The following is a 55483-nucleotide window of genomic DNA, read 5'->3' as shown; positions in this document are numbered from 1 at the left end:
TTCGTGACCTCGGTGAGCGCCAGCATGGCCTCGATCGAGCGGGCGGAATACTGCATCTCCAAGGCCGGTGCCGGCATGATGGCGGAACTCTTTGCACTCCGCCTCGCACCGTATGGTATCGGCGTCTTCGAACTGAGACCCGGCATCATCGAGACGGAGATGACGGCGGGTGTGAAGGACAAATATACGGCGCGGATCGAGGGCGGCCTCGTCCCTGCGCAGCGTTGGGGTCAGCCGGTCGACATCGGCAGTGTGGTCGTGCCGTTGGCGGAAGGGCGTTTCGCCTTCGCCAATGGGGCAGTCATTCCGGTCGATGGCGGACTGTCTCTGGCCCGCCTCTAGGAGAATTTTATGCGGCAAGCTTTTGATTTCATCATTGTAGGCGGCGGTTCGGCGGGCTCGGTGCTCGCGGCGCGGCTGTCGGAAAATCCCGATTTCAACGTGCTCCTGCTCGAGGCCGGTGGCCGCGACTGGCATCCCTTCTATCATCTGCCCGCGGGCTTCGCGAAGATGACCAAGGGCATCGGCAGCTGGGGCTGGAGCACGGTTCCGCAGCGGCACATGAACAACATGGTAATCCGTTACACCCAGGCAAAGGTCATTGGTGGCGGGTCCAGCATCAACGCGCAGATCTACACGCGCGGCAATGCGCTCGACTATGACGACTGGCGCCAGATGGGCTGTGAAGGCTGGTCCTACGAGGATGTCCTGCCTTACTTCCGCAAGGCCGAGGACAATGACAGCTTCGACAACCGCTATCACGGCAAGGGCGGTCCGCTCGGGGTGAGCAAGCCATCAGCACCCCTGCCGATCTGCGAGGCCTATTTCAAGGCGGCAGCCGAACTCGGCATTCCCTTCAACGGCGACATGACGGGCGAGACGCAGGATGGCGTCGGCTATTATCAGCTGACTCAGCGCAATGTCCGCCGCTCCTCGGCGTCGATTGCCTATCTCAACCCCGCGCGCAAGCGCCCCAATCTCACCATTCGCACGGATGCACAGGTGCTGAAGCTGGTGGTCGAAAACGGGCGTGCGGTCGGCGTCGAACTCGCCGGCGAAGGTGTGATCAGGGCCGAACGGGAGGTGCTGCTCTCGTCGGGCGCAATCGGTAGTCCGCGCCTGCTGATGCTTTCGGGCATCGGGCCGGGCGATCATCTCGCCTCGGTGGGCGTACCCGTGGTCTTCGACCAGCCCGGCGTCGGCTCCAATCTGCAGGACCATCTCGATCTCTTCGTCGTTGCCGAATGCACAGGGCCGCATACCTATGACCGTTATGCTAAACCGCATCTCTCGGTGCTCGCCGGCCTGCAATATCTTCTGACGAAGAGCGGCCCCGTCGCCTCGAGCCTCTTTGAGACTGGCGGCTTCTGGTATGCCGATCCGGAAGCGCGCTCGCCTGACATACAGTTCCATCTCGGTCTCGGCTCCGGCATCGAGGCCGGTGTCGCCGCCATGCCGAACGGCGGCGTGACCCTCAATTCCGCCTATCTCAGGCCCCGGTCGCGCGGCACCGTCCGCCTCGGTTCGTCCGATCCGCTCGCAACCCCCTTGATCGATCCGAACTATTGGGAGGATCCCTATGATCGCGAGATGTCGATCCGGGGATTGAAGATCGCAAGAGACATCATGCGCCAGAACGCATTGAAGCCCTACGTCCTGGCCGAGCGTCTTCCTGGACCGGATGTGCAGAGCGACCAGGATTATTTCGATTATGCCTGCCGCCATTCGAAGACCGACCACCACCCGGCCGGCACCTGCAGGATGGGTTCAGATCCGTCAGCCGTCGTCGATCCGCGTCTGCGTTTCAACGGTATCGAAGGCCTGCGCGTCATCGATGCCTCGATCATGCCGACGGTGGTTTCCTCCAACACCAACGCACCCACCATCATGATCGCCGAAAAGGCAGCCGACATGATCAAGGCCGATCACGGAGTGTCGCCATGATCCGCCACATCGTGCTCGTCCGTTTCCAGCAGACGGTCTCCGGTGCCGTCATCGAGGACCTCTTCGCCGAGCTGCATCAGGTCGAAGGCAAGGTGCCGGGCCTCATGTCGATCACCTCGGGCCGCAGCGAAAGCCCGGAGCGCATCGAGCGTGGCTATCTGCACGGCTTCGTCGCCGATTTCGCCGACTGGGCAGCCCTCGAAGCCTATCAGGTCCATCCGGATCACAAGCGCTTCGGCGCCCGCCTGGTTGCCCATGCCGAGGGTGGTCTCGACGGCATCCTCGTCTTCGACCTGCCCGTTCACACTCAGGGATCTCCAACATGATTGCCTTACCCACCGCCGATGGCCGCATCGAAGATTATCGTCTGACAGGAACCCCGCTCACCCCACGTGCCCCCACGCGCCCGCTGACCCGCACCGCCTTTGCCGCCGCCCATGTCGTCTCCGACCCGCTCAGCGAACGCAACCCCTGGGATACGCGGCCGGCGGTCGACTGGGAGGGAACGCTCGCTTTCCGCACCTCGCTCTGGGATCAGGGGCTGGGGCTTGCCGAAGCCATGGACACCGCCCAGCGCGGCATGGGGGTCGATTGGCCGACGGCGCTGGAACTGATCCAGCGGACGATGGTGGCCGCAAAGGCGCATCCGATGAAGCCGCGCGTCGCCTGCGGGGCCGGGACTGATCATCTGACGCTCGTCGACCTCACCAGTGCAGACAAAATCGCAGCCGCCTACCAGACGCAGGCTGAGGCTATCGAGGCGGCCGGAGGGCAGTTGATCCTGATGGCTTCGCGCGCCTTCCCCGCCATGGAAGCCGGGCCGGATGTCTATCGTTCCGTCTATCGCCGGCTGATCGATGGCGCGCGCGAACCGGTCATCCTGCACTGGCTGGGTGACATGTTCGACCCGGCGCTGAAGGGTTACTGGGGCAGCGAGGACGTCACGGTCGCAAGCAACTTCGTGCTCGACCTGATTGGCGAGAATCCCGGCAACGTCGACGGCATCAAAATCTCGCTGCTCGACCAGACCCATGAAGAGGCGTTTCGCGCCCGCCTGCCGGACGGTGTGCGGCTCTACACGGGCGACGACTTCAACTATGCCGACCTGATCGCCGGCGATGGCAAGCATTACTCCCATGCGCTGCTCGGCATCTTCGCCGCCATCGCCCCGGCCGCCTCGCAGGCGCTCGACGCACTCGCTGCCGGTGACCTCGACACCTATCACCGCCTGCTCTCCCCGACGGTGCCTCTCAGCCGTGAAATCTTCCGCGCTCCGACGCGGTTCTACAAGGCTGGCATTGCCTTTCTCGCCTGGCTGAACGGCCATCAGCGTCATTTCATCATGCCGGCCGGCTTCCAGTCGAGCCGCGACATCGTCCACTATGCCGAGGTCTTCCGACTGGCCGATCAGGCAAATTTGCTTGCCGATCCTGAGCTTGCCGTGAGAAGGATGCGGGTCTTGCTGGAATTGCACGGAGTGTATTGAGGGGTATGGAGCGTCGGCCGACGATCATCGACGTGGCGCGCGTGGCGGGGATCTCCAAATCCACCGTCAGCCTCGTCCTGCAGAACAGCCCGCTGGTCAAGGAGGAGACGCGGCGCCTTGTCCGCGAGGCTATGGACAAGGTCGGCTATGTTTATAACCGCGCTGCCGCGAACCTCCGGTCTTCAAATGTCGGGCTGATCGGCCTCGTCATCAACGATCTTCGCAACCCCTTCTTCACGGAATTTGCCACCTCCCTGCAGATGGCACTGTCTGCGCGCGGCTATGCAACCGTTGTCGCTAATACCGACGAAGATCCGGCCGTCCAAGCCCAGGTGGTTGGTGCCATGATCGAACATGGCGTTTCCGCGCTGGTCCTGTCCCCCGCCTATGGCGATGAGGGCGGCACGTTTGACGCCATCGCGCGGGGCGGCATTCCGACCATGCAGGTGCTCCGCAAGGTCGATCCTCGCGTCGAGCAGTTTCCCTTTGCCGCCCCCGATTATCGCTTGGGCAGCCTGCTCGCTGCCCGGCATCTCCTTTCTTCTGCGCCACGCCGCATCGCTTTTGTTGGTGGCCTTGCAGACCGTGCCGTTACTCGCGAGCGCATGACAGGTTACTTCGAAGCACTGGCCGAAGCCGGCATGGAGCCATTTGTCCTTTCGGGCCGGGCTAGCCGCAGCTTTGGCCGCGAGGCCGCCGAAGAACTGACACGGATGCATCCGGAAATCGATGCTGTGATCTGTTTCAACGATCTCGTCGCACTCGGCATGCTCTCGGGCTTTGCCAAGTTGAAGCGTAATGTCGGGAAGGATTTCCGCATGGTCGGCTTCGACGATATCGAGGAGTGCAGCCAGGTGTTTCCGGCACTCTCCACCGTCCATTGCGGCATTGCCGAGTTTGGCCGCAGCATCGCCGCCACGATCTTGGGCTGGCTGGAGGAGGGCAGGCGCCCTGAGCCTGAGACCCTCACGGCAGTGGAACTCGTCATCCGTGACACCAGCGGCGTAAGGAATATCCCTTGATTGATCGACCGGATTTTTTTCTCCGACGCCTGTTCGATCGGGCCGTCGAAGTCGCCGACCCCATGCGCTCGCTGAAAGATTTCCTGCCGGAGAAGCCGAAGGGACGCGTGATGGTCATCGGCGCCGGCAAGGCGAGCGCGCGCATGGCCGAAGCCGTTGAAGCGGCCTGGGGCCCCTGCGAGGGCCTCGTCATCACGCGTTACGGCTATGCCCGGCCTTGTCGGGGGATCGAGATCGTCGAGGCGGCGCATCCGGTGCCGGATCAGGCCGGCCTCGACGCCACAGCTCGGATGCTCTCCCTGGTCGAAGCTGCGGGTGAGGGCGATTTCGTTCTCGCCCTGATATCAGGCGGCGCCTCGGCCTTGCTGGTCCAGCCGGTACCGAGCGTCTCACTCGCGGAGAAACAGTCCGTCAATCAGGCGCTTCTCGCGTCCGGTGCGCCGATCGACCGGATGAACACGGTGCGCAAGCATCTGAGCCGGGTGAAAGGCGGCCAACTCGCAGCCGCAGTCTGGCCAGCACAACTGCTGGCGCTGATTATCTCGGATGTGCCGGGAGACGATCCTGCCTTTATCGGTTCCGGCCCGACGGTCGGTGATCCCTCGACACCGGATGATGCTTTGGCAGTAATTGACCAATGGAAGGTCGCTGTGCCTCAGTCTGTCCGCGAGGCGCTCTCCCGTGGCTCGGGCGTCGTGCAGCCCGACGATCCCCGCCTGGCTCGCACCAGAAACGTCATCTATGCCGCGCCGCGACAGTCGCTGGAAGCGGCTGCGGCGCTAGCGGGGGAGGCCGGATGCGACGTGCGCCTGCTGGGAGATGCGCTGGAAGGCGAGGCGCGGGAGGTCGCCGCAGTCCAGGCGCAAGAGGCTTTGGCCTTGCAGGCCGCCATGCATTCAAGCGATCCGCCGATTCTGCTCCTGTCGGGCGGGGAACTGACGGTCACTCGTCGAGGCGACGGTGTCGGGGGGCCGAACGCCGAGTTCTGCCTCTCGCTGGCATTGGCTCTTGACGGCGCAGATGGCATTCATGCCATAGCCTGTGACACCGACGGTGTGGACGGTGCTGCCGAAGTCGCCGGCGCGGTCATTGGACCAGAGCTGCTGAAAACGGCAGCGGAACGCGGGATTAATCCAAGGCATGCGCTTCAGCGCAACGACGCTCACTCCTTCTTTGCCGTCCTCAACGCCCAGGTGGTGACCGGACCGACGCTCACCAACGTCAACGACTTCCGCGCCATCCTGATTGGCCCGGTTCCGGCTAAAGCTTAGGTCTCGAACGGTGCCCGGTCCTTGTACTGTTAGCGGTTGGCATGGCATCACGGCGTTCTCAGCCTTGTCAATCCCGTGAAGGGCCAGGCTGCGAAGAAGGCTAGGACAGCAACATTTGTAGTTTCAACGGTCGGCCAAGAGGGGGGCCTCGGTGCACAAGGGGCCGGTTCAGCTCGGCCTTTCGAACAAAGGCTGAGCTGCGTATCCAAACTTGGTCCAGCCCACCCCCTTTCGTCGTTAGCAGTCTGCACTCATTTGATCTGGTCTCGAATTTTGTCGACCGAGTGCTTGATTGCCTGCAGGGACTGAGCGTCCATCCCCACGGCTTCCTCGATGCAGCGCATGACGTCAGCGGCTTGGGATCTGAGGGCGTGTCCCCGTTCAGTCAGACGGATGAGGACCTCACGCTCGTCTTTCGGATTGCGGGTTCTGGTGATCAGCTTTGCAGCATCCAGGCGCTTCAGGAGCGGCGTCAGCGTGCTGGAATCCAGAAACAAAACTTTGCCGATGTCCTTTACGTTCTGGCCATCCCGTTTCCACAGGGTCAACATGACCAGGTACTGCGGGTAGGTTAGGCCGAGCCTTTCGAGCAAAGGTCTGTAAAGCTGCGTGAACGCATGTGCCGCAGAATATAGGGAAAAGCATATCAGGTCCGAAACAGCAGGCGAGGCGTTATCGAGGTCGGTAGAGGCTGAGGTCATGAGTTTCTCCTTTCTCCTTAAATAATTTGTGCGCGATCCGTTTGCAAGCGATTGACAGGGGCATTTGGTGGGCGCATATAGATTGTGCACAAACTAATCGCTGGCAAATTAACAACCGAAGGAGAAGATTATGTCGACTTTCACCACGACCGACGGGACGCACCTCTTCTACAAGGACTGGGGAACCGGGCAGCCAATCCTATTTGCCCATGGCTGGCCGCTGTCGTCGGACGCCTGGGATCAGCAGATGCTGTTCTTCAGCCAGAATGGATTTCGGGCTATCGCTCATGACCGCCGCAGTCACGGTCGCTCGGACCAGACCTTCCACGGCAACAACATGGATCAGTACGCAGACGATCTTGCCGAGTTGATCGAGGCGCTCGATCTATCGGATCTGATCCTGGTGGGTCATTCCACCGGTGGCGGAGAAGTGGCTCACTATCTCGGTCGTCATGGAACGGCACGCGTTGCCAAGGTGGTTCTGGTCGGCGCGGTCCCGCCGCTGATGCTGAAGACCGACGACAATCCGCAGGGTACGCCGATGGAGGTCTTTGACGGGATCCGCGAGAATACAGCTAAGAACCGCTCGCAGTTCTTCTTTGATCTGACCATCCCCTTCTACGGGCTCAACCGGGATGGCGTCGCCGCGCATGACGGCCTGCGGGAGAATTTTCGCCGCATCGGCCTGCAGGGCGGCATCAAGGGCCAGTATGACTGCGTCCGCGAATTCTCAGAGGTGGATTACACGCAGGATCTGAAGAGCATCGACCGGCCGACGCTGATCATTCACGGCGACGACGACCAGATCGTGCCGATCGACGCTTCGGCCCACCGCGCGGCCGAAATCGTCGCCGATGCCACGTTGAAGGTCTACCCGGGTGGTTCGCACGGATTGGCGGAAATCGACGCCGATCAGTTCAATGCCGACGTCCTCGCCTTCATCCGCGGCTGACATCCGCAGGTTCACCTGTTGCCGTAACGCTTTCAATCTCACGCCCCATTTGAAGAGGAAGTATCATGTCCAAGTTCGTTGCAAGCCTTGCCGTTGCCGGCGCGCTGCTGTCCGGTCACGCCGTTGCTCAGCCTGCCAAACCGACCGTTGTTCTCGTCCATGGCGCCTTTGCCGATTCCTCAAGCTGGAACGGGGTCACGCGGATCCTCCAGAAGGATGGCTACCGGGTCGTGGCGGCTGCCAATCCATTGCGGAATGTCTCAGGGGATGCGGCCTATGTCTCGGACCTCGTTGCCAGCATCACAGGACCCGTCGTTCTTGTGGGCCATTCCTACGGCGGCCAGGTGATCACCAACGCTGCGAATGGCAAGGAGAACGTCAAGTCGCTGGTCTATGTAGCGGCCTTCGCGCCGGAGGAGGGTGAGGCCGCGGCCGATCTTGCCGGCAAGTTCCCGGGCGGCACGCTTGGACAAGCGCTCGCCGCTCCGGTTAAACTCGCCGATGGCGGCACCGATCTGTCCATTGATCAGGATAAATTCCACGATCAATTCGCGCATGACGTCAGCGCGGAGGCTGCGGCTCTCATGGCGGCTGGCCAGCGGCCAATCACTGAGGCGGCACTGACGGAAAAGTCTGACAAGCCGGCCTGGAAGGCATTGCCTTCCTACTTCATCTATGGCGATGGGGACCGCAACATACCGGCCCAGGCGTTGAGTTTTATGGCCGAGCGAGCAGGCTCGAAGCATACGGTCGTGCTTAAAGGTGCATCGCACGTGATCATGGTTTCACAGCCACAGGCGGTGGCGGACCTGATCGAAGAAGCGGCGCAGTAATCTCAATGTTGAATGAGGTCGTTCGCTTTAAGCGAGCGGCCTCGTTTGGTGGATACAATTTCGAGTAACCTTGAATCCACGAGGTTCACATTGGCATCTCCTCATATGCTGGCCGGCGAAAGCATGAGGACCGTTCATTTTTTTCGTCTCATCCTATCGATATCCGCATTTTCTGCAACACCCAAATAGTTCTGCGAGATTCATTGTTCATGTTGCCCGCGGCGAACCTGAAGAGGTCGCGGGGTTTTCGTTGCCGTCAGGGACATGCGACGCACGCCCTTTCAAGGGGAAGACTTAAGGTCAACAGGTAGCGCCTGACGCCGGGCGCCTGTCGTGATGATGAGGATGCAGTTCATTTGGAGCCTGCGTCCTGGGGAAAGGTACGATGACGATGGATCGCAACACTCCGGCTGCGCGACTGTCCGCCTTGCTGGCGACGACGGCGTTGGTGCTCAATCCGCTGGCCGCACTTGCCGGCGATGCAATTCCGACCAATGGAACTGTGGTGTCCGGCACCGTCTCCTATGGCAGTGATGGTTCGACGCTCACGGTTACGCAAGGCTCGGACCGGGCGATCGTCAACTGGGGCAGTTTTTCGATCGGAACCGGCAACACGGTCAACTTCGTGCAGCCGTCGAAGACTTCGGCCATCCTCAACCGGGTGACCGGCAGCATGACGTCGGAGATAGCAGGCTCGCTCAAGGCTAATGGCGGAGTCTATCTGATCAATCCGAACGGCATTGCGATCAATGGTACTGGCAGCGTCAAGGTCGGCGGCGGCTCGTTGCCTCGACGCTCGACATTGCGGATGACGACTTTCTGGCCGGCAAGGCTGAATTTACCGGCGATGGTGCCTCCGGTGAGGTCCGCAATGACGGGGTGATCGAGATCGGGCGTGGCGGTTATGCGGCGCTCATCGGCGGCACGGTGAAGAATGACGGGTTGATCGTGGCGCCGCTCGGCAAGATCGGGCTCGGGTCCGGCGAACAGGTGACGCTCGACTTTGCTGGCGACGGCTTCCTCAAGGTGGCGCTGCCGACCAGGGACAGTGCGGAAGGCGAGGGCGCGCTGGTCGAAAATGCCGGCACGCTGCAGGCCGAGGGCGGTCAGATCGTGATGACGGCGGCCACCGCACGCCAGGCGGCCCGCCATGCGATCAACATGTCGGGCGTGGCCGAGGCAAAGACGGTGGGCGGGCGCAGCGGCGCGATCGTCATCGGCGGCGGTGACGGCGGCAAGGTCAAGGTCTCCGGCAAACTGCGCGCCTCCTCGCAGACCGCGTCCGCCGGGACGGTGAAGGTGACGGGCAAGGAGATTGCTCTTGCCGGTGCGAAGATCGATGTCTCGGGGGAAACGGGTGGCGGCAGCGTCAAGATCGGTGGCGACTGGCATGGTGCCGGCGCGCTCGCCACAGCCGATACGCTAGCGCAATCGCAAACCGGCAGCGCCGCCTCGCTCAAGCTCGAATATGCGCGCGGCCAGGTCTCCGACGCCTGCCACGATAACCGCCTCAACCTCAGGATCGCATCCAGCTTCTGAGGCTGACGTCGGGGGCTGCGTGTCGCGTGCCAGGTGTCGAGGGACAGCCATCGTCCGGCTGTCCTTCGATGCTTGTGCACCCTTCCCGCATCGAAGTTGTACCTTTCATTTGTCGAGCAGGTGCCCGTCGGCATGAAGCCCGGGCGCATTGTGATCTGGTCTGCATCCGGTTGGTCCGGCTAAGCCCCTATGTTCCAACCTCTCCCGAGACGTCCCACGAGTGCTTTTCAGCTTTTAGATTCTTTTTTGAAAATGATTTGACTAAATCAATTCCCGCTGTCACTCTCCTGAAAACAAGAGGGGCCGCCATGGCGTTGCGGGGTGCCAATCAGGAGACAGGACGGCCGTATAACCGGCGGATCGTGCTCGAAGCGATCCGGTTGCGGGGCCCTGTTACCCGTGGTGATATCGCGCGCAGCGTCGGCCTCACTGTCCAGACCGTGTCGACGATCGTGCGGGAGCTCGAAGACGAGGGGCTGATCCTCTCGGTGCAGAAGGCACCCGAGGGGCGGGGCATTCCGCCGTCGACCCTCACCATCAATCCGGAAGGCGGCCATGCGCTCGGCATTCATGTGACGCCGCTCGGGATCGAGGCGGCGCTCGTCAATCTCAGGGGCGACGTGGTGGAGAATGTGCGGCGCGATGTGGTGAACGTCCCGCCGGAAGAGGCCTTTTCGATCATTGGCGAAATGGCACTGACGCTGAAGGCAAGCCCGCGCTGCGGACGGCTGCTTGGGGCGGGGCTGGCGATGCCTGGTCCGTTCGATGTCGAATCTATGAGCTTTGTCGGCTCAACCACAATGGCCGGCTGGAAGGATGTCGACATCCGGCAGAACCTCGCCGATGCGACCGGTCTGCCGGCTTTCATCGAGAACGACATGGCGGCGGCAGCGCTTGGCGAGCAGCTTTATGGGCTCGGCCAGCAGGTCTCGAATTACTACTACCTGTTCTTCAGCGTCGGTCTTGGCGGCGCCATGATGCATGACGGCGCCGTTGTCGGCGGGGCCTGGGGCAATGCCGGCGAAATCGGACACATTCCAGCCGTTCCCGATGGCGAACCATGCCCCTGTGGCAATCGCGGCTGCCTCGAGCGCTACCTGTCGCTCGACGCTTTCGAGCGTCGGGGCCTGCCGGCAGACGAATGGGTGGCGGAGGTTGCTCCCTTCTTCCGCAGCGCGGTGCGGATCATCGAAAATCTCTTCGATCCGGAGACGATCGTGCTCGGCGGCCTGGCGCCCCACGCTTTCCTCGATCAACTCGCAACGCTCAGCGAGAGCCTGGACAACTCGGTTTCGGCCCGTGTGAACCGGGCGCTTCCCCGTGTCGTGATGGCGAGCGACTGCCATCATTCGGCCTTGCGCGGTGCGGCCGCGCTTGCGGTGTTCGGCGTCCTGTCACCGCGGCACGGGCAAATGTTTGAACCAATAGAAAAGGGAACTGCCTGATGACCGAGGAACTGCTCGTCCTGGATAATATCCGCATGAATTTCGGGGCGATCGAGGCCCTGAAGGGCATCAGTTTCTCCATCGGCAAAGGCGAGGTGGTGGCACTTCTCGGCGATAATGGCGCCGGCAAGTCCACGCTCGTGAAGATCATTTCCGGTGGGCTGCAGGCGACGTCCGGGCGCATGCTTTTCGAAGGACGGGATTATCAGGCAAAGACCCCGGCCGAGGCCAAGGCCGTTGGCATCGAAACTGTCTATCAGGACCTGTCGCTCTGCACCAATGTCGACGTGGTCGCCAATTTCTTCATGGGGCGGGAGATCACCCGCAAGATCGCCGGGGTTCCCTTTCTCGACGAGCGGGCGATGGAAGAAATCACCACAAAGGCTCTGACAAGCGCCGGCACCCGCATCCCTTCGATGCGCACCAAGGTCGAGCATCTGTCCGGCGGCCAGCGTCAGGCGATCGAGCTCAACCGTTTCGCCCATTGGGGTGGCCGGCTGCTTCTGCTCGACGAACCCTTTGCCGCCCTCGGTGTCGAACAGACCCGACGCGGGCTGGACATGATCCGCCACGTCGCGAGCCAGGGAATTGGCGTCGTCATTATCACGCACATCATGCAGCAGGCCTTCCAGGTCGCTGATCGTATCGTCGTCATCCGCCACGGCGTTGTCGCCGGCGATGTCGAGACATCGAAGACAAGCCCGGATTCAGTGATCGAAATGATCACAGGGCAAGCCCTCACTGGCGCCGGACCGGTGGGTAAAGAATGACAAGGGGTCCGGCCAAAACTGGAGAGAACAATGATAAAGCGAATGATGCTTACATTGCTGAGCGTATTGGTGCTCGGCCTATCGATGCTCACAACCGCCGCCGCTCAATCGAAAGGCGTCGTCTATTATCTCGTCCCCACCTTGCTCGACGAATTCCAGACCGGGTCCGTCAGCGCTCTTGAAATGTTCCTGAAGCAGACCGGCTACGAGATGAAGACGCTCAATGCCGACAACAAGACGGATGCGCAGCAATCGCAGATGAATGACGTGATCGCCCTCAAGCCCAGCGCGATCATTCTTGCCGCCGTCGACTTCAACGCCTTGAAGCCGTCCATCGAGGCCGCGAGAGCCGCCGGCATCCCGGTGGTCGAATTCGACCGTCAGGTGACCTCCACGATGTCCGATTTCACCTCCGTTGCCGGAACGATCGAGATCGGTCATGTGGCGGCCGACCAGGCCGAAGCCATGCTGAAGGCCAAGAAGGGTGATGTCGCCGGCAAGATCCTGCAGGTGCTGGGCGACCCGGGTGATCCGTATACGCTCGATATCCAAAAGGGCTTCGAGGAAAAGATGAAGGCCTTTCCGGGCGTCACCATCATCTCTGTTCCTGCCCTGCAGTGGGAGGCCAGCAATGCAGGCACGATCGTTGCGGACCAGATGCTCGCCAATCCCGACATCGATCTGATCTTCCTGCATGCCGCCCATCTTTCGGTGGCGGCTGTCGCTTCGCTCGAAGCTGCCGGCAAGAAGCCGGGCGACGTGATGATGATGAGCTCGAACGGTGCGCCTGTCGGTCTCGACCTGATCCGCAAGGGCTGGCTTAACACCGAAGTCGAACAGCCGCTTTATGCTCAGGCGGCCGCCGTTGCCATGTTCATGGACAAGATCGTGGCCAAGCAGGAAATCAAGGCCGGCGAGTATGATGTTCTGGGCCTGAAGGGCGTGGTGACGATCGAGGCCTGGGGACCGAACATCAAGATCCCCGGTGCTGCTATCACCAAGGAGAATGTCGACAATCCGGCCTTCTGGGGCAACATGAAGCCGCCAGCCGGCACGGTCGAATCCGTCAAGTAAGACGACCACTCCACCCGGGGTCCGAGGGCCCCGGGACCCCCTCATTGCTCAGAACGGATTGGCCGCAATGCATCCTCGTAGCCGTATCACTCTCGAATTCATCCTCGACAATCTCGTCTGGTTCATGCTCATCGTGGTTCTGGCGCTGTTTTCGGCCCTGATCCCGAACTATTTCCAGATCGGCATTTTCACCAACATCATCGAAGCCTCCAGCGTTCTCGGCGTCATGTCGATCGGGCTCGCGCTCGTGATCATCACCGGACACATGGATCTCTCAGTGGAGTCGGTCGCGGCCCTCTCGGCCATGGCGGTTGGTATCCTGTTCTGCTCGGCCGGTATCGGCATGGGGATCAAGCTTTCTCCTGAGTGGCTGATGATCCCGACCTCCCTTCTTCTCGCCTGTGCCATCGGCGCGCTGATCGGCCTGTTCAACGGCTTTCTCGTGGTCAAGCTGAAGATGAGCGCGTTCATCATTACGCTTGCCTCCTTCATCTGGGTGCGTGGCATCGTGCTGGCGGTCTCGGGTGGGCGATCAGCCCAGGACCTCGACCCGGCGATCCGCTGGTTTGCCATTGAGCGCTTCGCCGGCATCCCGCTCTCGGCCTGGATCGCCATTGGCTGCTTCCTGATTTTCTCGGTGATGATGGCGAAGACGCCGTTCGGCCGACACCTGATCATGATCGGCGGAAACGAGACCGCGACGTTCAGGGCGGGCATCCGTGTGACCCGCAATCTGATCATTGCTTTCGTGATGGCGGGTGCGATTGCGGGGCTTGCCGGCTGGCTCTTGGCAATCCGCACGTCCGGTGCCACCGCCAATCTCGGCGTCGGACTGCTGTTCAATGCCTTTGCCGCCGTGGTCATTGGCGGGGTCAGCCTGAAAGGCGGCGTGGGTGCGCTTCCAGGCGTTTATGCCGGTGTGCTGCTGCTTGCGTCGATCAATACCGCGATCAATCTCATGGGATTGCCCGCCAACTATACCCAAGTGATCCACGGTTTCCTCGTGCTCGCCGCCGTCCTTCTCGACACCTTCAAACAAAGACTCCGCCAGAGGCTCGCATGACTGACAGATTGAAAGACAAGGTAGCGCTGGTCATTGGTGCTTCCCGCGGCATTGGCAAGGCGGTTGCGCTGCGCTTCTTGGAAGAAGGAGCCAAGGTCGTCATCGCCGATTTCGAGGCGGAGGAAGGACAGGCCGCCGCTGACGATATCGGTGCCGCTTTCGTGCGCACCGATATCTCGAAGATGGATGACGCTGTTGCTGCCGTGGCCTTCACACTGGAACTTCATGGCCGTCTCGACATCATTGTTCAGAATGCCGGCATTTATCCCTGGCAGCTGATCGAGAACACGGCGCCGGAGGACTGGGACAGCGTGATGGCCGTCAACCTGCGCGGCTGCTTCAATGCCGCCCGTGCGGCCCTCGTGCCGATGAAGGCGCAAGGCTCCGGCCGCATTCTCTTTACCTCGTCCATTACGGGGCCGCATGTGACCAGCCCCGGACACGGCCATTACTCGGCGAGCAAAGCCGGCATCAACGGCTTCATCAGGGCGGCCGCACTGGAATTCTCGGGCTACGGCATCACGGTCAATGGTGTCGAGCCGGGCAATATTCTCACCGAGGCCATCCAGCTGCACCGCAGTGCCGCCTTCATCGAGAACATGCAGGTTGCCATTCCGCTCGGCCGTCTCGGCTCGCCGCGTGACGTCGCCAATGCCTTCCTCTTTCTCGCCTCCGACGATGCGAGCTACGTCACCGGTACGACCATTGTTGTCGATGGTGGCCAGCTTCTGCCGGAAGGCGCAGACTTCAGGCTGCAGCCAACCTGACCAGAGCGGCTGTGGCCCTGCGGGCTGCAGCCGATCAGGCGGACTCGCGCTCGACCAGCAGACATTCGACCTTTAGCTGGTCGTGCGAGCTGTTCAGTCCGCCCGTGATGTCGGAGATCACTTCGACGGCCATGGCGCCCATCTCGAACATCGGCAGATGGAAGGTGGTGAGCGGCGGCATGGTGAACTGGGCGATGTCGCGGTTGTCGAACCCGACGACGGATACGTCTGCAGGGATCGATTTCCCGAGCTCCTTCAGCGCATCGATGCACCCCAGCGCCATCAGGTCGTTGGCGCAGAAGATGCCGTCCGGCGGCTCCGGGAGTTTCATCAGCGCATGGGTCTTCTCGTAGCCGGAAGACGGCTCCCAGTTGCCGTAATGGACGAGGTCCGGATCGTAGGTGATGTCGTTGCTCGCCAGCGCCTGCTTGTAACCGCGCAGGCGATCGCGCGGGTTGTCGAGGCCTTCCTGCCCATTGATGAGCGCGATCCGTTTGCGGCCGGCGGCGATCAGTCGCTCGGTGGCGGCGCGGCCGCCGGCGACGTCGCCGGGCAGGATGGAGGCCAGACGACGCTGCTGGTCATAGCAGTTGACCAGAACCGAGGGTGCGCGAAAAAGCGGCTCGGGCGGGTCGATCTTGCGGGTGAGGATGGTTCCGAAGATATAACCGACCAGCACCTGGCCATCGCAGACGGAGAAGATGCCGCCATCCGGGTCCTCGCCTTTGCGGAAAACGCCAAGGGTGACGATGATCCCGAGTTCCAGCGCCTTTTCGCGGGCGCCTTCGAAGGCCATGGCCATCCAGGGGTCGGTCGTCAGTTCATCGACCACGAAAACGATGACACGGCTGCCCGTATTAGCCGGCGTGGCCGACTTGTTCGACAGGCGGTAACCCAGCTGCTCTGCGGCATCGAAGACGCGTTTGCGGGTGGATTCGCTGAAGCGGGCACCGGAACTGCCATTCAGAATGAGCGACACGGTCGCCTGGGATACGCGCGCCAGTGCCGCCACATCCATCATCGTCGGTTTCAAGGCATTCTCCATGACGAACACCGTGGTTGCCGAGGCGCTTGACGGTTGTCAGGACCTGAACAGCCGGACTCGGTCGAAGGCGACGGCAACTACAATGAATGTACCTATGAACATTCCTTGCCAGAATGTCGAGATGCCCAACAGGATCAGGGAGTTGCGGATCACTTCTATCAACAGCGCGCCGACGACGGCTCCCAGCGCATTACCTTCCCCGCCCGCCAGGTTGGCGCCGCCGATAACGGCTGCCGCAATTACCGTCAGTTCCATGGCCTGGCCGAGGTTCGTCGTGACGCTGCCGAGCCAGCCCGCCATCAGAATGCCGGCAAGTCCTGCGGTGAAGGCAGAGAACATGTAGATGCTGACTTTCATGCGTCGGACTGGAATGCCGGTGAGCAGGGCCGCGTTCTCGCTGCTGCCGATGGCAAAGAGATGTTGTCCCCAGCGGGTCCATTTGAAGGCGAGCGACATGATCAGCGTCAGGGCCGCGAGCACGTAGAGAGGGTGAGGGATGCCGAGGGTCGATCCGCCACCGACCCAGATCAGGATGTTGTGGTCGGGACCGAAGTCCCAGATCATCTTGTTGTCGGAGAGCACCATGGCAAGCGAGCGCGCGGCCGACAACGTACCAAGGGTGACGACGAAGGGCGGCATGCCCGCATAGGCGACGAGAACCCCGTTCAGGAGGCCCACCAGCAACGCTGCACCCAGTGCCATGACGGCGGCGAGCAGGAACGGGGCACCTGCCGCCATCGTCACGCTGATCACCATGGCACTCAGGACCACAGAGGATCCGACCGAGAGATCGATGCCACCGGAGGCAATAACGGCGGTCATGCCAATTGCGATGATGCCGACGAAGGCGAAGTTGCGCGCGACATTGAAGAGGTTGCGCTCGCTGGCGAAGGCGTCGGTCAAGAGCGTGAGGGCAAGGCAGGCGAGGATGGCGGCGAGGAATACCCAGAACAGTTGCAGGCTCGCGATCCGAGACAGCCAGTTCCTGTGTTCGCTGCGTGAAATGACATCTTCCAGAGTGGTCATCGGTTCATCCTCTCCTCAAGCGGTTTCGATTGCGCCGGTGATCAGACCGGTCACTTCCTCGGGCGAGGATTGGGCGGCCCTCTTGTTGGCCACCAGTTCGCCGCGGCGGAGCACGGCGATGCGGTCGGAGACGCCGAAGACGTCAGGCATGCGATGACTGATCAGGATGACACTGATGCCCTGATCGCGAAGCCGTCGGATGACGTCGAGGACTTCCGCCACCTGGCGAACGGAAATCGCTGCCGTCGGCTCGTCCATCATGACGATCTTCGGCTTGGAGAGCAGAGTTCGGGCAATCGCTACGGCCTGGCGCTGGCCGCCCGACATGCGCCGGACGAGGTCACGCGGGCGGGTTTCCGATTTCAGCTGGCGGAACAGGCCGGCGGCGACGCGGTTCATGTGGCCATAATCGACATAGCGGAACGGCCCGAGGCGTTTGGTTGCCTCACGACCGAGGAAGACATTCGAAGCAGCTGAGAGATTGTCGCAGAGGGCGAGGTCCTGATAGACGACCTCGATGCCCTCCTTTTGCGCGTCCCGAGGGTTGTAGAAGCTCACCGGCTTCCCATCGATCAGGATCTCGCCCGAGGTGGGTGGGAAATTGCCCGCGATGATCTTGACCAGGGTGCTCTTGCCGGCGCCGTTGTCCCCCATCAGCCCCAGAACCTCCCCTGGCTCGATCGACAACGCTACGGAAGAGAGCGCCTGGATCGCTCCATAACTCTTTGAAATTCCATACAGTGCTAGTCGCGACACACGCGGTCCTCCCCCATTCTGTTGTCCTCCCGCATCAGACCGTGGACGCTGCAAAGGCGGCAAGCGGCAATCCTGTTATTAATGATGCTTGACTTAATATTATTACTAAATATTAATTCGGGCAACCAGGGAATGAAAGAACCAAGGGAGGCGTTGAATGAGGTTGCTTGTCACGGGCGCCACCGGAAAGGTGGGCCAAGCCTTCCTTCCCGCCTTCCTCCAGGAGACGCGATTTGCGGACTGGAGTGTCGTAGCGCTCTGCAACAACAGGGTAATCGAGGCCGGTGATCGGCTGTCCGTTGTGAAGGGCTCGGTCGCAGATCCCGATGTTGTGTCAGCGGCACTGTCCGGGGTGACGCATGTGCTGCATCTGGCAGCGGTCAAGGAAACGCCGGACCAGGCCATCGATGTGGCCTTGAAAGGGCTTTATCTCCTGCTCGATCGCTTCTGCCGCCTCGACAATCCCCGGCAGTTCATCCTGCTCAGCGGCGACTGCGTCGTCGGCCACATCTTCCAAGACTATCCGGAGCCGATCACCGAGCAATCCCCACGCAGAGCCTATCCCGGCGTCTATGCGCTGACGAAGGTGTTGGAAGAGGTGATGATCGAGCAGGTCGGCATCCAGTCCGGGCTGAACTGGACGACGCTTCGGGCGCCTTGGATCATGGAGAAGGACGACTTCCGCCAGGCCTTCGCCCTCGGTGAAGAGCAGTTCGGCGGCCCGTCCTGGTCGGCATTGCTTGATCCTGCCCGGCATCAACGGCTCCGTGAAGGCAGACATTTTCCGGTGATGCGCGATGCCCAAGGGGGCTATCTGAAGCGCAGCTTCATCCATGTCGACGATCTCGTCCGCGCCATCCTGTCATCGATCGACAACGTCAAGGCCTTTGGTCAGTTGTTCAACATCGCCATGAACGAGCCGGTGGATTACGGCCGCGTCTCGGAGCGTGTGAGGGCGGTCGGCGGCCTGGAGCCTGCCGACATCGAGACGCCGTTCCACAGCAACTGGCTCGACAACTCCAAGGCACGAAAAATCCTCGGGTGGAGGCCCGAAATCGATCTCGACGGGCTCGTGGAACGGGCCTGGACGTATCGGCGCGCGGCGGACGACCCGCGCATCGTCTGGTATCCCGGCTGAGCAGGAGGGCTTTCGCCGGCAATTTGGAGGAGGAAAACAGCAATGAAAATGCGTTATCTGGCATTCACTGCAATACCAATTCTCATGGCGCTTGCCGGCGAAAGCGCCGCCGAGGGCAAGAAGACGCTGGCGATCGTCGTCAAGGGTCTGGACAACCCATTCTTCGAGCAGATCAACCTGGGCTGCAAGAAGTGGCTCTCAGAAAATCCCGATAGTGAATACGAGTGCCTCTATACCGGTCCTGCGTCTTCGGCCGACGAGGCCGGCGAAGTGCAGATCGTCGATGATCTCCTGAGCCGAGGGGTGGCGGCTATCGCCATCTCGCCATCGAATGCGCCTGCCATGGCCAACCGTATTCGCGAAATCGCGCCGACCGTTCCTGTCATGACTGTCGATGCCGATTTTCTCGAAAAGGATCATGACATGCGCAAGACTTATCTCGGCACCGACAACTACCTGATGGGCGTCAAGATGGCTGAGGAGGCGAAGAAGCTGAAGGCCGAGGGCGGATCCGTCTGCCTGCAGCTCGGCAATGTCGCCGCTGCCAACATCAATGCGCGTGCACAGGGCTTCCGCGATACCATCGCAGGCGCCAAAGATGTCGATCGTCTGACCGGGCAGAACGGTTGGACGGAAATCGAAGGTTGCCCGGTCTATACCAATGACCAGGCGGATCTCGCCAACCAGCAGATGTCGGATGTGTTCACAGCGCATCCAGATCTCGATGCCTTCATCCTGATCGGCGGCTGGGCGCAGTTTGCACCGCAGGCCTATACCCAGGTCACCGACCAGGTGATGGACAAGCTCAAGTCCAAGGACCTGATCATCGTCGCGGGTGACACATTGCCGCCGCAGACACAGGCGTTCCGCGACGGTCGAAGCCATGCGCAGGTGGGTCAGCGGCCCTTCGAAATGGGCTACAAGGCGCCCGACGTGATGATCCAGCTGATCAAGGGCGAGAAGGTCGAGGACCCGTTGTTTACCGGTCTCGATGTCTGCAACACCGAAGATCCCGGCTTCTGCAAAGACAACTGATCTTTGGGCCAGAGGGGGCACGCCCTCTGGTCAACTCATTCGGCATGCGGACGGTCCGGGAGGGGCCGGCCCTGCGTGCTGCCGTTCAACTTGATGGCAGCCCAAGGAGAGGGTTGCGGGAGGATAAGATGAAGACACTATCGATCACGGCCCTTGCGGCCGCACTCACGCTCGCCGCTTCACCGGTGTTGGCCGAGGACAAGCAGTCACTCGCTTTCGTCGTCAATGCCGCTTCCGACTTCTGGAAACTGGCGGAAGCCGGCGTCAAGGCAGCGCAAGCCGAGCTTCCGGATTTCGACCTGCAGTTCCGTTATCCGGCCCAGGGGACCGCAGCTCTGCAGAACGCGCTGATGGACGATCTGGTTGCCGCCGGTACGGATGCGATCATGATCTCGTCGGTCGACCCGAAGAACTCGGTCGATGCCTTCAACAAGATCGCCGGGCAGATCCCGCTGTTCACCACCGATAGCGATGCGCCCCAGTCGAAGCGCATCGCCTATCTCGGTTCATCCAACACGAAGGCCGGCATCCAGGCGGGTGAGATCGCGGTGAAGGCGCTGCCAAAGGGTGGAAAATGCATGGGCTTTGTCGGCTTCCTCGGGGCCGACAACGCGAAGGAACGCATTGACGGTTTCCGGCAGGCCGTCGACGGCAAGGGTATCGAACTGGTCGATGTCCGTGGCGACGACGTGGACTTTGCCCGCGCCCGCTCGAATGTCGACGACGTGCTGGCGGCAAACCCCGAAATAGACTGCATGGTCGGCTTCTATTCCTACAATCCGCCTAAGATTTACGAGGCCCTGCAGGCTGCCGGTAAGCTCGGTGCAATCACCGTCATCGCCTTCGACGAGGACCCGATCACGCTGGGTGCAGTCCGCGAAGGCAGCTTTGCCGGAACCGTTGTCCAGGATCCCTACCAGTGGGGCTATCAGGGCATGAAGCTGATGGCAGCCTATGTGAAAGGTGACAAGTCGCAGGTCCCGGCCGATGGCCTGATCATCGTGCCGACGCAGGTGATCGACAAGGCCAATGTCGATGCCTTCGAAAAGCAGCTCAAGGAACGTATCGGCGGCTGATCCGGTGCCGCTGATACTGCCGGTCTGCGCGGATTGATGTCGTCCGCGCAGACCTTTCGCCCGCTGCCGAGGAGCGTTTCTTCATGTCCCCTGACACCCCTATCAGCCTCGATCTCCTTGGGATCACCAAGGTCTATGCGAGTGCCGTAGCGCTGAACGGTGTGTCGCTGTCGATCCGCGGCGGCGAGGTCGTCGGGCTGATTGGCGAGAACGGGGCCGGCAAGTCGACGCTGATGAAGGTGCTGGGTGGAACGATTGCGCCTGACGAGGGCGAGATGGTGATTGATGGGGTGCCCCTCATGGCACTGACGCCGGCGGCGGCCGTCGCGCATGGCATTGCTTTCGTCCATCAGGAACTGAACCCTTTCGTCAATCTCGACGTGGCCGGCAATGTGCTTCTTGGGCGCGAGATCCGCAGCGGCCCTTTCGGTTTCGTCGATCGGAAGGCGATGGAAAGCCGTGTTCGCCCCTTGCTCGAACTGCTTGGAACTCGTTTCACCGCATCGACTGCCGTTTCCGAGCTGTCGCTAGCCGATCAGCAATTGCTGGAAATCGCCAAGGCACTGTCGATCAATGTGCGCCTCTTGATCCTCGACGAGCCGACCTCAAGCCTGACGCTGGCGGAAACACAGAGGTTGCTGGCCGTCATCAGGCGGCTTCGCGACGAGGGGGTTGCCGTCCTGTTCATCACGCACCGGCTGAACGAGGTGGAAGAGGTGGCGGACCGGGTCGTCGGGCTGAGGGACGGATGCAACGCGGGCGACCTGCCACGGGAGGGGATCACCAAGGATGCGATGGTGCGCCTGATGATCGGTCGTGACGTGAAGCAGTTCTATGTGCCGCCGGATCGGCAGGAGGGGGCGGTCGTCCTCAAGACGATCGGCTTGCGGACGCAGACCTATCCCGATGCGGCTGTCGATCTTCAAGTCCGCAGCGGCGAAATCATGGGACTTGCGGGGTTGGTCGGGGCAGGACGCACCGAGCTTGCGCGCGCGCTGTTTGGGATCGATCCGGTTCTCTCCGGACAGGTGGAGATTGCTGGGCGGGCGGTCGAGCCGGGCTCCGTTCGCGCCGCGATCGCGGCAGGAATCTGCCTTGTGCCGGAGGACCGGAAGACGGAGGGCCTGTTCCTCGACTTCTCCATCGCCGGCAACGTCATCATGCCGAGACTGGACGCCGTCGCCCGGCACCGCTTCATCGATGAGGGAGCGGAGTTGCGGGTGGCGGAGGACTTTCGGGAACGGTTGTCGATCAAGGCCCGGCGGCTCGACCGACCCGTTGGCGAATTGTCGGGTGGCAACCAGCAGAAGGTGGTGTTGGCAAAATGGCTCGGGCTCAAACCCCGGCTCATCATTCTCGATGAACCCACACGGGGTATCGACGTCGGCGCCAAGGCCGAAGTTTATCGCTTGATGCGGACGCTGGCGGCGGAGGGGGCCGCCATCCTGATGATTTCCTCAGACATGGAAGAAGTCATCGGCGTTTCCACGCGTGTCGCGGTCATGCGCCGCGGCGTCATTGCCGGCGTGCTTGAGCGTGAAGATGTCAGCGAGGAAGCCGTTTTGCGGCTCGCCGTCGAATAGAGGAAAGAGCAGATGCACAAGAAAGACATCGGGCTTGCGGTTCTCGTCCTGACCGTTGGGGCAGTGGTCGCGCTGGTCAATCCGCGCTTCCTGTCACCGATCAATCTGGCGAACACCGCCAACCTGATCGGACTGTTCGGGCTGTTTTCCATCGCGGAAGCCTTCGTCATCGTCACGGCCGGGATCGAGCTGTCGATCGGCTCTGTGATCGCGCTCCTCGGCGTCATCTTCATCGATCTCATCGCCTCCTATGGTGTTCCCTGGCCGGTGGCGCTGGTCGTCGTTCTGGTGCTGTCTGTCATCATCGGGCTCCTGCATGGCTGGCTGATCACCCGGCTGAAACTGCAGCCATTCGTCGTGACCCTGTGCGGGCTGCTGATCTATCGCGGGGTTGCCCGCTTCTACACGAAGGACGGAACCGCTGGGTTCACCTTTGGCACCGATATGCCCACTCTCGAATTTCTGTTTGTCGGACGGACAGCCGGCGTACCGCACTCCGTCATCGCCTTTGCGGTCTTTGCCGTCCTTGCCTGGGCACTGCTGCACCGAACCGTCTTCGGTCGCCATCTGATGGCGGTGGGAAAGAACGAGGAAGCCGCGCGCTATTCCGGCATCGATACGCGGCGTGTCATTCTCTATGCCTATATGCTCTGCATGTTCCTAACCGGCGTCTCTGCCGTGTTCTTCGCCATGTATACCAAGTCCGTCCAGCCATCCTCGCATGGGAATTTCTACGAACTCTACGGCATCGCGGCTGCCGTTCTCGGCGGGTTTTCGCTCAGGGGCGGCGAGGGGTCGATCGTCGGCGTGGTTCTCGGTGTCGTGCTGTTGCAAGAGCTGCAGAACCTCGTGAACCTGCTCGGGATCCCGTCGTCCCTCAACTTCGCGGTCATGGGCGCGGTCATCCTCGCCGGGGTCATCGCCGACACGCAGTTCGTCGCCTATCGCGACCGGCGCCGGCAGGCGGCAGCACGGTCGGCGCTGAAGCAGGGTGGGTAAGGCCGGCGATATTTGCTTGGTCATATGCAACTTAAGGCGCGGGGTTGTCAGATACCGGTGCAACGGTTACGGACAAGCCGGTTTTCGAGGAACAGTCGGTACTCATCGCTTACAGGGTCGACTTCCTTTCGTGCTTTAAGTGAGGTCGCGTGATGACGCCCGTGCCGCTGGACAAGCGTGATTTTCCCAAGCGGTCCAGAGCTTCCAAAGGAAGGTACGTCGCGGCCGGGCTATTGCTCATCGCTGCCAGTGCCGTCCTCTGGTTCTCGGGTCTCCCGGCGCTTGCTTATTTTTACGCGGTTATGGCCGTCAGTGCCGATACTGCCCGGCCGGCACTACAGCTTGGAGACTACGAGGCAAAGATCGAGGCTCGCCCCGTCGAGGGGCTGACACGCGATCTCTCGGGCCTCACATATTCGCCACAGACCGGAACGCTGTTCGCCATCGTCAACCGGCCGGCGCAAATCGCCGAGCTGTCGGTCGAAGGACGGTTGCTGCGCACGATTGTGCTCAACGGTGTCCAAGATCCGGAAGGCTTGACGCATGTCGAGGGTGGTCGGTTCATCGTGACAAGCGAACGGCACCAGAGCCTGCACTGGATTACCGTCGACCGAAGCACTTCGCAGGTCACGGCGGAGGGTGGCGATCGCTTGCGGCTGGATTTCGGCGCCCTGCGAAACATGGGCTTCGAGGGTCTTTCCTGGGATTCGCGCCAGAAGCGGCTCTACATCGCGCAGGAGATGTTACCCGCCCGCGTGCTTGTCGTGGACGGGCTGGCCTCGACGTCAACCAGCCTCAATCTCGCAGTCAGCGAATGGAGCCCACACGGTTTGGCCGCAACCTTCATGCTGGACCTGTCATCCTTGTCCTTGCATGAGAGTACAGGCAATCTGATCCTGCTCAGCCATCTGTCGCGCATCCTGGTGGAATATGCGCCGGATGGCCGCGTCCTCAGCTTCTTGCCCTTGTGGCGCGGTATGAATGGTTTGTCTGCCTCAATTGCCCAGGCAGAAGGTGTCGCCATCGGGCCCGATGGCGATGTGTTCATCGTTGCCGAGCCGAACCTGTTCTATCGTTTCGGCAAACACTCAGATGCGGCAGAGGGCTTCTGACTCAACAGAAGCCGTTCAGCTTGAGGATCTTATGGGCGTCGATGGAGGCGCGCAGCTTGTCTTCCGAATCCCGATCGCCCTGATTGACGTCCGGATGGTGCATCTTCAGCCGCTCTTTGTAACGACGCCTGATCTCTTCCGGTGTTGCATCGGGTGACAGGTCAAGCGTTTCAAAGGCCTTGGCTTCGAGAACCTTCAGTTTGCGGCGCTGCAGATCGGCTGCCGCTGCCTGACGCTGGGCGGCCGTCTTGCGGGCGTTGATTGCCTTGGCCGAACCCGAGCGGGTCGTCAGCGGCAGAGGAATTTCCTTCGGCTGGGTCGTGCTCGTGCCCACCGTGGCGCGAGCACCGCTAGCGGCTTCCCGCTGGTAGCGCGCCGTCACCGGGTCGGAGAGGGTGGTCTGGTAGTTGTAGCCCTTGTTGTATTCCTTCACATGCTCCTGGCAGAACAGCAGGTAAAGGCCATCGGCGTCACAGCCGACGGGTGCGCGGTGAGCGCCATGCTTCTCGCATCCGTCCCACTGACATTTCGGGCCGGTCTCGACGCGATGTGCTACTGGCTTCTTCTTGGTCGACCGCAGGCCGACGAATATCTTTGAATCAGTCGTCATCCGGCCATATAGGGCAGTCTCACCGCGCCGGGCAAGGACTATGACGCATGGCACACATACCGTATTGGCCGGGTGTTGCAGTCATGTCGCTTGAGCCCACCTGATCACGCGAAGATGCCGGGCTCGCCCGGCACCACTGTTTCGCTCCAGGAGCCACACGTCAGCTCAGTGCTTCCATCTTGCCGGCTGCCGAGATGTTCGGCGCCGTCTTGTTGTCGACGATGACGAGGTCGAATTTTCCGTCGTCCTTGCGGCGCCACTGACCACCGACCAGCGGCGTTTTGGTGACGTTCTTGGCGGCAAAGGGCGGCACACCCTGGCCGTTCCATTCGACATGGCCGACGATGGTATCGACCTTGGAGGCGGCGATGGCTGCGGCGATTGCATCGGCATCGGTCACATCGGTGACGCGGCCCATGACATCGGTCGCCATTTCGAACAGCGAGTGGATAAAGCCGATCGGCTGGGTCCAGGGGCGGCCGGTCTTGGTCGTGAAGTCGGCGGCAAGCTCGGCGGCACTCTGGCCTGTCAGCGACGATTTGAACGGGTGCTGGGCCGACCACCAGACTTCGGACGACAGATTGTGGCCTGCCGGACCGAGCGTCTCGACGGACTGCGGAAAAAGGATCGCCTTGGCCACCGTCAGCGCTTTAGGCGTAAAGCCTTGCTGCTTGGCCTGGTTCCAGAAGGTGGTGAAGTCCGGCGGAATGACGACACCCGTGATGATGTCGCAGCCGCCATCCTTGAAGGCGTTGACCTGGGCGGTGAAATCGTCCGACAGGTTCTGGTAGCGGCCGGGATCGAGGAGGTCGTAGCCGGCCTGAGCGAGCCCGGGCTTCAGGCCGACATTCGGGTCGCCCCAGGCATTGCCGTCGGCATCGTTGGGGAACAGGCCGCCGACCTTTTTATTTGTGTCGAGCTGGCTCCACATGTTGGTGAAGACAGCGATCACGTCTTCCAGACCCCAGAAGTAGTGATAGGCGAAGTTGAAGGGTTTCCAGCTGGCGGGATCTCCGGGATTGCCCTGTTGACCGATGAACCATGGCTGCCAGGGCGCCTTGGTCGAGATACAGGGAATGCCTTCCGCTTCGCAGGTCGTTGCCACCGGATTGGTGGTTTCCGGCGTCGAGGCCACCAGCATCAGGTTGATCTCGTCCGACAGGATCAGTTCCTTGGCGACATCCGCGGCGCGGTTCGGATTGGATTGGCTGTCCTTGACGATCACCTCGAAGTTCTTGCCCGCCTCGGTCGCGAGGAAGGAGGCGATGTTATAGGCATCGCTCTCCCCGAAGCTCGCCAGCGGCCCGGTCTGCGGACTGACGTAACCGATCTTGATCTTGGCTCCTTGCGCGATGGCAGGGGCCGCGAGGCCACCGAAGCCATAAGCCAGGCTTCCTGCGGCGGTCGTCTTCAATAGCGTTCTGCGCGTGATCATGCTGTCCTCCCGATTGTTGTCTGGTTTCAGGCGGCGACCCGGCGAAAGGGCCGACTGCCGACTGCAAGGTCCTTCAGGATGGCGTCGAGGGCTGCAACCTCCATCTCGGATGCCTGATGGGTGCGTCCGGGAAAGAGCTCGCATCTCAGCCTCGCCCGCGCCCTCCCAAGCGCTTCCGAAGCTTCGGCAAAGGCAGAGACCGGGATCCAGGGATCGAGGTCCGAGCCGGTCAAATAGACGGGTAAGCCGTCGAGGTCGGCGGATGGTCGATCGTCGGTGGTGTGGCCCACGCGGCAGCCGGTCAAATTGACCATGGCACCATTCCACGGGCCGAACTTCATGGCATATTCCAGCGACAGGCAGGCGCCCTGGCTAAAGCCGCCGATGACCAGAGGCTTGTCACGTCCGCCGGCATTCCGCAGGTCCTCGACCAGTCCATGCAGGTAGTCGAGAGAGGCGCCGAGCGCCTCCCTTGTGTTGTCGTTGAGGGCGTCGGTTGCGCGTGCCGCATACCAGCTGTTGCCCTCCGCCCGTGGCAGGCAATAGGCAATACTACCCGCCGACAGCCGCCCTACGACCTGTTCCATCATATCTTCGGGCGACTGAGTGCGCCCATGCACGAAGACGCAGAGGACCTCCGCCTCGGCCGGTGAAATCCCGAAGCGATGCGGCTCGCCATGTTTTGCCATGCCGGCATCTCCCCTTTAGAAGTTGGCGGGTTCCAGGCCGGCGATGAGTTCTTCCCTGCGATCTTCGAACCATGGCGGGAAGACGAGTGTCGAGCCAATCGCATCGGCCGGTTCGTCCTTCGCCCAGCCGCCTTCGACCGACCAGGCGATCTCGAACAGTGCCCCGCCCGGTGAGCGCACATAGCAGGACTTGAAGTAGTTGCGGTCCTTCTGGTCAGAGACGTCAGTGAAGCCGAGACCTTCGATATGGGCTTTCAGCTTCAGCTGGTTTCCTTCGTTGCCGGTGTTGAGCGCCAGATGGTGGATCGTGCCGCCTGAAAGCGTCCAGGTCCCTTGAGGTCCTGTCGGCTGATGGATGACCTCAACCATGCTGGAGGGGCCGCCGGGATTGGGAACCGAGAACATGAGGCCCTCGTCGCTGTCGGCTTCCTTCTGCATGCCCATCGCGATCGTCAGGAAGTCGTCCATGGACGTGCGGTCGAAAACGGCGACAGCTGCGCCGTAGATGCCGCGAATGCCATGATGCGGGCCGATGCCCTGCTTTTCATTGGTGATCGGCTCACGGGTATCGGCCGGGCTTTCGACCAGTTCGTGCTCGATGCCGCAAGGATGGGCAAGCGCCACCCGCGTGATGCCGAAACGGCTGGTCATCGAGGCCTTGATGCCGCGTTCGTTCAGCCGGTTCACCCAGAATTCCGAGGAGCCGAGCGGGATCGACAGCTGGATGATCTTCGACTGGTTGGTGCCACGCTTGCCGTAAATGCCGGGCTTGCGGAAGGGGAACGTGGTGACGATGGTCGAGGGGTCGCCGTTCTTGGCGCCGTAATAGAGATGGTAGACGGGGATCACGCCGTCGAAGAGGACCGTTCGCTTGATCGAATGCAGGCCCAGCGTCTTGGTGTAAAAGTCATAATCCTCCTGCGCCCCGTCCGTGCTAAGCGTGAGGTGATGATAGCCCGAAATGTATGACATGCGTTCCTCCTCCAAATGCCGTCATGCGGACAAGCGGGGTCCGCAGACACGAAACATCAGGAACCATCCTGAGATCGAAGACGGGCTGCGATCGTCTCCCAAATGCAAAGCCAGCTTTGCGCATCTCCCCAGCCCGTCATTCCTGCAGGATCCTCCCCATGCAGCCCCGACCATACAGCGGAACATTGGCTCTGTTGATAAAATTGCTTATGTTCGGTATAGCAAATTGCTATGAAAATAGACGAAAGGCACCTGGTTCAATTGGCGGCCGTGGCGGAGACAGGCGGCGTCACGGAAGGGGCTGCCATGCTCGGCATGACGCAGCCGGCCGTATCACGGACGCTGTCGATGCTGGAGCGGCGCGTGGGTGAGCCTCTATTCATTCCAGGTAAACGGCCGTTGCAACTGACGCCGCTTGGCCAGCAGCTGGCCATCCAGGGGCGGTCCATCCTTCTCGCTTCGCGGAAAGCCGTGGACATCGTGCGCAGCTTCCAGTCGGGGACATCCGGCCGGATCAAGGTAGGCGGTGTTCCCTTCTTCATGGATGCCGTCATCTCGCAGATGATCGCATCCTTCCAGTTGAAGGAACGCGACATTCTCGTCGAGCAGTCCTATGGCAATATGCCGGACCTTTTGAACGAGCTTGAATCGAGCCAGATCGACATGGCGATCACGCCGATCGGCAGTGCCGAACTAGGCGCTGATTTCGAGTTCCAGCCGCTTTTGCCGGGACGGAACGTGCTGACCTGTGCCGTCGGCCATCCGCTGCTGCGCAAGCGCACGCTGCGGATCGAGGATATCGTCACCTATCCCTGGGTGGCGCCGCTGCCGGGCTCGCCACTGGTGCTCGACCTCCACAACATTCTGATCACGCTCGGAATATTGGAACTTGCGATCCGTTATTCCGGCGGCTCCCTGCTCTCGGTGGTCAACTATGTCGCTTCCACCGATGCGCTCGCCATCCTGCCGCATTCGGTGGTCTTCTCGTTCAAGGGACAGGACAAGATCTCGATCGTGCCGGTCGACATCCCGCAGCCAGAGCGGACGCTGGGCATCATCACGCGGCGCAAGACCTATCCTAATCCGGCGGGGCGGAAGTTCCGCGATCATATTGTCGGGGCTTTCAAGGACCTCAAGACGATCATCGAGCGCCACGAAAAGTCTATCGTCTGGGGGCAGGGGCCATTCCTGCCGGAGCGCGATCGGTGACGGGCCAAGGGGTCGCTCCTTGCCTCAGGGTTTGATGGGGATCTGCAGACCGATCTTGATGTCGCGCAGCACGACATTGGTGTTCATGCGCTTGATCTGCGGATTTTCCGACATCAGTTGGGCGCTGATGTCATCGTAATGCTCGACATCGCGGGCGGTGATGATGGCGACCAGATCGACCTGGCCGGTCACATAATAGACCTGCTGAATATTGTCCTGCTTGTCGGCCCAGGCGCGGAAGCGAGCCAGCGCATCGTAATTATCCCGCTCGATCTCCATGCCGGTGATGAATGTCATCGGATAGTCGGTCGCCTTGCGGGAGACGACCGCGATCTCGGCGGTGATGATGCCGTCCGTGCGCAGCCGCTTCAAACGGCGCTGGACCGCTGAGGGAGAAAGGCCCACCTTGTCGGCAATGGCCTCTGCCTTCATCTGGCAATCGCGCTGGAGGAGGTCGAGAATGCTGCGATCGAATTGGTCCAGTTGCTCGACCATGGCCGTAGTCTCCTTTGCTGGCTTTGCGTCTCACCTGACCAACTGGGTACGCTCATCAGGGTCCGTGCCGATCGTGAGCGTCCTCGCGGGCTTTCTGCGGCAATTCTGCAGAGAACGCAAGAAATGCGAGGAAAACAGGCGCGGAACGCCATCTATGGTCTTGCACCTCCGAATGTCTCAGGATCCCGATGACGATAGCCGCCACCGCTGCCCTTGACGTAACTGATCTCCACAAGAGCTTCGGCCCTCTGGAAGTCTTGAAGGGCGTTTCAGCCACGGCCAAACGTGGTGACGTGATCTCGTTGATCGGTTCGTCAGGCTCCGGCAAAAGCACCTTCCTGCGCTGCATCAACCTGCTTGAGACACCCGATCAAGGCCGGATCGTCGTCGGTGGCGAAGAGTTGCGCTTGAAACCTTCCAAAAAAGGCGGCCTCGAAGCCGCCGATCGCAAGCAGCTGGAGCGCTTGCGCACGGGACTCGGCATGGTCTTCCAGAGCTTTAATCTCTGGGCCCATCGCACGGTCCTGGAAAACGTCATCGAAGCGCCGGTGCATGTGCTGAAAGTTCCGCGTCGCGAGGCGATTGAGAAGGCGGAAGCGCTGCTCGCCAAGGTCGGCCTCTACGACAAGCGCGATGCCTATCCGGCCTTCCTCTCCGGTGGCCAGCAGCAGCGGGCCGCGATCGCGCGTGCGCTCTGCGTCGATCCGGCCGTCATGCTGTTCGACGAGCCGACATCGGCACTCGATCCGGAACTGGTGGGCGAAGTGCTGAAAGTCATCCGCGATCTCGCGGAAGAAGGGCGCACCATGCTGCTTGTCACCCACGAGATGGCCTTTGCCCGCGATGTGTCGAACCATGTGATGTTTCTCGATCGCGGTCGCGTCGAGGAGGAGGGGCCGCCGGAGCGTGTGTTCGGCGATCCGACCAGCGTCCGCTGTCGCGACTTCACCCGCAGTCTTTCCGGTCGCGCCGCTGGCTGACCGATCCATTCGCTTTTTATCCACTTAAGGGGACCATCCGCCATGAAAATCATCTCCCTTCTCCTTGCCGGTGCAGCACTCGCCGCAACCGCCGTCACCGCCCAGGCCGAAGTGCGCTTCGGCATCATGAACGAGGCCTATCCGCCCTTCTTCGCCAAGGATGCATCCGGCGTCTGGCAGGGCTGGGAAATCGACATGATGAATGCGGTCTGCGCCGAGATGAAGGAGACCTGCTCGGTCATCGACTTGTCCTGGGATGGCCTGATCCCAGCGCTTCAGTCGAAGAAGTTCGACGTCATCTGGTCGTCGATGTCGATCACCGACGAGCGTCTGAAGACCATCGACTTCACCAATAAATACTACAACACGCCGAGCAAGCTCATCGGCCCGAAGGACCAGGAGCCGGGCGCCACGCCGGACGCTGTCGAGGGCAAGACGATCGGCATCCAGGTGTCGACGGTGCAGTCGGAATATTACAAGAAGTATTTCGCCGACAAGGCCGAGGAGCAGACCTACCAGACCCTCGACGAGGCCTTCCAGGATCTGGCCGCCGGCCGCATCGATTACGTCTTCGGCGATTCCATCGTGCTCGACGCATTCCTCAAGTCCGACTTCGGCAAGGATTGCTGCGCCGACATGGGTGATGTCGCGGACGATCCGGCTGTGCTTGGTGTCGGCGTCGGCGGCGGTCTGCGCAAGGACGATACCGAACTCAAGGCCAAGCTGAACGACGCGATCGCTGCTGTCAGGGCCTCGGGCAAGTATGACGAGATCTCGAAGAAGTATTTCTCCTTCGACATCTACGGCAAGTAAGCGGCCGCGCAGACGATGGCGACAACCCCGATGACGGCATGGCAATTGCTGGCGCTCGAGCCTCCTGGCTGGGGCGGGGCACTGCTGACGGGTGCCGTCACGACCGTCGCCATCTCGGCAACTGCGTTCGCCATTGGACTCGTCTTCGGGCTGTTTGGCGCCATGGGCAAGCTCTCCGGCAACCGGCCGGTGGGCCTGCTGTTGAAGCTCTATACCGGCACCATCCGTGCGGTGCCGGAACTCATCCTGATCGTCGGCCTCTACTATGCCGGGACCGACGGGCTGAACCGGCTGTTGCAAGCCTTCGGCCTGCCGCCGGTCGAGGTGAATGGTTTCGTCGCGGCCGTTGCCGTGCTCGGTTTCGTCCAGGGCGCCTATATGACTGAAGTGCTGCGCGGGGCAATCCTCGCGATTCCGGCCGGGCAAATCGAGGCGGCCCGTGCCTTCGGCATGTCGCCCTTTCTGCGCTTCCGCCGTGTCACCCTGCCGGCACTCTTGCCCAATGCCTTGCCGGGCATGGCCAATCTCTGGATGTCGGTGACCAAGGACAGTGCGCTTGTCGCCGTTGTCGGCTATCAGGAACTGGCGCTGACCACCCGTCTTGCCGGTGCCAATACCAAGCAGTATTTCCTGTTCTTTCTGGCAGCCGCTGTTCTCTATCTGGCGATCACGCTTCTCTCCAATCTCGTCTTCCACTGGCTCGAGCGTCATGTGCGCCGGGGCCAGCGGCTGACGGCCTGACGGGGAGGGGACAATGAACTTCGATTGGCTTTTCAAATACTGGCCGCTTCTGCTCGATGGTGCCTTCCAGACGGTGGCGCTTCTCGTGATATCGGTCGGCTTTGGCTTCATCCTGGCGATCGGTCTTGCCTTTGCGATGGTCGGCGGCGGGCCGGTGACGCGCAGTCTGGCGCGCGGTTATTCGACCGTGTTTCGAGGAACGCCGCTGCTGATCCAGCTCTGGTTGCTCTATTACGGCGTCGGATCGCTTCTGCCGATGGTGCCGGGCCTGCGCCACAGTTTTCTCTGGCCGATCCTGCGCGAAGGCTTCTTCTTCGCTGCCTTGTCCTTCACGCTCAACTATGCGGCCTATGAGGCGGAGGTGCTGCGCGGTGCGCTCTTGTCCGTGCCCAAGGGCGAGCTGGAGGCGGGGCGGGCGCTCGGTATGAGCCGGTTCACGCTGGTGCGCCGCATCTGGCTGCCGCGGGCTATCCGCACGGCGCTTCCGACCATTGCCGGCGAGGTCGTGATGCAACTCAAGGCGACCCCGCTCGCCTTCACCGTCACAGTCATGGATCTCTACGCCGTCGCCTTCAAGGTCCGGCAGGATACGCTTCTCGTTTACGAGCCGCTGCTTGTTGTCACCCTCTTCTATGTCGTGCTCACCGTCCTCATTACCCGCGCCTTCGGTATCGTCGAGGCCCAGGTGCCGATCCGCCGTTGAGCGGCTCCGAAAGAACAATCATGTTTAAGAGCTTCGTCACCCATCCTCTTCCGGAAAACGCTGGCCCCGAAACCCGCGCGCTTGATGGCGGTCTGATCATCGATCCCGCAACGGGTGCGATCGCGCCGAACATTTCGATGTCGGTCAACAATGTTCTGATGCCAGGTGACGGTGCCTTCTCGGCGGATGGCGTCGAGGATCTGGCAGCGCTTCCTTATCTCTATGCCCGCTGGACCAATCCCACCGTACGTCAGCTCGAACAGCGTCTGGCCGCGCTGGAAGGTGCTGAGGATGCGCTTGCCAGTGCCACGGGCATGGCGGCAATCGCCGGCATGCTGCTGACGCTGCTGAAGGCCGGCGATCACCTGATCGTCTCTGACGTCTGTTATGCCGGGGCGGCTGAACTCACCCAGCGTGTCCTGCCGGATTTCGGCATCGAGGTGACTGCCGTCAACATGGCGCGGCTCGATCTGGTCGAGGCGGCGATCAAGCCCAATACCCGGCTCATCCACTGCGAGAGCCCTGTTAATCCGATCCTGCGCATCGTCGATCTCAAGGCGCTCTCGGCCATTGCCGCGCGCCATGGCGTGCTGACCTCGGTGGACTCGACCTTCGCGACGCCTGTTGCGACACGTCCCCTCTCACTTGGCGTCGATCTTGTCATCCATTCGCTGACCAAGTTCATCAACGGCCATGGCGACGCGCTCGGCGGCGCGGTGATCGGGCGAAAGGAACTGGTCGCACAGATCCGTGGGCGCGCCGGCGTCTATCTGGGCGCTGCGCTTTCCGCCCAATCCGCCTGGCTGATCATGCGCGGCATCGACACGCTTTACCCGCGTCTGCGCATGGCGTCGGAGACGGCGCTTTCGGTCGCACGCTTTCTGGAGAGCCACCCGCAGGTGGAGCGGGTCATCTATCCCGGTCTCGAATCCCATCCTCAGCATGAACTCGCGAAGCGCCAGATGGACGTGTTCGGCGGCATGATCGGTTTTCGCACGCGCGATCCGAAAGCCACGGCAGGCCGACTGGCAGAGCGGCTGCGGGTCGCTCACTACGCCTTCTCGCTTGGCCACCAGCGCAGCCTCGTCGTTCTCATGGAGACCGATGAGATGATGGCTTCGACCTACCGGCTCACCGGCGAGCCGCTTGCAGATTACCGCGCCTATGCCGGTGACGGGCTGTTCCGCCTGTCGATCGGCCTCGAGACCCCGGCCGATATCATCGCCGACCTCGACCAGGCGCTTACCCCCTGACCGCATCCGACGGAGACATTCCCATGGCAGACACCCTCATTCTCGACGGCGGCATGAGCCGCGAACTCCTGCGGCTTGGTGCCGAACTCAAGCAGCCGGAATGGTCGGCACTGGCGCTGATGAACAGCCCCGAGATCGTCCGCCAGGTGCATGATGAATTCATCGCTGCCGGCGCCGATGTCGTCACGACCAATTCCTATGCGCTGGTGCCTTTTCATATTGGCGAAGAGCGCTTTGCCAAGGATGGGGCTGAGCTGATCGCGCTCTCCGGCCGGCTTGCCCGCGAGGCGGCCGATGCCAGTGACCGCAAGGTTTTGGTTGCCGGTTCGCTGCCGCCGATCTTCGGCAGTTATGAGCCGGAGAATTTCGACCCGTCGCGTGTCCAGGATTATCTCAAGGTGCTCGTCGAAAACCTGGCGCCGTATGTCGATGTCTGGCTTGGGGAAACGCTGAGCCTGATTGCGGAAGGCGAGGCCGTGCGCGAGGCGATTAAGGCGCATCCGAAGCCGTCCTGGATTTCGTTCACGCTTGCCGATGGCGAGGCTCAGGTGGCAGGCGGTGAAGCCAAGCTGCGGTCTGGCGAAACGGTGAAAGCCGCTGCCGAATGGGCTGCCGGTTCCGGCGCTTCGGCGCTGCTCTTCAACTGCGCCAAGCCGGAAGTTATGAAGCGCGCGGTTGAGACGGCGGCTGCGGTGTTTGCCGAGGAAGGCGCCGATCTCAAGATCGGCGTCTATGCAAATGCCTTCGAGACCGACACGGACGAGAAGGCGGCCAACGAGGGGCTGCACGACACGCGTCAGGATCTGACGGGCGATGTCTATTCCCGTTTTGCCTGCCAATGGGCCGAGGCCGGCGCCACCATGATCGGTGGTTGCTGTGGTATTGGTGCGGAGCATATTCACAGGGTTGCGACGGCTTTGCGTCGGGTGGCATGAGACGTCTCTGATGCCGAAGGCTCTCTGCGGAACGAATGTCGTTCACTGCAAAGGCCATATCCGGGGCTGATCCGGATATGGCCTCTGTGTTGTCGACGATGCGTCAGGCGTCCAGCGTAGTCTGGCGCTCCCAAGCGGTGAAGTGTCCGCAATAACTATCCCACTCACTGCGTTTCAGCTTGAGGTAAGCGTTGGAGAACGCGTCGCCTAAGGCCGTCCGGAGCGGGGCGTCGTTCTCGAACTCTCTCAGCGCATCGAGCAAGTTCAGCGGCAGGCGCGGCGCATCTGTCACCATGTGGCCATCACGGTACATGTCGATGTCGTGATGCGGGCCGGGATCGGCATTGCTATTCAATCCGCTTAAACCTGCGGCGATGATGATGGCCTGCAGAAGGTATGGGTTCACAGCGCCGTCTGGGAGGCGGAGTTCGAAGCGTCCGGGGCCGGGTACGCGGACCATGTGGGTGCGGTTGTTGCCGGTCCAGGTGACAGTGTTCGGTGCCCAGGTGGCGCCCGAGACTGTGCGCGGGGCATTGATGCGCTTGTAGGAATTCACCGTCGGGTTGGTGATTGCGGCGAGTGCCGAGGCATGTTTCATGATGCCGCCGAGGAAGGTCTTGCCCTTGGCGGAGAGGCCGAAGGGCATGTCCTTGTCGGCGAAGGCGTTGACCTGGCCATCCAGATCCCAGACCGAAATATGGGCGTGGCAGCCATTTCCTGTCAGACCTTTGAAGGGTTTCGGCATGAAGGTGGCGCGCAGCCCGTGTTTCTCCGCCACAGATTTTACCATGAACTTGAAGAAGGAATGTTTGTCGGCCGTCTTTAGGGCGTCGTCATACTCCCAGTTCATCTCGAACTGGCCGTTCGCGTCCTCGTGGTCGTTCTGGTAGGGCTTCCAGCCCAGCGCCAGCATGTGATCGCAGATTTCCGCGATCACGTCATAACGGCGCATCAGGGCCTGCTGGTCGTAGCAGGGCTTTTCTGCGGTGTCGTACTGGTCTGAGATCTGTTCGCCATCGGCTGAAATCAGGAAAAATTCCGGTTCGACGCCGGTCTTGACCCGTAGCCCAAGCTCCGCCGCTTCCGCGACCAGTTTCTTCAGGACCACCCGCGGCGCCTGCGCGACGGGTTGATTTTCCATCATGCAGTCAGCGGCAACCCAGGCGACGTCAGGTTTCCAGGGCAGCCGGATGACGGACGAGGCGTCCGGAATGGCGAAGAGATCGGGATGGGCGGGGGTGAGGTCGAGCCAGGTGGCGAAACCTGCAAAGCCGGCGCCATCCTTCTGCATGTCGGCGATGGCCTGGGCGGGGACCAGCTTGGCGCGCTGGGCGCCGAAGAGGTCGGTATAACTGATCATGAAGTATTTGATGCCTCGCTCCTTGGCGAAGCTTTCGAGATCCTGTGTCACGTCGTTCCCCTGTTTTTATGGATTGAGACACATTGGTTGAAAGAAAATGGCCGCATCCGTGGGAGTCGGATGCGGCCATCAGGTGTTTTAGAAGCCTCCCTTGCCGGGGTACCAGCTGGTGCCGGCCAAAGGCACCTGGGCCATGGCGGCGGCCTCCATCGTCAGCGCGCAGAGGTCCTCCGGCTCCAGGTTGTGCAGTCTGTTCTTGCCGCAGGCGCGGGCGATGGTCTGCGCCTCCAGCGTCATGACCTTCAGGTAGTTGGCGAGCCGACGTCCGGCCGCGACCGGGTCGAGACGGGCGGCAAGTTCCGGGTCCTGGGTGGTGATGCCGGCGGGGTCCTTGCCCTCGTGCCAGTCGTCATATGCCCCGGCTGTGGTGCCAAGCTTCTGGTATTCCTCTTCCCATTTCGGGTCGTTGTCGCCGATGGCGACCAGCGCTGCCGTGCCGATCGCGACCGCATCCGCGCCAAGCGCCAGAGCCTTGGCGACATCGGCGCCAGAGCGGATGCCGCCGGAGATGACCAGCTGCACCTTGCGGTGCATGCCGAGATCCTGCAGTGCCTGCACGGCGGGGCGGATACAGGCCAGCGTCGGCATGCCGACATGTTCGATGAAGACGTCCTGCGTCGCGGCCGTGCCGCCCTGCATCCCGTCGAGCACCACGACATCGGCGCCGGCCTTTACTGCAAGGGCGGTGTCGTAATAGGGGCGGGCGCCGCCGACCTTCACATAGATCGGCTTTTCCCAGTCGGTGATCTCGCGCAGTTCAAGGATCTTGATTTCGAGATCGTCAGGGCCGGTCCAATCCGGATGGCGGCAGGCCGAGCGCTGGTCGATGCCCTTCGGCAGGTTGCGCATGTTTGCGACGCGATCGGAGATCTTCTGGCCAAGCAGCATGCCGCCGCCGCCGGGCTTCGCTCCCTGGCCAACCACCACTTCGATTGCATCGGCGCGACGAAGGTCTTTCGGGTTCATGCCGTAACGGGAGGGGAGATACTGGTAGACGAGCTTTTCTGAATGACCGCGTTCCTCATCCGTCATGCCGCCGTCGCCGGTCGTGGTGGAGGTGCCGGCGAGCGTTGCGCCGCGGCCGAGCGCTTCCTTGGCGTTGCCGGAGAGCGCGCCGAAGCTCATGCCGGCAATCGTGATCGGGATCTTCAGTTCGATCGGCTTCTTGGCAAAACGCGTGCCGAGCACCACCGAGGTATCGCACTTCTCGCGATAACCTTCGAGCGGATAGCGGGAGATCGATGCGCCAAGGAAGAGCAGGTCGTCGAAATGCGGGACCTTGCGCTTGGTGCCGCCGCCCCGGATGTCGTAGATGCCGGTCGCTGCGGCGCGGCGGATTTCGGCAAGTGTATGGTCATCAAACGTGGCAGACTTGCGCGGCGGGGTGAAGGGGTTGTGGTAGCTCATGGCCTATCCTCGCCTCAATACGCGTCGGCATTGTCGATGTTGAAATTGTACAGTTTGCGGGCCGAGCCGTAGCGTTTGAACTCTTCGGGCTTCACGTCGGTGATGCCTGCCTGGGCGAGAAGTTCGGCGAGCTTTGCCAGATGCTTCGGCTTCATCTGCTTTTCGATGCAATCAGCACCGAGGCTTTTGACCGTGCCCCGCACGAAGAGTTTCGCCTCGTAGACGCTGTCACCCAGCGCTTCGCCGGCATCGCCGCAGACGACAAGATGGCCCGACTGGCCCATGAAGGCCGACATGTGGCCGATGGAGCCGCGCACCACGATGTCGATGCCCTTCATAGAGATGCCGCAGCGAGAGGCGGCATTGCCCTTGATGACGAGCAGCCCGCCGCGCCCGGTGGCGCCAGCATATTGCGAGGCGTCACCTTCGATGACCACGGTGCCGGACATCATGTTTTCCGCAACACCTGGACCTGCGGAGCCATGGATGGTGACGGTTCCGCCGTCGTTCATGCCGGCGCAGTAATAGCCGACGGAGCCCTTCACCTCGACAGTGAGAGGCGCATTGATGCCGACCGCGACGGCGTGGTGGCCGCGTGGGTTCACGACCTCGAAGAGGGTGTCGTTGGAGCCGCTGCCGAGAGCGTGAAGCGCGCTGTTCAGGTCTCGGAGCGGCGTGTGGGAAAGATCGAAGACAGGCATTCAAGAAACTTTCTCGGAAGGGGCGCGGATCAGGCGGCCTTTTCGTGGTCCCAGAAATAGACGGTGGCCGGCTCCGGCTCCCAGACGCGGGCGGTTTCGATGCCCGGCAGGTTGACCAAGGCCCGGTATTCGGAGCCGAAGGCGACGTACTGGTCGGTCTCGGCCATGACGGCGGGCTTGCAGGCGATCGGGTCGCGGACCACGCCGAAGCCGGTTTTCGTGCCGACGACGAAGGTGAAGAAGCCATCGAGATCGTCGAGCGCGCCGGTCAGCGCTTCGCCGAGATCCTTGCCCTTGGCCATTTCGGCGGTCAAATAGGCGGCGGCCACTTCGCTATCGTTCTGTGTCTCGAAGGACATGCCCTCGCGGATCATCTCGCGGCGCAGGTTGTTATGGTTCGAGAGCGAGCCGTTGTGCACTAGGCACTGGTCGGCCCCCGTGGAAAACGGATGGGCACCGAGTGTCGTCACCGCACTTTCGGTCGCCATGCGTGTGTGGCCGATGCCATGGGTGCCGCCCATGGCGCGAACGCTGAAGCGCTGCACGACATCCTTGGGCAGGCCGACTTCCTTGAAGATTTCGACGCTTTCGCCCGAGCCCATTATGCGCACGTTTGGGCGGACGGCAGAGAGAACGGAGCGGATGTTCGCCAGGTCGCCCTGGTCGATCAGGATCACGGCGTGCGTGCTTTTTACGGCGACCTCGACTTTGAGGCCGACCTTGGCGAGATCATCTGCGAGGTCCCCAAAATCCGCTTCCGGGGCGGCAGACTGGACGGTCACCTTCGCCTTGCCGCCGCTCGTTTCGCCATAAATGGCGATGCCGGCGGAATCAGGTCCGCGATCGGTCATGGTAATCAGCATATCCGACAGCAAGGCGCCGAGCTGCGGTTCAAGTGCCTTGTCCTTGAGAAACAGTCCGACGATGCCGCACATGGCCACGATCCCCCTTGTTCAGTGGAACAAGGAGTAGCAGCGGCACGCAACCCGATCAACCTTCAGGAAACTATTTTTCCTAAGGGGCAATCATTTTTGATGGGGATAGGAGATGATCGAAAGATAGCGTGCCGGAAGTTTCACCAGTTCTTCCGGGCCATGGGGGGCATCGGCATCGAAGAACAGGCTGTCGCCGGCTTCCATCCGGTAGAGCCTGTCGCCATGGCGATACACAACCTCGCCCTCGAGCATGTAGAGGAACTCCATGCCCTCATGCTGGAAGGTCGGGAAGATGTCTGACGAGGCGTTGAGCGTGATGAGATAGGGCTCGACGATGACGCCCGAGGTGTTGTTCTCGATATGGCCGAGCAGGCTGTAATGGTGGCCGGCACGGGTGCCACGGCGCTCCAGGTTGACGCCTTCGCCCGCCTTGACGAAGCTCGCCGACTTCGGCTCCTCGAAACCCTTGAAGAATGCGGTGATCGGCATGCCGAGCGCTTTTGATAACGCCTGCAGGGTTGTCAGCGAGGGCGAGATGTTGCCGTTCTCGATCTTTGACAGCATACCGACCGACATGCCGGTTGCAGCCGCGAGATCGGCGACCGTGATGCCGAGTTTTTTGCGATAGGTGCGAACCTCATGGCCGATCGCCATTTCGAGATTGTTGGCCCGCGGCTCCCGCACAGCGTGCGGATCCTGGGCGAGGGCGGCAACAAGAGAGGCGGCGGCGGGCAGCTTGCCGCGGCCTTTGCCATCCTTCGCACCCTTTGCCATCAGCTCTCTCCCCCGGATCATGTTCATCGTTCTGCCGCTCACGCGTCCGAGTGCTCTAGCGGATTTCAGCGGGAGGCCACAATGGGCTTTCAGCCTTGGACGAGAGGTGAGGCGTTTGGGGAAGTCGGCGCGAGCGAGGGTATGGCAGATCTACTGCAGGCTTGAGCAGCCGTCGGGTCAGTTCAAGATGGATCTTCCCGGCTACGGCAGAAAGCGACAAGAGGGAACGCACAGCCTCCCGTTTTCGCTGCTCTAATCCGCCAGCTGCATCACTTCCAGCGCAGATCTGGCCACGATGTCAGCGCCGATACGATTGAACGCCTGCGGATCTTTTTTCACGGCTGGGCCGCCAACCGCGATTTTCATGCTTCCGGCATACCGATTGGAGTGTATGCGCCGGATTGCCTGGGCGCATTCCGGAGCCTCATCGACGCGGCCGACCGAAATGCCGAGAAGGTCGTAGGGGCCGTTCGACAGGCGGGTGTAGACGTGATCGTCAAGCTCCAGCTCTCCGCCGCCTTCGACGGCCCAGCCCATGTCGCGAAAACAGGAGGCAACGATCGAGACACCGATGGTGTGCATGGCACCTCGTGTTCGTGCCAGGAGAACCCGACGCTCCGTTTCGCGTGTACTGAGCGCAGCGCTTCGGCTCTGCGACAGGTGGTTGATGATCATGCCGATGCGGGTCGAGGCCACGGCAACCTGCATGAAATCCGTCTCGTCGGTGCACCACAGATTGCCGAGATAGGCCGCAACCGGAGCAAACAGTTGGATGGCCAGCGTCTGCATGGGCAAGCCGCTCCGCTGCAATTCCTCGATTAATTCGCGGTGGCCACGGGGATCGGGATCAATCAGGACGCTGATCAGCGCCTGGCGGAAAGAAATTGCCCTTTCCGTGCCGGGCAGCTGACGCGCGCTAGGGTCGAGTTCGGGATGGAGCTGGAGGTCGATTTCCTGCGGGAGCGCGCGCGAAGTCCGCCCGGCCGTCAGCTCCGGATGCCCCGCACCCACGAGCTTCGGAACAGCCTTGCGAATGGCATTCTCAAGGATCCGATAATCGAATGGGCTGAGATGATTGCCCGCTGCGGCTTCTGCCGGCGGCTTCTCGTTGTCCCTCGTGTCCCACGCGTTTCCCCGCCCGCCATCCGGCGGGCCTTTCCTGCTGTCGTTGGCCATTTCACCCTCCCGATCCCTGGCCTTGACGGTCTTCTTCTTCCCGCTCGAACACTACTGCATCCGCAATCAGTCGCCAATCATATTCTAAAATTAAGTTCGCCAGGCATTACGGTGCCTGCTTCGTTTCGGTTTGCTCCCAGCGAAAGAAGTTAACCTCGGTCTTCTGCGCGGTGGACCTGGGGCATCGCGTCCTGATGTCCGCCCCGGGCACGGTTATGGCCGTTGATGGCCTCGCTCACATGCGGTGCGAGGGCGCCTCTGACCTGACCGGCAATATGGCGTGCCGTTAGCCGGGCCTCGTCATACATGTCGTCAGGGCTTGCCTGAGCGATAAAGTGATCGGGTAATGTCAGGGTTCTGATGGCCGAGCGGCCGTCCAGCATGCCCTTCTGTGCGAGATAATGAAGCACAAGAGCGCCGAATCCTCCGGTCGCTCCCTCTTCAATGGTGACCAGCAGTTCGTGGCTGGAGAAGAGTTCCGCAATGAGGGCGGTGTCCAGAGGTTTGGCAAATCGCGCGTCGGCGACGGTGACGCTGATGCCGTAATCAGCGAGCATCCGTCGAGCCGAGAGACATTCGGCAAGCCGTGTCCCGAAGGAGAGGAGAGCGACATGGCGCCCGCTCTCGATAATCCGGCCGCGTCCGATCTGAATAGCCTGACCTTCGGCCGGAAGGGATATGCCGGTTCCTTCACCGCGGGGGTAGCGGAAGGCGATCGGCCCAGAGTCGTGGGCGGCAGCGGTGGCCACCATATGCACAAGTTCGGCCTCGTCGCTCGCCGCCATCACGGTAAAGTTCGGCAGGTTGGCGAGGTAACCGATGTCGAAGGCGCCGGCATGGGTCGGACCATCGGCGCCGACCAGTCCTGCACGGTCGATGGCGAAGCGAACCGGCAGGTTCTGCAGTGCCACGTCATGTACAATCTGGTCATAGGCGCGCTGCAGGAACGAGGAATAGATCGCGCAGAAAGGTTTCATCCCGCTTGCGGCAAGACCGGCTGCGAAAGTGACTGCGTGCTGTTCCGCAATGCCGACGTCGAAACAGCGGTCTGGAAATTCTTTCTGGAAGATGTCGATACCCGTCCCGGCAGCCATCGCGGCCGTTATGCCGACGATGCGCTCGTCCCGACGCGCTTCTGCAATTAGCGCATTCGCGAAGACCTTCGTGTAGGCGGGTGCTTTTGCAGGTGTCTTCACCTGAGTGCCGGAGAGGATGTCGAACGGATTGACGCCGTGGAACCTGTCGGGTGCCGCCTCGGCATGATGATAGCCAGCGCCCTTTCTCGTCACCGCATGCAGCAGGATCGGGCCAGGATCCGCCTCCTTCAAAGATCGGAGCAGGGGCAGGAGCGTGTCGAGGTCATGACCGTCAACCGGGCCGACATAGCGCAAGCCGAGGTTTTGGAACAAATTAAGTCGACCCGATGCGGCCGCTTCGGGTGCGTCGGTGATCTGCCGAATGTTCGACAGATGGCGGGCCAAGGCTCCGGTCGAAGGGGAAATCGACATGTCATTGTCGTTGAGGATGACGATTAGACGGCGTCCGAGGCATCCGGCATTGTTGAGCGCTTCGAAGGCCATGCCCGCCGACATCGCTCCATCGCCGATGACGCAGACGACATGGCCCTCTTCTCCCGTAAGATCGAAGCCGACGGAAAAACCGAGACCGGCGGAGATCGACGTGGAGGAGTGAGCAGCGCCGAACGGATCGTAGGGGCTTTCGCTGCGACGGGTGAAGCCGGAAATGCCGCCCTTTTTGCGCAGGCTCGACATGCGCTCACGCCGACCGGTCAGGATCTTGTGCGGGTAGCACTGGTGGCCGACGTCCCAAAGCAGTTTGTCGTGGGGGGTGTCGAAGACCGCGTGGATGGCGATGGTGAGCTCAATGACACCGAGACTGGAGCCGAGATGGCCACCGGTTTCTGAAACAACCTTGAGTGTTTCGGCCCTCAGTTCATCGGCCAGGCGCACCAGTTCCAGGTGCTCCAGGCTGCGCAGATCCTGCGGTGACCTGATGCGGTCGAGCAGGGGAGTAACGCCGGCATTCGTCGAAATTAAGCCCACTGCGCTATCCTCCCACGCAAGAGCCTGTCCTACCGACTGCGTCGCTCACAGGCATTTCTGCCGGACGGGAGCTGTTTGTCAGAGGAGCAGTATCACCAACGCATATTCGGAGAAGTCACGCGATCTGTAAACTTTTTTTTACACTTTTGAAAAGTAATTCGCCGGACCCTCCCAGGTCCGGCGGCACTAACTCGAATTATTGAGCCGTGCTGAAGGTTTTCACATAGGCGATGACGTTGGCGATATCCTTGGGATCCTTCAGGCCGGCGAAGGCCATCTTGGTGCCCTTCACCACGCCGCGTGGATCAGCAAGATACGTGGTCAGAAGCGCTTCGTCCCAGGTCTTCCCGGCACCGAAGTCCATCATCGCCTTGGAGTATTTGAAGCCTTCCTTGGTGCCCGGCTGGCGGCCAATGACGCCTTGGAGCGATGGACCGACCTTGGCCTTGTCACTGTCGATGTTGTGGCAGACACCGCATTTCTTAAAAACAATTTCCCCGGCTGCAACGTCGCCTTCCTGGGCGAAGGCGGTGGAACAGATCAGAAGCATGGCTGTGGTGCAGGCGGCAGTGAGAATTCGCGACATGAAGAAACCTCCCATAACATGGCGAAAACGGTAGACTGTAAAATGCATCTTGTCTGGCTGGCCACCGCCAGTCGAAGGAATTTGAGGCGGCCCATGACTGCGGCCGTCGGTCTTGCTTCCTGATCCGTACGCTATTCTATAAGCTATCGCATTACGCAGCAGAATTGGAGCCGGATCATGGCCGCAGTCGTCTTTGTCATCATTGTCCTGGCCGCCGCATCGAGCGGCGCCATCTTCAAGCCCGGCGCCTGGTATGACGGACTGAGAAAGCCGAGCTGGACGCCGCCGAAATGGGCCTTTCCGGTGGTGTGGACCATCCTTTACCTGTTCATCGGCTATGCCGGTTGGCTGGTGTGGAGCGAGGCGGGCTGGACATTGCCAGTCATTCTTTGGGGCGTGCAGATGGTGGCGAATGCGCTGTGGTCGTACTTCTTCTTCGGCATCCGGAGGATGGATCTGGCCTTGGTGGATGTCGCTGTTCTCTGGCTGTCGATCGCAGCCTTCATCCTCGTCGCCTGGCCAGTCTCGCCACTCGCTTCGCTGCTTTTCGTGCCCTACCTTGTCTGGGTCAGTGCGGCTGCAATGCTCAATCATTCGGTTCGCAGCCTCAATCCCGGGGCCTGACGGCAAGCCGCAGCCAGAGGTCCGTGCCATGGGCAACAAGAGAGCCGGCCATCAGGACGGCGACCCATAACACCCCCATGTCTGTCAGTGCCACGCCGACGGCGAGCAACAGGCAACTGCCGGAGAGGGCGTTGGCGAGTAGGCTCCGGAAGAGTGTCCAGGGCATGCGCGATGCCGCGCAGATTGCCGCTGTGCCGAGCCAAAGTACCGCCAGGGCCAGTGCCGTGATCCATCCTGAATTAAACAGATAGTCGACGGCCTGGATCATTTCTGGCTGGCCACCATGCCGAACAACTGGCCGATATCCTTGAAGAAGACCCTGACATGGGCGAAGGGATCGCGTCTCACCAGTTGCTTGTTGAGATAGGATTCCCAAGTCAGCCGCTGAACGTCGGGGTCGGCGCACATGGCAACAAATTTTTCCCGAAAACGGTCGTTGCGGTACCAGACGGCCTGCATCATGCCGAGCACCCAGAAGATGCGGCCATGGGCGCGCATGAAGCTCTCTCGCGCCTGACGTAAAGCGGTGCTTTTTCCGGTCAGGAGAACTTGCTCGACGGCATTTGCCGAAAGCCTGCCACACAGCATGGCGTAGTAGATGCCTTCGCCAGACGAGGGCGCGACCGTGCCGGCGGCATCGCCGGTCAACAGGATGTTGCTACCATTGTCCCAGCGGCGCATCGGCTTCAGTGGCAGTGGCGCACCTTCACACCGAATAACCTTGCAATCGCCCAGCCCGGCCGCGCGACGCAGGTCTGCGGTTGCGAGGCGCAGGTTGTGGCCCTTCACGGCGGAACCGCATCCGATGCTCGTCTGCTCGCCATGGGGAAAGACCCAGCCATAAAAGTCGGGTGAAATGCGGCCGTCATAGATGACGTCGCAGCGATCCGGCTGGAACTGGGCTGGGTCCGGCCGCGCCGGCGTTTCCACGATCTCATGATAGGCAAAGACGTAGGGCGGTTTCCGACTGGCTGGAAAGGCAAGCCGCCTCACCGCTGAGTTGGCCCCATCAGCCCCGATGACCAGGCGTGTCTTCAGCGTCATCGGCGCGCCCTGCTGATCAGCCGTCGTCGGCTCGACCTTCAGTTCCAGGGTGCCATCGTCATGGGTCGTAATAGCCTCAAGCTTGCCGATCAGCAGGTGGGCGCCGGCCGAGGCTGCGCGTTTCCGCAAATAGGGATCGAAGGTCGAGCGGTCGACCATACCCACGTAACCGAGGTCGCCGATGCGCATTTCGACCGTGCGGCCGGAGGGTGCAATGATCCGCGCGGCGGCGGCGCGGGAGACGAGTACCGTTTCCGGGATGTCGAAATCGGCAAGGGTGCGTGAAGGGATGGCCCCGCCACAGGGCTTGATGCGGTTGCAGGGATCGACCAGTGCCACCCGGTATCCCCGTCGCGCCAATTGCTCGGCAGCGATCGATCCGCTAGGGCCACCGCCGACCACGGTCACGTCGTAATCCGTTTGCATGCCTGCCTCCTTGCCGCTGCCCAAGGGCGGGTGCGTGATCTACTCTGCCGGTATTGCCATGCCATCTGTCGGATGCGGTCGCGTCTTCGTTTCTGGTCTTGCCAGCACAAGGGCAAGCAGTGCCGCAGCGAGGAAGAGCGCGGCTTCCATGGCAAAAACGATGGCGAAGGCGGTTGCGTCATCTCCTGTCATGCGCCGACCAATGTCGAGCACGATGGTGCCGAGAACGCCGCCAAGGCCAAAGGCGACAGCCTGAGCTGCGCCCCAGATGCCCATGCGCATGCCGTGATCGGCGCGCGCACCTTTGCCGGCCAGGGTCATCATCATGCCGATCGCCGCTACCGCGAATGCGCCATTGCCTGCGCCGAGCAGAAAGACATTGGCGCCGAGCGGCCAGGCCGGGGCAAAGGTGGTCGAAAGACAGAGAGCCGCAAGAGCCGCTGCCGAGCCGAGGCAGCCGGCGACGATGAAGATGCGGGGCAAAGCGGGGTAGCGCCTGGCGAACAGTGTACCGAGGACGCCGACCAGCGCCATGCCGAGCAGGACGCCGCCATGTTGCGTGCCGGAAAGGCTGGTGGTCTGGCCGGGCGTCCAGCCGAACAGCAGGCCCGCAAAGGGCTCCAGGATCAGGTCCTGCGTCGCGTAAGCAAGCATCGACAGGAAGATGAAGAGCGTAAAGAGGCGCGCCTGCGGGTCTCGCCAGACCTCCACGAGGCTCCGGCGAAACGACACGTCCTCGCCTTCTCCTCTTGGGCGGTCGCCCACTGATGTGGCCTTGCGCTCGATGCCAGCGACGGCTGCCCAGCCGATCAGAAAGGCAACGGCGCCGGTGACGGCGGTGACGGTTACCAGACGCAGGTGGCTGTAGGGATCAAGATTGGCGCCGGTGACCACGGAACTCAGGATGATGCCGATGATCATCAGCATCCAGGTGGCGGTGGCGGCTGCCGCGCGTCTTTCAGGCGCAGTCTTGAGTGCCATCAGCGCCAGAAGCGACGTTCCGCAGGCGCCAATGCCCATGCCGATCAGGATATAAGCGATGATCGCGGTGATCAGCCCAAGCACGAAATTCTGCTCGAACAGAAAAGTGGTCGCTGCCGCAGCCGTGCCCGACAGAGCGAGCAGAGCAAGGCCGCCGAGGATCCAGCGCGTGCGCGAGCTTCCGATGTCGGACTTGTGGCCCCAGACCGGGCGGGTGATCTGGACACCGTAATGAAGCCCGACAAGCAGACCGGGGATCAGGGCCGACAGCTGCAGTTCTACGATCATCACGCGGTTGAGGGTCGAGGTGGTGAGAACCACGATCGCCCCAAGGGCGGCCTGTACGAGACCCAGGCGCAGGATGGAGAACCAACTCAGGCCCTGGTTGCGCGTCTGGCGGGCTGCTGGATATGGGGTGGTTCGGGACATGACAATCTCCCTCAGCCGGTGGTCGGCAATGCGGGCATGGCCGTCGCGAAAGCAATGGCGGTCACCATCATGCCGGTCACGTACAGCCCGACACCAACGGCGGAGTACCAGACCGCCTTGCCTTCAGGATCCCGTATGAAGCTTGGCATGCACAGCATCTGGGCCAGCAGGAGTACGCCGACAAGCAGCGCTCCCATCGACAGCTGCAGATGCAGCAGAAGCAGGATCACGCCGGCCTGTGCCGTTCCCATGATCAGGCAAGCGATGACGGCGGAGTTGCGCGGACCGTGGAGAACCGGAAGCGTGTTGATGTCCATTTCACGGTCCCCTTTGATCGCCTTGAAGTCGTTCAGAGTCAGGATTCCGTGGGCGCCGATGCCATAGAGCAAGGCGACCAGCAGAAGTGGCATCGAAGGCGTTGCGCCGAAAGCCGCCGCTGCCGCAGTGATCCACGGCAGCGTCTCATAGCTGAGGCCGACCACGCCGTTACCAATCCAGCCGTTTTGCTTGAAGCGCAATGGCGGCATGCTGTAGCCCCAGGCGAGCACCAGGCCGAGCGTGCCAGCGGCGAGCACCAGGGGACCGAGCATGGCGGCGACACAGAGTGACAGAACCGACATGATGAGTGCCACATAGAGGCCCCAGCGCCCAGGCATGCGGCCCGACGGGATCACGCGGTGCGGCTCGTTGATAGCATCCACGTGACGATCGAACCAGTCGTTGACCGCCTGGCTCATGCCGCAGAGCAGGGGACCTGCGAGAAGGATGCCGATCAATAGCGGCACGAGCCGGCTCGACAGCGGCGCCCCCGAGGCGATCGCGCCACAGGTATAAGCCCACATCGGCGGAAACCAGGTGATGGGCTTGAGCAAAGCCAGCACTGCACCTGCCGAGGGGTAGGTTGCAACCGGTCCGTGGGTGGGTGTGATAGCCATGAACGAAGGCTAAGCGTGCACCGCGGCTGTGTCAACTAAAATTGACACTCTGTGCCTTGTCCCGCGATGCTATCCGGGTGCTGCCTCGGCTCTCAGCTGCCTGGGCGATAGTCTTCCAGGCCGTAACGGCGCAGCTTGATGTACAGGCTCTGACGCGACAGGCCGAGAATTTCTGCGGCATAGGCGCGGTTGTTGTTTGTCTGGTCAAGCGCTGCCTCGATGCAGATTTTTTCGATCACATCGAGGGATTCGCGCATGAGATCCTTGAGCGGCACCTTGCCCACCAGGCTGGAGAACCCCTCCGCCTGATCTGGGGCCCCCGGCGATGGAATGGTGAGTCGCTCAGACGGCGCTGCCTGTGGAACCAGGATGAAGTGCACGGTGCCGGTTTCGCGGCTGAAACGGGCAGACAAGCTGACACTCCGCTCGCCCGACAGATTGTCGGTGAGCGTCGACGAGAAGCCGCGAATGAACTGTTCGTCCTGAAGACGGGCATAAAGGACGCGGATGTCGATGGCCGACGAGGCGAACCAGATGGCGAAGTTGCGGCCGATGACCTGGTTGAGCGACGGCGCGTGGACGAGATCGAGAAACAGATCGTTGGCAGCCATGACAATGCCGTCGGTATCAGTCTGCACCGCCGCTTCCGGCAGGTCTGCCAGATCGACCGAGGCGGTGGCTGCCACCGGTTCGTTGCGCTGGCGCCTGGTTTCCTGTTCTTCTGTCGCTGGCCAGAGAGCCAGGACGAGGTTTGTCACGCCGTTTTCGCGATAGGAGCGAATGGTGGCTGAGACGCTGTCGCCACGCGCGCTACGCAGGTTGTCGACATGCACGGCATTTGGGCTGTGGCGGGCTTCCCCAATCGCATCTCCGAGGCGATCCCTGTCCTGCTTGTGGAACAGGTCGCGCAGTGGCTTGCCGACTGCCGGTCCGCCACTGGGCGACAGAAGCGCCATGGCGGATGCATTGGCATCGAGAACCGTGCGCTTTTCGCCGTCCATCATCACATAGGCGGCGGCAGCGACCTTGAAAGCCGTGCGATAACGGGTTTCGGCTTCCTGCAGTTCGCGATAGTCGGCTTCGAGTTCCATCTGCGCCTGAACCAAGCGCTGCTGGTCCTGAAATTGCTGGCGCAGTTCGCGGCCGACGACGATGCTATAGGGCAGATCCTTGCTGGAATAGGCGGAATAGACCACTGGCAGGTCGGGCTTGGAACCGCATTTGTGATTGACCTGGTAGCCGCGGACGGGATCACGCGTGTTGTCACTGGCCAGCAAGGAATCGATCTTCGGGACAGATTCAATCGTCACGCAGTCCTGCAGGCGCTTGCCAACGGTCTTAGCAAGGCCGTATTCCGCCAGTTCCGGATTGCTGCAATAGACTTGCGATATAATGGCCGTCTTGTCGATCAGCATCACGACGTCGGCGCCGAGGCTGACGAGGGCCCCTACGGCCTCCGGATCAAGCGTCTTCAGCAGGCTTTCTGCGATCGGAGTGCCTTGGGGTCCGTGTTGGCCGTTGAGGGGCTTCATTGAGTGAGCCAATCGATTCCGCTGGGCGTGACTAAAGCCGTTCCACCGGCCTCGCGCGACTGCTGGCCGATGCGTTGAAGTTCACAGTAGTTCTGGCAAATCTTCACTGCCGAGTAAACACTGTCGCAGATGCAGTCAATCCCCAAACCCACAAGCAAATCAATGGAGTTCAGGGCCCCGGCGCCCCCTACGATCAGAGGTAGCTGTCGGTCCTGTCGCTGCCGTCGGATATCGTGCACCAGCCTCTCAAACTCGCCGGCGAGGCGAATGTTGCTCCATCCGATGCAGGCGACATCGGCACGATCGACGGAGGGGGCAAAGTTTCGACCCTTGTGCTCCGATGGCTCAAGAATCCGCCGGCTCCAGCCGAGCGTATCAAACAGCAGGCCGATCATGTGCGGCATGAGGGTGTGCTGCTCGCCTGCGGGTGTGAGAATCAGGGCATGGGGGGCGGAAATATCACTATCTCCATCGCGATAAGGGCGGGAAAGGCATTGCACGATTTCCTGCAATCGCGCTGTCCCGATGGTGACGTCGATGAAATCGCAGGTGTCGGACGTCCATTCCTTGCCCAGTAGCCGGGCCACCGCTTCCAGAAACAGGACTTTAACATAGTCTGGGCGGCCCCGAGGCAGCTGCTCTTCAAGGTAAGCGAGCAAAGAAGCCATTCGGGTTCTCGGATCAACGACAAGAAAACGAAATTCGGCGAGCGCCTTTTCATAAAGGCGGTCGTGCTCCATACCGACGTCGTAGCGTGCCGAAAGCCTTTCGGCCGTCATCGAGACCACCGTTCCCTTTATGATGCGCCGGAGCGCTTCGCTATCACTGGGATGTAGGTAAGCCCTACGATTGCTGGCCACAAGGGGGCGTGGACATGTCTGCCCCTGAGAATTCGTGGATTCTGCGCCCGCCACGGGCTCTTCCACGACGCTAATCGATCCCTCCATCATCCCGCGCCCGCGCCTCCCTCAGCGAAAAACGGTCATCCCGTCCCAGCTGGTCCGCAACATGGACTTGAAGGGCGTGGAACCAGAATGACTCCACTTCGAATTTCTGTAAACAAAAATATACGTCAAACAAAGTTGACACTTTGGCTTTCGCGGGGGTACTCTTTTTGCAATCCCGATAGCCCGCGGGAGGCATTGGGAGAGGGAACCGATGGGCATGCCAGCCGGAACAGCGCCGAAGCGCCCGCTCTATACCCAGGAAGAACGCCAGCGGCGTGATGCGAGTGGCTGGACCCTGGTGCAGGGGCTTCTGGCTCCCTTCCAGTTCCTTGTTTTTGCCGTGAGCCTGGTTCTCATTCTGCGTTTTCTTCTGACCGGTGAGGGGCTCTTTGCCGCTCAGCTTTCCGTTGTCGTGAAGACGCTGACGCTCTACGCGATCATGATCACAGGTTCGATCTGGGAAAAGCACGTTTTCGGGCGCTATCTCTTCGCACCGGCGTTCTTCTGGGAAGACGTCTTCTCGATCCTGGTGCTGGCCCTGCACACGACCTATCTCGCCGCGCTCTACACCGATTCGCTTGGTGCCTTCGAGCTGATGCTGCTCGCCCTTGCAGCTTATGCGACCTATCTCATCAATGCCGTGCAATTCCTCTGGAAGCTGCGATTGGCGAGGCTCGACCAGACCGGACGTCAGGCGGCCTCCTCTGCTCCTCTGACCGCCATGGGCGTGGAGCATGCCGGATGAACCAGCCGCTCCCCACCCCCTGCAATACCGGAAGCACGATTCGCCAGCGCGGTCAGCACGAAGTGTTCTGCGGGCTGACCTCGATCATCTGGCTGCATCGCAAGATCCCGGATGCATTTTTCCTCGTGGTTGGGTCGCGCACCTGTGCCCATCTCATCCAGTCTGCCGCCGGCGTGATGATCTTTTCCGAGCCGCGATTTGCCACGGCCATCATGGAAGAGCGCGATCTGGCCGGTATGGCCGACATGCATGACGAGCTGGACCGAGTGGTCGAAAAGCTCCTGGAGCGACGCCCCGAGATCCGCATGCTGGTGCTCGTGGGCTCCTGCCCCTCCGAGGTGATCAAGTTCGATCTCGGTCGTGCCGCCGAACGACTGAATGCCCGTTATGCCTCGCGGCCGCGCGTTCTCTGCTATTCGGGTAGCGGGATCGAAACGACGTTCACGCAGGGCGAAGACAATTTCCTTGCAGCCCTCGTGCGCGGTCTGCCCGGTGACGTTCGCTTAGGCCGACCAGCACAGCTCGTCGTTGCCGGATCGCTCGCCGATGTCGTCGAGGATCAGATGGCTCGGCTCCTCGCCGATCTCGGCATCGAGGATGTCGTCTTTCTGCCCGGACGCAGCAGCGATGTGCTGGCGCCGATCGGCCCGCAAACACGTTATGGTCTGGCCCAGCCCTATCTTGGTGCGACCGCTGCCGCGCTCGAATCTGCTGGTGCGCGGCGCATTGATGCGATCTTCCCGCTCGGCGAGGAAGGCACCACCGCGTGGCTCCAGGCGATTGCAACGACATTCGGTGTCTCCGCCACCCGCTTCGATGCCGTGACAGCCGCCCCGCGCCGCAGGGCGCGCGAAGCCACCGCGCATTACCGCCCCTGGATCGAGGGCAAGCGGATCTTCCTCTTCCCCGATTCGCAGATGGAGCCGTCGCTCGCCCGATACCTCAACCGCGAGCTTGACGCCGAGATCATCGAAGTTGGCAGCCCTTACCTGCACCGAGAGCATGTCGCAGGCGAACTTGCCATGCTGCCACCGGGCGTCTCCATTTCTGAGGGCCAGGACGTCGAGGTTCAGATCGACCGGTGCCGCGCCGCGCGCCCTGATCTGATAGTTTGTGGCATGGGCCTTGCCAATCCCTTCGAGGCGCAGGGGCTCGTCACCAAGTGGTCGATCGAATTCGCCTTCACCCCGATCCATGGCTATGAACAGGCCGGTGACCTGGCTGAACTCTTCGCACGGCCGCTGATGCGTCAGAGCCTCCTGTCCGGCGCGGCCTCCCCGTCACGGAGGGCAGCCTCATGAAGCTCACCATGTGGACCTATGAAGGACCGCCGCATGTCGGCGCCATGCGCATCGCTGCTTCGATGACCGGTGTGCATTACGTGCTGCATGCACCGCAGGGCGATACCTATGCCGACCTGCTGTTCACGATGATCGAGCGTCGACAGTCTCGACCGCCGGTCACCTACACCACCTTCCAGGCGCGGGATCTCGCTTCGTCAACCGCCGATATCTTCAAGACCGCCTGCCAGAATGCCGTGGACCGATTCCAGCCGGACGCTCTTCTCGTCGGCGCCTCCTGCACGGCCGAATTGCTGCAGGACGATCCGGGCGGTCTCGCAAAAACGCTCGATGTCGGCGTGCCTGTCGTGGCGCTCGAATTACCGTCCTATCAGAAGAAGGAAGCCTGGGGCGCGGCCGAGACCTTCTATCGTCTCGTGCGCAGCTTTGCCGGTGGTGTCACCCGACCGGCGAAGATTGCGCCGAACAGCTGCAATATCCTCGGTCCGACCGCGCTCGGGTTCCGAAATCGTGATGACGTCACCGAGATTACCCGGCTTCTGAAGGAGAATGGGCTCGACGTTCGGGTTGTCGCCCCCTTGGGCGCTTCGCCAGCCGATCTCAGCCGGCTGCCGGAGGCCGCATTCAACATTGTGCTTTATCCCGAGATCGCCGATGTGACCGCGCGCTGGCTGAAGAAGACGCATGGCATGCCCTTCGTCTCCACCGTTCCAATCGGCGTACAGGCGACCAAAGTCTTCATCACTGAAGTCCGGGCGATGGCCGGACTTCCTGCCACGGTGGACGCAGTAGATATCCAAGAGCGCTCCACCTGGTACGCCAAGTCGGTCGACAGCAATTACCTCACCAACAAGCGTGTCTTCATCTTCGGCGATGCGACACATGCGATTGCTGCCGCCCGCATCGCCAGCTGCGAACTCGGCTTCAAGGTCTGCGGGCTCGGCACCTATATGCGGGAATTTGCCCGCGAGGTGCGCGAGGCGGCGCAAGAGTTCGGCATCGAGGCGCTGATCACCGACGACCATCTCGACGTTGAGCAGGCGATCATCGCCGCCCGCCCCGAACTGGTGCTCGGCACGCAGATGGAGCGGCATATCGCCAAGCGCATGCGGGTTCCCTGCGCCGTCATTTCGGCCCCCGTGCATGTGCAGGATTTCCCCGCCCGCTACTCGCCGCAAATGGGTTTTGAAGGTGCGAATGTCATCTTCGATGCCTGGGTGCATCCGCTGATGATGGGGCTGGAGGAGCATCTCTTGCAGATGTTTCGCGACGACTTCGAATTTAATGACGGCGCGGTCGCCTCGCATTTGCACGAGGCAGGCTCGGTGGCGGCACCGGAGATGGCTGCCCCGACCGTCCTGGCCCAGGTCGTTGATCAGGCTCTCGACCAGCCGGTCGGCTGGACCGTTGAGGCCGAAAAGGAACTGAAGAAAATCCCCTTCTTTGTGCGCGGCAAGGCCCGTCGCAACACCGAGCTCTTTGCCGCCGGCAAGGGCATTCAACCGATCACCGTGGAGACGCTGTATGACGCGAAAGCCCATTTCGCCCGCTGACAGCACCCCGGTCCGGGTGGTGCTGGTCACGCTCGACAATCACATGGGTGCGGCTGTCGACGACGCCCGCCGCAAGCTTGCTGCAGATCTGCCCGGACTCACCCTGTCAGTGCATGCGGCGACCGACTGGAACGAGGATCAGGCAAGCCTCGACGCCTGCCGCCAAGCGATCCTCTCAGGCGACATCATCATTGTCTCGATGATCTTCGTCGAAGAGCATGTGCGGGCGATCGCCGATGTGCTGGAAGTCCGGCATCGCGAATGCGACGCCATGGTCTGCTGCATGTCAGCCGGCACCATCATGAAATACACGTCCATGGGCCGCTTCCGGATGAGCGAGGAGCAGAAGGGTCCCCTGGCGCTGCTCAAAAAACTTCGCGGAAAGAGCTCGCGCGGCGGCAAGGACAATGGCCGGACAGCCGGCGAACGGCA

56 protein-coding genes (2 of these 56 running past the window's edge) are annotated in these 55483 nt (G+C 61.6%); 33 read left to right on the top strand and 23 right to left on the bottom strand.

Annotation, left to right across the window (positions count from 1 at the left end):
* The 6 genes in view from ASE36_RS15150 to ASE36_RS15125 are tightly spaced (at most 9 nt apart) and all read left to right on the top strand, a layout consistent with a single transcriptional unit that may run on beyond the window.
* A protein-coding gene (locus tag ASE36_RS15150; RefSeq protein ID WP_062281127.1) for a 3-ketoacyl-ACP reductase crosses the window boundary here: on the top strand, positions 1 to 342 show its 3' portion. 417 nt of this gene lie to the left of the window's left edge; the window shows 342 of its 759 coding nt (coding positions 418-759); the start codon falls outside the window, past its left edge; its stop codon occupies positions 340 to 342.
* Between the two features lie 9 nt (positions 343 to 351).
* Positions 352 to 1944, top strand: coding sequence for a GMC family oxidoreductase (locus tag ASE36_RS15145; protein ID WP_062281123.1), 1593 nt, complete (start codon positions 352 to 354; stop codon positions 1942 to 1944).
* Positions 1941 to 2270 carry a Dabb family protein gene (locus ASE36_RS15140; RefSeq protein WP_062281119.1) on the top strand — a complete coding sequence of 110 codons (330 nt, stop codon included), beginning with the start codon at positions 1941 to 1943 and terminating at the stop codon, positions 2268 to 2270. The genes ASE36_RS15145 and ASE36_RS15140 overlap by 4 nt, the downstream gene beginning before the upstream one ends.
* Positions 2267 to 3430 (top strand): dihydrodipicolinate synthase family protein, encoded by a 1164-nt coding sequence (locus ASE36_RS15135; RefSeq protein ID WP_062281116.1) that lies wholly within the window; start codon positions 2267 to 2269, stop codon positions 3428 to 3430. The genes ASE36_RS15140 and ASE36_RS15135 overlap by 4 nt, the downstream gene beginning before the upstream one ends.
* 5 nt (positions 3431 to 3435) lie before the next feature.
* A complete protein-coding gene (locus tag ASE36_RS15130) occupies positions 3436 to 4452 on the top strand; it encodes a LacI family DNA-binding transcriptional regulator (protein ID WP_062281113.1) in 1017 nt (338 codons plus the stop codon).
* Positions 4449 to 5723 (top strand): glycerate kinase, encoded by a 1275-nt coding sequence (locus ASE36_RS15125; RefSeq protein ID WP_062281110.1) that lies wholly within the window; start codon positions 4449 to 4451, stop codon positions 5721 to 5723. The genes ASE36_RS15130 and ASE36_RS15125 overlap by 4 nt, the downstream gene beginning before the upstream one ends.
* A 251-nt stretch (positions 5724 to 5974) precedes the next feature.
* On the opposite strand, the gene ASE36_RS15120 is transcribed toward ASE36_RS15125, so the two are convergent.
* On the bottom strand, positions 5975 to 6424 hold the full coding sequence (locus tag ASE36_RS15120) for a MarR family winged helix-turn-helix transcriptional regulator (protein WP_062281107.1): 450 nt from the start codon (positions 6422 to 6424) through the stop codon (positions 5975 to 5977).
* A 130-nt stretch (positions 6425 to 6554) separates the two neighbouring features.
* Here ASE36_RS15120 and ASE36_RS15115 point away from each other — a divergent pair, with 130 nt between their 5' ends.
* The 9 genes from ASE36_RS15115 (at position 6555) to ASE36_RS15075 (ending at position 14867) form a co-directional block, all read left to right on the top strand.
* Positions 6555 to 7376: an alpha/beta fold hydrolase gene (locus tag ASE36_RS15115; protein WP_062281104.1), complete on the top strand. Its 822-nt coding sequence runs from the start codon at positions 6555 to 6557 to the stop codon at positions 7374 to 7376.
* Between the two features lie 65 nt (positions 7377 to 7441).
* Positions 7442 to 8209 (top strand): alpha/beta fold hydrolase, encoded by a 768-nt coding sequence (locus tag ASE36_RS15110; protein WP_062281100.1) that lies wholly within the window; start codon positions 7442 to 7444, stop codon positions 8207 to 8209.
* A gap of 385 nt (positions 8210 to 8594) precedes the next feature.
* Entirely contained in the window at positions 8595 to 9092 is a 498-nt protein-coding gene (locus ASE36_RS15105) for a filamentous hemagglutinin N-terminal domain-containing protein (RefSeq protein ID WP_062281096.1), read from the top strand.
* The gene (locus ASE36_RS15100; RefSeq protein ID WP_062281093.1) at positions 9089 to 9748 is read left to right on the top strand and encodes a hypothetical protein; all 660 of its coding nucleotides are present in this window, start codon (positions 9089 to 9091) and stop codon (positions 9746 to 9748) included. The genes ASE36_RS15105 and ASE36_RS15100 overlap by 4 nt, the downstream gene beginning before the upstream one ends.
* Positions 9749 to 10056: 308 nt before the next feature.
* Positions 10057 to 11193: an ROK family transcriptional regulator gene (locus tag ASE36_RS15095; RefSeq protein WP_062281090.1), complete on the top strand. Its 1137-nt coding sequence runs from the start codon at positions 10057 to 10059 to the stop codon at positions 11191 to 11193.
* The gene (locus ASE36_RS15090; protein ID WP_062281088.1) at positions 11193 to 11963 is read left to right on the top strand and encodes an ATP-binding cassette domain-containing protein; all 771 of its coding nucleotides are present in this window, start codon (positions 11193 to 11195) and stop codon (positions 11961 to 11963) included. Before ASE36_RS15095 ends, ASE36_RS15090 begins: the two co-directional genes overlap by 1 nt.
* Positions 11964 to 12005: 42 nt before the next feature.
* Entirely contained in the window at positions 12006 to 13037 is a 1032-nt protein-coding gene (locus ASE36_RS15085) for a sugar ABC transporter substrate-binding protein (protein WP_413813657.1), read from the top strand.
* A gap of 67 nt (positions 13038 to 13104) precedes the next feature.
* Complete coding sequence (locus ASE36_RS15080; RefSeq protein WP_062281085.1) at positions 13105 to 14100, top strand: ABC transporter permease; 996 nt, start codon at positions 13105 to 13107, stop codon at positions 14098 to 14100.
* Complete coding sequence (locus ASE36_RS15075; protein ID WP_062281081.1) at positions 14097 to 14867, top strand: SDR family NAD(P)-dependent oxidoreductase; 771 nt, start codon at positions 14097 to 14099, stop codon at positions 14865 to 14867. Before ASE36_RS15080 ends, ASE36_RS15075 begins: the two co-directional genes overlap by 4 nt.
* Before the next feature lie 34 nt (positions 14868 to 14901).
* On the opposite strand, the gene ASE36_RS15070 is transcribed toward ASE36_RS15075, so the two are convergent.
* From ASE36_RS15070 to ASE36_RS15060, 3 genes are read right to left on the bottom strand one after another with little or no spacing between them, the layout of a single operon-like run.
* Positions 14902 to 15900: a LacI family DNA-binding transcriptional regulator gene (locus tag ASE36_RS15070; protein ID WP_244474753.1), complete on the bottom strand. Its 999-nt coding sequence runs from the start codon at positions 15898 to 15900 to the stop codon at positions 14902 to 14904.
* Between the two features lie 48 nt (positions 15901 to 15948).
* Entirely contained in the window at positions 15949 to 16938 is a 990-nt protein-coding gene (locus tag ASE36_RS15065) for an ABC transporter permease (protein WP_062281075.1), read from the bottom strand.
* A 15-nt stretch (positions 16939 to 16953) separates the two neighbouring features.
* Positions 16954 to 17694 (bottom strand): ATP-binding cassette domain-containing protein, encoded by a 741-nt coding sequence (locus ASE36_RS15060; RefSeq protein WP_062281071.1) that lies wholly within the window; start codon positions 17692 to 17694, stop codon positions 16954 to 16956.
* Between the two features lie 157 nt (positions 17695 to 17851).
* Here ASE36_RS15060 and ASE36_RS15055 point away from each other — a divergent pair, with 157 nt between their 5' ends.
* The 6 genes from ASE36_RS15055 (at position 17852) to ASE36_RS15030 (ending at position 24637) form a co-directional block, all read left to right on the top strand.
* Positions 17852 to 18832 (top strand): NAD-dependent epimerase/dehydratase family protein, encoded by a 981-nt coding sequence (locus tag ASE36_RS15055; RefSeq protein WP_062281058.1) that lies wholly within the window; start codon positions 17852 to 17854, stop codon positions 18830 to 18832.
* Between the two features lie 48 nt (positions 18833 to 18880).
* Positions 18881 to 19867, top strand: coding sequence for a sugar-binding protein (locus ASE36_RS15050; protein WP_062281477.1), 987 nt, complete (start codon positions 18881 to 18883; stop codon positions 19865 to 19867).
* A 128-nt stretch (positions 19868 to 19995) separates the two neighbouring features.
* Positions 19996 to 20943, top strand: coding sequence for a sugar-binding protein (locus ASE36_RS15045; protein ID WP_062281056.1), 948 nt, complete (start codon positions 19996 to 19998; stop codon positions 20941 to 20943).
* Positions 20944 to 21026: 83 nt separating this feature from the next.
* The gene (locus tag ASE36_RS15040; protein ID WP_062281054.1) at positions 21027 to 22526 is read left to right on the top strand and encodes a sugar ABC transporter ATP-binding protein; all 1500 of its coding nucleotides are present in this window, start codon (positions 21027 to 21029) and stop codon (positions 22524 to 22526) included.
* A 12-nt stretch (positions 22527 to 22538) separates the two neighbouring features.
* Entirely contained in the window at positions 22539 to 23525 is a 987-nt protein-coding gene (locus ASE36_RS15035; RefSeq protein ID WP_062281052.1) for an ABC transporter permease, read from the top strand.
* 152 nt (positions 23526 to 23677) lie between these two features.
* A complete protein-coding gene (locus ASE36_RS15030; protein WP_082511093.1) occupies positions 23678 to 24637 on the top strand; it encodes an SdiA-regulated domain-containing protein in 960 nt (319 codons plus the stop codon).
* 1 nt (position 24638) lies between these two features.
* Here the strand turns inward: ASE36_RS15030 and ASE36_RS15025 are convergent, their stop codons facing one another.
* The 4 genes from ASE36_RS15025 to ASE36_RS15010 all read right to left on the bottom strand — a co-directional run bounded on the left by ASE36_RS15025 (position 24639) and on the right by ASE36_RS15010 (position 28343).
* The gene (locus ASE36_RS15025) at positions 24639 to 25247 is read right to left on the bottom strand and encodes a J domain-containing protein (protein WP_062281049.1); all 609 of its coding nucleotides are present in this window, start codon (positions 25245 to 25247) and stop codon (positions 24639 to 24641) included.
* 160 nt (positions 25248 to 25407) lie between these two features.
* The gene (locus ASE36_RS15020) at positions 25408 to 26682 is read right to left on the bottom strand and encodes an ABC transporter substrate-binding protein (protein ID WP_062281047.1); all 1275 of its coding nucleotides are present in this window, start codon (positions 26680 to 26682) and stop codon (positions 25408 to 25410) included.
* A 26-nt stretch (positions 26683 to 26708) separates the two neighbouring features.
* Positions 26709 to 27371, bottom strand: coding sequence for an alpha/beta hydrolase (locus ASE36_RS15015; RefSeq protein WP_062281045.1), 663 nt, complete (start codon positions 27369 to 27371; stop codon positions 26709 to 26711).
* Between the two features lie 15 nt (positions 27372 to 27386).
* Positions 27387 to 28343 carry a VOC family protein gene (locus tag ASE36_RS15010; protein ID WP_062281042.1) on the bottom strand — a complete coding sequence of 319 codons (957 nt, stop codon included), beginning with the start codon at positions 28341 to 28343 and terminating at the stop codon, positions 27387 to 27389.
* A gap of 231 nt (positions 28344 to 28574) precedes the next feature.
* On the opposite strand from ASE36_RS15010, the gene ASE36_RS15005 reads away from it, so the two are divergent.
* Positions 28575 to 29552, top strand: a complete 978-nt coding sequence (locus tag ASE36_RS15005) for a LysR family transcriptional regulator (RefSeq protein ID WP_062281039.1) — start codon at positions 28575 to 28577, stop codon at positions 29550 to 29552.
* 24 nt (positions 29553 to 29576) lie between these two features.
* Here ASE36_RS15005 and ASE36_RS15000 read toward each other — a convergent pair whose 3' ends face one another.
* Entirely contained in the window at positions 29577 to 30047 is a 471-nt protein-coding gene (locus ASE36_RS15000; protein ID WP_062281037.1) for an Lrp/AsnC family transcriptional regulator, read from the bottom strand.
* A gap of 188 nt (positions 30048 to 30235) precedes the next feature.
* Here ASE36_RS15000 and ASE36_RS14995 point away from each other — a divergent pair, with 188 nt between their 5' ends.
* The 6 genes from ASE36_RS14995 to ASE36_RS14970 are packed head-to-tail and all read left to right on the top strand — an operon-like array spanning position 30236 to position 35472.
* Complete coding sequence (locus ASE36_RS14995; protein WP_062281034.1) at positions 30236 to 31027, top strand: ABC transporter ATP-binding protein; 792 nt, start codon at positions 30236 to 30238, stop codon at positions 31025 to 31027.
* Positions 31028 to 31069: 42 nt separating this feature from the next.
* Positions 31070 to 31840: a transporter substrate-binding domain-containing protein gene (locus ASE36_RS14990; RefSeq protein ID WP_062281031.1), complete on the top strand. Its 771-nt coding sequence runs from the start codon at positions 31070 to 31072 to the stop codon at positions 31838 to 31840.
* A gap of 15 nt (positions 31841 to 31855) precedes the next feature.
* Positions 31856 to 32581, top strand: coding sequence for an ABC transporter permease (locus tag ASE36_RS14985; protein ID WP_062281028.1), 726 nt, complete (start codon positions 31856 to 31858; stop codon positions 32579 to 32581).
* 13 nt (positions 32582 to 32594) lie between these two features.
* Positions 32595 to 33284 (top strand): ABC transporter permease, encoded by a 690-nt coding sequence (locus tag ASE36_RS14980; protein ID WP_062281025.1) that lies wholly within the window; start codon positions 32595 to 32597, stop codon positions 33282 to 33284.
* Between the two features lie 20 nt (positions 33285 to 33304).
* Positions 33305 to 34537, top strand: coding sequence for a trans-sulfuration enzyme family protein (locus ASE36_RS14975; protein WP_062281022.1), 1233 nt, complete (start codon positions 33305 to 33307; stop codon positions 34535 to 34537).
* Between the two features lie 23 nt (positions 34538 to 34560).
* Positions 34561 to 35472, top strand: coding sequence for a homocysteine S-methyltransferase family protein (locus ASE36_RS14970; protein ID WP_062281019.1), 912 nt, complete (start codon positions 34561 to 34563; stop codon positions 35470 to 35472).
* Between the two features lie 103 nt (positions 35473 to 35575).
* On the opposite strand, the gene glnT is transcribed toward ASE36_RS14970, so the two are convergent.
* The 8 genes from glnT to ASE36_RS14925 form a co-directional block, all read right to left on the bottom strand.
* The gene (gene glnT, locus ASE36_RS14965) at positions 35576 to 36883 is read right to left on the bottom strand and encodes a type III glutamate--ammonia ligase (protein WP_062281017.1); all 1308 of its coding nucleotides are present in this window, start codon (positions 36881 to 36883) and stop codon (positions 35576 to 35578) included.
* Between the two features lie 87 nt (positions 36884 to 36970).
* A complete protein-coding gene (locus ASE36_RS14960) occupies positions 36971 to 38299 on the bottom strand; it encodes an FMN-binding glutamate synthase family protein (protein ID WP_062281014.1) in 1329 nt (442 codons plus the stop codon).
* A 14-nt stretch (positions 38300 to 38313) separates the two neighbouring features.
* Positions 38314 to 39000: a GXGXG domain-containing protein gene (locus tag ASE36_RS14955; protein WP_062281011.1), complete on the bottom strand. Its 687-nt coding sequence runs from the start codon at positions 38998 to 39000 to the stop codon at positions 38314 to 38316.
* Positions 39001 to 39029: 29 nt separating this feature from the next.
* Complete coding sequence (locus ASE36_RS14950; RefSeq protein ID WP_062281007.1) at positions 39030 to 39935, bottom strand: class II glutamine amidotransferase; 906 nt, start codon at positions 39933 to 39935, stop codon at positions 39030 to 39032.
* Between the two features lie 90 nt (positions 39936 to 40025).
* The gene (locus ASE36_RS14945; RefSeq protein WP_413813664.1) at positions 40026 to 40736 is read right to left on the bottom strand and encodes a helix-turn-helix domain-containing protein; all 711 of its coding nucleotides are present in this window, start codon (positions 40734 to 40736) and stop codon (positions 40026 to 40028) included.
* Between the two features lie 225 nt (positions 40737 to 40961).
* Complete coding sequence (locus tag ASE36_RS14935; RefSeq protein WP_082511092.1) at positions 40962 to 41885, bottom strand: B12-binding domain-containing protein; 924 nt, start codon at positions 41883 to 41885, stop codon at positions 40962 to 40964.
* A 149-nt stretch (positions 41886 to 42034) separates the two neighbouring features.
* Entirely contained in the window at positions 42035 to 43948 is a 1914-nt protein-coding gene (locus ASE36_RS14930; protein ID WP_200945173.1) for a 1-deoxy-D-xylulose-5-phosphate synthase, read from the bottom strand.
* Positions 43949 to 44144: 196 nt separating this feature from the next.
* Positions 44145 to 44534: a c-type cytochrome gene (locus ASE36_RS14925; RefSeq protein WP_062280999.1), complete on the bottom strand. Its 390-nt coding sequence runs from the start codon at positions 44532 to 44534 to the stop codon at positions 44145 to 44147.
* A gap of 177 nt (positions 44535 to 44711) precedes the next feature.
* Between ASE36_RS14925 and ASE36_RS14920 the strand changes: the two genes are divergently transcribed.
* Positions 44712 to 45158, top strand: coding sequence for a TspO/MBR family protein (locus ASE36_RS14920; RefSeq protein ID WP_062280995.1), 447 nt, complete (start codon positions 44712 to 44714; stop codon positions 45156 to 45158).
* Here ASE36_RS14920 and ASE36_RS14915 read toward each other — a convergent pair.
* The 6 genes from ASE36_RS14915 to ASE36_RS14890 form a co-directional block, all read right to left on the bottom strand.
* The gene (locus ASE36_RS14915; protein WP_062280992.1) at positions 45142 to 45426 is read right to left on the bottom strand and encodes a hypothetical protein; all 285 of its coding nucleotides are present in this window, start codon (positions 45424 to 45426) and stop codon (positions 45142 to 45144) included. The genes ASE36_RS14920 and ASE36_RS14915 overlap by 17 nt on opposite strands.
* Entirely contained in the window at positions 45423 to 46628 is a 1206-nt protein-coding gene (locus tag ASE36_RS14910) for a geranylgeranyl diphosphate reductase (protein WP_062280989.1), read from the bottom strand. Before ASE36_RS14910 ends, ASE36_RS14915 begins: the two co-directional genes overlap by 4 nt.
* Before the next feature lie 39 nt (positions 46629 to 46667).
* Positions 46668 to 48038, bottom strand: coding sequence for a BCD family MFS transporter (locus tag ASE36_RS14905; RefSeq protein WP_062280986.1), 1371 nt, complete (start codon positions 48036 to 48038; stop codon positions 46668 to 46670).
* 11 nt (positions 48039 to 48049) lie between these two features.
* Positions 48050 to 48973: a chlorophyll synthase ChlG gene (chlG, locus tag ASE36_RS14900; RefSeq protein WP_062280982.1), complete on the bottom strand. Its 924-nt coding sequence runs from the start codon at positions 48971 to 48973 to the stop codon at positions 48050 to 48052.
* A 92-nt stretch (positions 48974 to 49065) separates the two neighbouring features.
* Complete coding sequence (gene ppsR, locus ASE36_RS14895) at positions 49066 to 50505, bottom strand: transcriptional regulator PpsR (protein WP_062280976.1); 1440 nt, start codon at positions 50503 to 50505, stop codon at positions 49066 to 49068.
* A complete protein-coding gene (locus ASE36_RS14890; RefSeq protein WP_062281464.1) occupies positions 50502 to 51284 on the bottom strand; it encodes a hypothetical protein in 783 nt (260 codons plus the stop codon). The genes ppsR and ASE36_RS14890 overlap by 4 nt, the downstream gene beginning before the upstream one ends.
* Before the next feature lie 385 nt (positions 51285 to 51669).
* Here ASE36_RS14890 and bchF point away from each other — a divergent pair, with 385 nt between their 5' ends.
* The 4 genes in view from bchF to ASE36_RS14870 are tightly spaced (each overlapping or abutting the next) and all read left to right on the top strand, a layout consistent with a single transcriptional unit that may run on beyond the window.
* A complete protein-coding gene (gene bchF, locus ASE36_RS14885; RefSeq protein ID WP_062281462.1) occupies positions 51670 to 52197 on the top strand; it encodes a 2-vinyl bacteriochlorophyllide hydratase in 528 nt (175 codons plus the stop codon).
* Positions 52194 to 53498 (top strand): ferredoxin:protochlorophyllide reductase (ATP-dependent) subunit N, encoded by a 1305-nt coding sequence (locus tag ASE36_RS14880; RefSeq protein ID WP_062280973.1) that lies wholly within the window; start codon positions 52194 to 52196, stop codon positions 53496 to 53498. The genes bchF and ASE36_RS14880 overlap by 4 nt, the downstream gene beginning before the upstream one ends.
* The gene (gene bchB / locus ASE36_RS14875) at positions 53495 to 55051 is read left to right on the top strand and encodes a ferredoxin:protochlorophyllide reductase (ATP-dependent) subunit B (protein ID WP_062280970.1); all 1557 of its coding nucleotides are present in this window, start codon (positions 53495 to 53497) and stop codon (positions 55049 to 55051) included. The genes ASE36_RS14880 and bchB overlap by 4 nt, the downstream gene beginning before the upstream one ends.
* Positions 55023 to 55483 carry the 5' portion of a magnesium chelatase subunit H gene (locus ASE36_RS14870; protein ID WP_062280967.1) on the top strand. 3313 nt of this gene lie beyond the right edge of the window, so 461 of the gene's 3774 nt are visible here — the first part of the coding sequence; the start codon lies at positions 55023 to 55025; the stop codon falls past the right edge of the window. The genes bchB and ASE36_RS14870 overlap by 29 nt, the downstream gene beginning before the upstream one ends.

It is taken from the genome of Rhizobium sp. Root274 (genome assembly GCF_001429245.1).
Classification (GTDB): domain Bacteria; phylum Pseudomonadota; class Alphaproteobacteria; order Rhizobiales; family Rhizobiaceae; genus Allorhizobium.
Note: the sequence above shows the minus strand (reverse complement) of the source record. Positions and strands in the feature narration are given on the sequence as shown.

Excerpts from the sequence above, each read along its gene's own strand:
- ASE36_RS15065 (WP_062281075.1), bottom strand. The coding sequence starts at position 16,938 with ATGACCACTCTGGAAGATGTCATTTCACGCAGCGAACACAGGAACTGG.
- ASE36_RS15115 (WP_062281104.1), top strand. The coding sequence starts at position 6,555 with ATGTCGACTTTCACCACGACCGACGGGACGCACCTCTTCTACAAGGAC.
- ASE36_RS15080 (WP_062281085.1), top strand. The coding sequence starts at position 13,105 with ATGCATCCTCGTAGCCGTATCACTCTCGAATTCATCCTCGACAATCTC.
- ASE36_RS15140 (WP_062281119.1), top strand. The coding sequence starts at position 1,941 with ATGATCCGCCACATCGTGCTCGTCCGTTTCCAGCAGACGGTCTCCGGT.
- ASE36_RS15030 (WP_082511093.1), top strand. The coding sequence starts at position 23,678 with ATGACGCCCGTGCCGCTGGACAAGCGTGATTTTCCCAAGCGGTCCAGA.
- ASE36_RS15025 (WP_062281049.1), bottom strand. The coding sequence starts at position 25,247 with ATGACGACTGATTCAAAGATATTCGTCGGCCTGCGGTCGACCAAGAAG.
- ASE36_RS14880 (WP_062280973.1), top strand. The coding sequence starts at position 52,194 with ATGAACCAGCCGCTCCCCACCCCCTGCAATACCGGAAGCACGATTCGC.
- ASE36_RS14990 (WP_062281031.1), top strand. The coding sequence starts at position 31,070 with ATGAAAATCATCTCCCTTCTCCTTGCCGGTGCAGCACTCGCCGCAACC.
- ASE36_RS15075 (WP_062281081.1), top strand. The coding sequence starts at position 14,097 with ATGACTGACAGATTGAAAGACAAGGTAGCGCTGGTCATTGGTGCTTCC.
- ASE36_RS15145 (WP_062281123.1), top strand. The coding sequence starts at position 352 with ATGCGGCAAGCTTTTGATTTCATCATTGTAGGCGGCGGTTCGGCGGGC.
- ASE36_RS15110 (WP_062281100.1), top strand. The coding sequence starts at position 7,442 with ATGTCCAAGTTCGTTGCAAGCCTTGCCGTTGCCGGCGCGCTGCTGTCC.
- ASE36_RS15050 (WP_062281477.1), top strand. The coding sequence starts at position 18,881 with ATGCGTTATCTGGCATTCACTGCAATACCAATTCTCATGGCGCTTGCC.
- ASE36_RS15020 (WP_062281047.1), bottom strand. The coding sequence starts at position 26,682 with ATGATCACGCGCAGAACGCTATTGAAGACGACCGCCGCAGGAAGCCTG.
- ASE36_RS15055 (WP_062281058.1), top strand. The coding sequence starts at position 17,852 with ATGAGGTTGCTTGTCACGGGCGCCACCGGAAAGGTGGGCCAAGCCTTC.
- ppsR (WP_062280976.1), bottom strand. The coding sequence starts at position 50,505 with ATGAAGCCCCTCAACGGCCAACACGGACCCCAAGGCACTCCGATCGCA.
- ASE36_RS14975 (WP_062281022.1), top strand. The coding sequence starts at position 33,305 with ATGTTTAAGAGCTTCGTCACCCATCCTCTTCCGGAAAACGCTGGCCCC.
- bchB (WP_062280970.1), top strand. The coding sequence starts at position 53,495 with ATGAAGCTCACCATGTGGACCTATGAAGGACCGCCGCATGTCGGCGCC.
- ASE36_RS14910 (WP_062280989.1), bottom strand. The coding sequence starts at position 46,628 with ATGCAAACGGATTACGACGTGACCGTGGTCGGCGGTGGCCCTAGCGGA.
- ASE36_RS14915 (WP_062280992.1), bottom strand. The coding sequence starts at position 45,426 with ATGATCCAGGCCGTCGACTATCTGTTTAATTCAGGATGGATCACGGCA.
- ASE36_RS15120 (WP_062281107.1), bottom strand. The coding sequence starts at position 6,424 with ATGACCTCAGCCTCTACCGACCTCGATAACGCCTCGCCTGCTGTTTCG.
- ASE36_RS14995 (WP_062281034.1), top strand. The coding sequence starts at position 30,236 with ATGACGATAGCCGCCACCGCTGCCCTTGACGTAACTGATCTCCACAAG.
- ASE36_RS14955 (WP_062281011.1), bottom strand. The coding sequence starts at position 39,000 with ATGCCTGTCTTCGATCTTTCCCACACGCCGCTCCGAGACCTGAACAGC.
- ASE36_RS14935 (WP_082511092.1), bottom strand. The coding sequence starts at position 41,885 with ATGGCCAACGACAGCAGGAAAGGCCCGCCGGATGGCGGGCGGGGAAAC.
- ASE36_RS14960 (WP_062281014.1), bottom strand. The coding sequence starts at position 38,299 with ATGAGCTACCACAACCCCTTCACCCCGCCGCGCAAGTCTGCCACGTTT.
- ASE36_RS15045 (WP_062281056.1), top strand. The coding sequence starts at position 19,996 with ATGAAGACACTATCGATCACGGCCCTTGCGGCCGCACTCACGCTCGCC.
- chlG (WP_062280982.1), bottom strand. The coding sequence starts at position 48,973 with ATGGCTATCACACCCACCCACGGACCGGTTGCAACCTACCCCTCGGCA.
- ASE36_RS14920 (WP_062280995.1), top strand. The coding sequence starts at position 44,712 with ATGGCCGCAGTCGTCTTTGTCATCATTGTCCTGGCCGCCGCATCGAGC.
- ASE36_RS15010 (WP_062281042.1), bottom strand. The coding sequence starts at position 28,343 with ATGTCATACATTTCGGGCTATCATCACCTCACGCTTAGCACGGACGGG.
- ASE36_RS15130 (WP_062281113.1), top strand. The coding sequence starts at position 3,436 with ATGGAGCGTCGGCCGACGATCATCGACGTGGCGCGCGTGGCGGGGATC.
- ASE36_RS14925 (WP_062280999.1), bottom strand. The coding sequence starts at position 44,534 with ATGTCGCGAATTCTCACTGCCGCCTGCACCACAGCCATGCTTCTGATC.
- ASE36_RS15040 (WP_062281054.1), top strand. The coding sequence starts at position 21,027 with ATGTCCCCTGACACCCCTATCAGCCTCGATCTCCTTGGGATCACCAAG.
- ASE36_RS14945 (WP_413813664.1), bottom strand. The coding sequence starts at position 40,736 with ATGAACATGATCCGGGGGAGAGAGCTGATGGCAAAGGGTGCGAAGGAT.
- ASE36_RS15015 (WP_062281045.1), bottom strand. The coding sequence starts at position 27,371 with ATGGCAAAACATGGCGAGCCGCATCGCTTCGGGATTTCACCGGCCGAG.
- bchF (WP_062281462.1), top strand. The coding sequence starts at position 51,670 with ATGCCAGCCGGAACAGCGCCGAAGCGCCCGCTCTATACCCAGGAAGAA.
- ASE36_RS14950 (WP_062281007.1), bottom strand. The coding sequence starts at position 39,935 with ATGTGCGGCATCGTCGGACTGTTTCTCAAGGACAAGGCACTTGAACCG.
- ASE36_RS14905 (WP_062280986.1), bottom strand. The coding sequence starts at position 48,038 with ATGTCCCGAACCACCCCATATCCAGCAGCCCGCCAGACGCGCAACCAG.
- ASE36_RS15135 (WP_062281116.1), top strand. The coding sequence starts at position 2,267 with ATGATTGCCTTACCCACCGCCGATGGCCGCATCGAAGATTATCGTCTG.
- ASE36_RS14890 (WP_062281464.1), bottom strand. The coding sequence starts at position 51,284 with ATGACGGCCGAAAGGCTTTCGGCACGCTACGACGTCGGTATGGAGCAC.
- ASE36_RS14985 (WP_062281028.1), top strand. The coding sequence starts at position 31,856 with ATGGCGACAACCCCGATGACGGCATGGCAATTGCTGGCGCTCGAGCCT.
- ASE36_RS15035 (WP_062281052.1), top strand. The coding sequence starts at position 22,539 with ATGCACAAGAAAGACATCGGGCTTGCGGTTCTCGTCCTGACCGTTGGG.
- ASE36_RS15000 (WP_062281037.1), bottom strand. The coding sequence starts at position 30,047 with ATGGTCGAGCAACTGGACCAATTCGATCGCAGCATTCTCGACCTCCTC.
- ASE36_RS15095 (WP_062281090.1), top strand. The coding sequence starts at position 10,057 with ATGGCGTTGCGGGGTGCCAATCAGGAGACAGGACGGCCGTATAACCGG.
- ASE36_RS14970 (WP_062281019.1), top strand. The coding sequence starts at position 34,561 with ATGGCAGACACCCTCATTCTCGACGGCGGCATGAGCCGCGAACTCCTG.
- ASE36_RS15105 (WP_062281096.1), top strand. The coding sequence starts at position 8,595 with ATGACGATGGATCGCAACACTCCGGCTGCGCGACTGTCCGCCTTGCTG.
- ASE36_RS15090 (WP_062281088.1), top strand. The coding sequence starts at position 11,193 with ATGACCGAGGAACTGCTCGTCCTGGATAATATCCGCATGAATTTCGGG.
- ASE36_RS14980 (WP_062281025.1), top strand. The coding sequence starts at position 32,595 with ATGAACTTCGATTGGCTTTTCAAATACTGGCCGCTTCTGCTCGATGGT.
- ASE36_RS15085 (WP_413813657.1), top strand. The coding sequence starts at position 12,006 with ATGATGCTTACATTGCTGAGCGTATTGGTGCTCGGCCTATCGATGCTC.
- ASE36_RS15005 (WP_062281039.1), top strand. The coding sequence starts at position 28,575 with ATGAAAATAGACGAAAGGCACCTGGTTCAATTGGCGGCCGTGGCGGAG.